Annotated in this window: 55 protein-coding genes (2 of these 55 cut by a window edge); 19 read left to right on the forward strand and 36 right to left on the reverse strand. The window is 42.1% G+C overall.

Features of this window, described 5'->3' with window-relative positions; translation table 11 throughout:
* The 6 genes from BM161_RS07455 to BM161_RS07480 form a co-directional block, all read left to right on the forward strand.
* On the forward strand, positions 1-133 hold the final stretch of the coding sequence (locus tag BM161_RS07455) for a pyridoxamine 5'-phosphate oxidase family protein (RefSeq protein WP_074931381.1). 266 nt of this gene lie to the left of the window's left edge; the window shows 133 of its 399 coding nt (coding positions 267-399); its start codon lies off the left edge, out of view; the stop codon is at positions 131-133.
* Between the two features lie 66 nt (positions 134-199).
* A complete protein-coding gene (locus tag BM161_RS07460) occupies positions 200-964 on the forward strand; it encodes a nucleoside phosphorylase (RefSeq protein ID WP_074931382.1) in 765 nt (254 codons plus the stop codon).
* Positions 965-968: 4 nt separating this feature from the next.
* Positions 969-1,928, forward strand: coding sequence for an aromatic acid exporter family protein (locus tag BM161_RS07465; protein ID WP_074931383.1), 960 nt, complete (start codon positions 969-971; stop codon positions 1,926-1,928).
* Between the two features lie 15 nt (positions 1,929-1,943).
* Positions 1,944-2,534 carry a metallophosphoesterase gene (locus tag BM161_RS07470; protein WP_074931384.1) on the forward strand — a complete coding sequence of 197 codons (591 nt, stop codon included), beginning with the start codon at positions 1,944-1,946 and terminating at the stop codon, positions 2,532-2,534.
* 118 nt (positions 2,535-2,652) lie between these two features.
* A complete protein-coding gene (gene trxB, locus BM161_RS07475; protein WP_074931385.1) occupies positions 2,653-3,579 on the forward strand; it encodes a thioredoxin-disulfide reductase in 927 nt (308 codons plus the stop codon).
* A complete protein-coding gene (locus BM161_RS07480; RefSeq protein ID WP_074931386.1) occupies positions 3,572-5,251 on the forward strand; it encodes a glycoside hydrolase family 3 protein in 1,680 nt (559 codons plus the stop codon). Before trxB ends, BM161_RS07480 begins: the two co-directional genes overlap by 8 nt.
* Here BM161_RS07480 and BM161_RS07485 read toward each other — a convergent pair.
* Positions 5,248-5,931 carry a tRNA-uridine aminocarboxypropyltransferase gene (locus BM161_RS07485; RefSeq protein ID WP_074931387.1) on the reverse strand — a complete coding sequence of 228 codons (684 nt, stop codon included), beginning with the start codon at positions 5,929-5,931 and terminating at the stop codon, positions 5,248-5,250. The two genes, BM161_RS07480 and BM161_RS07485, sit on opposite strands and share 4 nt — an antisense overlap.
* A complete protein-coding gene (locus BM161_RS07490; RefSeq protein ID WP_177206218.1) occupies positions 5,928-6,743 on the reverse strand; it encodes an alpha/beta hydrolase in 816 nt (271 codons plus the stop codon). Before BM161_RS07490 ends, BM161_RS07485 begins: the two co-directional genes overlap by 4 nt.
* Positions 6,744-6,783: 40 nt before the next feature.
* Here BM161_RS07490 and BM161_RS07495 point away from each other — a divergent pair, with 40 nt between their 5' ends.
* From BM161_RS07495 to rny, 5 genes are all read left to right on the forward strand, one after another.
* Positions 6,784-8,496 carry an AMP-binding protein gene (locus tag BM161_RS07495; protein WP_074931388.1) on the forward strand — a complete coding sequence of 571 codons (1,713 nt, stop codon included), beginning with the start codon at positions 6,784-6,786 and terminating at the stop codon, positions 8,494-8,496.
* On the forward strand, positions 8,447-9,103 hold the full coding sequence (gene lptC, locus BM161_RS07500; protein ID WP_244882737.1) for an LPS export ABC transporter periplasmic protein LptC: 657 nt from the start codon (positions 8,447-8,449) through the stop codon (positions 9,101-9,103). The genes BM161_RS07495 and lptC overlap by 50 nt, the downstream gene beginning before the upstream one ends.
* Complete coding sequence (locus BM161_RS07505; RefSeq protein ID WP_074931390.1) at positions 9,104-9,811, forward strand: LptA/OstA family protein; 708 nt, start codon at positions 9,104-9,106, stop codon at positions 9,809-9,811.
* Positions 9,801-10,541, forward strand: coding sequence for an LPS export ABC transporter ATP-binding protein (lptB, locus tag BM161_RS07510; protein ID WP_074931391.1), 741 nt, complete (start codon positions 9,801-9,803; stop codon positions 10,539-10,541). Before BM161_RS07505 ends, lptB begins: the two co-directional genes overlap by 11 nt.
* A 78-nt stretch (positions 10,542-10,619) precedes the next feature.
* Positions 10,620-12,149: a ribonuclease Y gene (gene rny / locus BM161_RS07515; RefSeq protein WP_074931392.1), complete on the forward strand. Its 1,530-nt coding sequence runs from the start codon at positions 10,620-10,622 to the stop codon at positions 12,147-12,149.
* A gap of 46 nt (positions 12,150-12,195) precedes the next feature.
* Here rny and BM161_RS07520 read toward each other — a convergent pair whose 3' ends face one another.
* The 13 genes from BM161_RS07520 to BM161_RS07580 form a co-directional block, all read right to left on the reverse strand.
* On the reverse strand, positions 12,196-12,771 hold the full coding sequence (locus BM161_RS07520) for a hypothetical protein (RefSeq protein WP_074931393.1): 576 nt from the start codon (positions 12,769-12,771) through the stop codon (positions 12,196-12,198).
* Positions 12,772-12,854: 83 nt separating this feature from the next.
* Positions 12,855-13,307 (reverse strand): ASCH domain-containing protein, encoded by a 453-nt coding sequence (locus BM161_RS07525; RefSeq protein WP_074931394.1) that lies wholly within the window; start codon positions 13,305-13,307, stop codon positions 12,855-12,857.
* A 3-nt stretch (positions 13,308-13,310) separates the two neighbouring features.
* Positions 13,311-13,601 carry a hypothetical protein gene (locus BM161_RS07530; RefSeq protein ID WP_074931395.1) on the reverse strand — a complete coding sequence of 97 codons (291 nt, stop codon included), beginning with the start codon at positions 13,599-13,601 and terminating at the stop codon, positions 13,311-13,313.
* Positions 13,602-13,641: 40 nt separating this feature from the next.
* Complete coding sequence (locus BM161_RS07535) at positions 13,642-14,451, reverse strand: hypothetical protein (protein WP_074931396.1); 810 nt, start codon at positions 14,449-14,451, stop codon at positions 13,642-13,644.
* A gap of 99 nt (positions 14,452-14,550) precedes the next feature.
* A complete protein-coding gene (mmsB, locus tag BM161_RS07540; RefSeq protein WP_074931397.1) occupies positions 14,551-15,792 on the reverse strand; it encodes a multiple monosaccharide ABC transporter permease in 1,242 nt (413 codons plus the stop codon).
* A 2-nt stretch (positions 15,793-15,794) separates the two neighbouring features.
* Positions 15,795-17,342 carry a multiple monosaccharide ABC transporter ATP-binding protein gene (gene mmsA, locus BM161_RS07545; protein ID WP_074931398.1) on the reverse strand — a complete coding sequence of 516 codons (1,548 nt, stop codon included), beginning with the start codon at positions 17,340-17,342 and terminating at the stop codon, positions 15,795-15,797.
* Between the two features lie 95 nt (positions 17,343-17,437).
* The gene (locus tag BM161_RS07550; RefSeq protein WP_074931399.1) at positions 17,438-18,529 is read right to left on the reverse strand and encodes a substrate-binding domain-containing protein; all 1,092 of its coding nucleotides are present in this window, start codon (positions 18,527-18,529) and stop codon (positions 17,438-17,440) included.
* Between the two features lie 237 nt (positions 18,530-18,766).
* Positions 18,767-19,813, reverse strand: coding sequence for a substrate-binding domain-containing protein (locus tag BM161_RS07555; protein ID WP_083425719.1), 1,047 nt, complete (start codon positions 19,811-19,813; stop codon positions 18,767-18,769).
* 3 nt (positions 19,814-19,816) lie between these two features.
* Positions 19,817-21,382: a response regulator gene (locus tag BM161_RS07560; RefSeq protein ID WP_074931401.1), complete on the reverse strand. Its 1,566-nt coding sequence runs from the start codon at positions 21,380-21,382 to the stop codon at positions 19,817-19,819.
* Entirely contained in the window at positions 21,375-22,877 is a 1,503-nt protein-coding gene (locus BM161_RS07565; protein ID WP_074931402.1) for a sensor histidine kinase, read from the reverse strand. The genes BM161_RS07560 and BM161_RS07565 overlap by 8 nt, the downstream gene beginning before the upstream one ends.
* A gap of 7 nt (positions 22,878-22,884) precedes the next feature.
* Positions 22,885-23,832, reverse strand: coding sequence for a sugar ABC transporter substrate-binding protein (locus tag BM161_RS07570; RefSeq protein ID WP_074931403.1), 948 nt, complete (start codon positions 23,830-23,832; stop codon positions 22,885-22,887).
* Complete coding sequence (locus BM161_RS07575) at positions 23,813-26,224, reverse strand: AAA family ATPase (RefSeq protein ID WP_244882740.1); 2,412 nt, start codon at positions 26,222-26,224, stop codon at positions 23,813-23,815. Before BM161_RS07575 ends, BM161_RS07570 begins: the two co-directional genes overlap by 20 nt.
* The gene (locus BM161_RS07580) at positions 26,217-26,528 is read right to left on the reverse strand and encodes an ATP-dependent Clp protease adaptor ClpS (protein ID WP_074931568.1); all 312 of its coding nucleotides are present in this window, start codon (positions 26,526-26,528) and stop codon (positions 26,217-26,219) included. The genes BM161_RS07575 and BM161_RS07580 overlap by 8 nt, the downstream gene beginning before the upstream one ends.
* A gap of 102 nt (positions 26,529-26,630) precedes the next feature.
* Between BM161_RS07580 and BM161_RS07585 the strand changes: the two genes are divergently transcribed.
* Positions 26,631-27,401 carry a rhomboid family intramembrane serine protease gene (locus tag BM161_RS07585; RefSeq protein WP_074931404.1) on the forward strand — a complete coding sequence of 257 codons (771 nt, stop codon included), beginning with the start codon at positions 26,631-26,633 and terminating at the stop codon, positions 27,399-27,401.
* Between the two features lie 66 nt (positions 27,402-27,467).
* Here BM161_RS07585 and BM161_RS07590 read toward each other — a convergent pair whose 3' ends face one another.
* Positions 27,468-28,610 (reverse strand): aldo/keto reductase, encoded by a 1,143-nt coding sequence (locus BM161_RS07590; protein ID WP_074931405.1) that lies wholly within the window; start codon positions 28,608-28,610, stop codon positions 27,468-27,470.
* 77 nt (positions 28,611-28,687) lie between these two features.
* Between BM161_RS07590 and BM161_RS07595 the strand changes: the two genes are divergently transcribed.
* The gene (locus BM161_RS07595) at positions 28,688-29,215 is read left to right on the forward strand and encodes an NUDIX hydrolase (protein ID WP_074931406.1); all 528 of its coding nucleotides are present in this window, start codon (positions 28,688-28,690) and stop codon (positions 29,213-29,215) included.
* A 20-nt stretch (positions 29,216-29,235) separates the two neighbouring features.
* Here BM161_RS07595 and BM161_RS07600 read toward each other — a convergent pair whose 3' ends face one another.
* From BM161_RS07600 to BM161_RS07610, 3 genes are read right to left on the reverse strand one after another with little or no spacing between them, the layout of a single operon-like run.
* Complete coding sequence (locus tag BM161_RS07600; RefSeq protein ID WP_074931407.1) at positions 29,236-30,060, reverse strand: GNAT family N-acetyltransferase; 825 nt, start codon at positions 30,058-30,060, stop codon at positions 29,236-29,238.
* A 13-nt stretch (positions 30,061-30,073) separates the two neighbouring features.
* On the reverse strand, positions 30,074-30,877 hold the full coding sequence (locus BM161_RS07605) for a methyltransferase (protein WP_074931408.1): 804 nt from the start codon (positions 30,875-30,877) through the stop codon (positions 30,074-30,076).
* A 17-nt stretch (positions 30,878-30,894) separates the two neighbouring features.
* Positions 30,895-31,455, reverse strand: a complete 561-nt coding sequence (locus tag BM161_RS07610) for a GNAT family N-acetyltransferase (protein ID WP_074931409.1) — start codon at positions 31,453-31,455, stop codon at positions 30,895-30,897.
* Positions 31,456-32,012: 557 nt separating this feature from the next.
* Here BM161_RS07610 and BM161_RS07615 point away from each other — a divergent pair.
* Both BM161_RS07615 and BM161_RS07620 read left to right on the forward strand, forming a co-directional pair.
* Positions 32,013-32,489 (forward strand): NUDIX domain-containing protein, encoded by a 477-nt coding sequence (locus tag BM161_RS07615; RefSeq protein ID WP_074931410.1) that lies wholly within the window; start codon positions 32,013-32,015, stop codon positions 32,487-32,489.
* Between the two features lie 102 nt (positions 32,490-32,591).
* Positions 32,592-33,755, forward strand: coding sequence for a helix-turn-helix domain-containing protein (locus BM161_RS07620; RefSeq protein WP_083425722.1), 1,164 nt, complete (start codon positions 32,592-32,594; stop codon positions 33,753-33,755).
* Positions 33,756-33,844: 89 nt separating this feature from the next.
* Here the strand turns inward: BM161_RS07620 and BM161_RS07625 are convergent, their stop codons facing one another.
* From BM161_RS07625 to BM161_RS07650, 6 genes are all read right to left on the reverse strand, one after another.
* Complete coding sequence (locus BM161_RS07625; protein ID WP_074931411.1) at positions 33,845-35,026, reverse strand: 3-phosphoglycerate dehydrogenase family protein; 1,182 nt, start codon at positions 35,024-35,026, stop codon at positions 33,845-33,847.
* A complete protein-coding gene (gene serC, locus BM161_RS07630; RefSeq protein ID WP_074931412.1) occupies positions 35,026-36,159 on the reverse strand; it encodes a 3-phosphoserine/phosphohydroxythreonine transaminase in 1,134 nt (377 codons plus the stop codon). The genes BM161_RS07625 and serC overlap by 1 nt, the downstream gene beginning before the upstream one ends.
* Positions 36,160-36,183: 24 nt before the next feature.
* Positions 36,184-36,825 (reverse strand): hypothetical protein, encoded by a 642-nt coding sequence (locus BM161_RS07635; protein WP_083425723.1) that lies wholly within the window; start codon positions 36,823-36,825, stop codon positions 36,184-36,186.
* A gap of 224 nt (positions 36,826-37,049) precedes the next feature.
* Entirely contained in the window at positions 37,050-37,832 is a 783-nt protein-coding gene (locus BM161_RS07640; RefSeq protein WP_143090519.1) for a transglycosylase SLT domain-containing protein, read from the reverse strand.
* A 150-nt stretch (positions 37,833-37,982) separates the two neighbouring features.
* Positions 37,983-38,423 (reverse strand): hypothetical protein, encoded by a 441-nt coding sequence (locus tag BM161_RS07645; protein ID WP_074931413.1) that lies wholly within the window; start codon positions 38,421-38,423, stop codon positions 37,983-37,985.
* A gap of 92 nt (positions 38,424-38,515) precedes the next feature.
* A complete protein-coding gene (locus BM161_RS07650) occupies positions 38,516-38,962 on the reverse strand; it encodes a PTS sugar transporter subunit IIA (RefSeq protein WP_022932533.1) in 447 nt (148 codons plus the stop codon).
* Between the two features lie 191 nt (positions 38,963-39,153).
* Here BM161_RS07650 and BM161_RS07655 point away from each other — a divergent pair, with 191 nt between their 5' ends.
* Positions 39,154-40,737: a glucose-6-phosphate isomerase gene (locus BM161_RS07655; protein WP_074931414.1), complete on the forward strand. Its 1,584-nt coding sequence runs from the start codon at positions 39,154-39,156 to the stop codon at positions 40,735-40,737.
* A 155-nt stretch (positions 40,738-40,892) separates the two neighbouring features.
* Here BM161_RS07655 and BM161_RS07660 read toward each other — a convergent pair whose 3' ends face one another.
* Genes BM161_RS07660 through BM161_RS07665 form a run of 3 tightly spaced genes read right to left on the reverse strand, consistent with a single transcriptional unit; the run spans position 40,893 to position 42,424 of the window.
* Positions 40,893-41,729, reverse strand: coding sequence for a 4Fe-4S binding protein (locus BM161_RS07660; RefSeq protein WP_074931415.1), 837 nt, complete (start codon positions 41,727-41,729; stop codon positions 40,893-40,895).
* Positions 41,729-41,875 (reverse strand): CD1871A family CXXC motif-containing protein, encoded by a 147-nt coding sequence (locus BM161_RS14370; RefSeq protein WP_177206219.1) that lies wholly within the window; start codon positions 41,873-41,875, stop codon positions 41,729-41,731. The genes BM161_RS07660 and BM161_RS14370 overlap by 1 nt, the downstream gene beginning before the upstream one ends.
* Before the next feature lie 15 nt (positions 41,876-41,890).
* Positions 41,891-42,424, reverse strand: a complete 534-nt coding sequence (locus BM161_RS07665) for a TlpA family protein disulfide reductase (protein WP_074931416.1) — start codon at positions 42,422-42,424, stop codon at positions 41,891-41,893.
* Between the two features lie 139 nt (positions 42,425-42,563).
* Here BM161_RS07665 and BM161_RS07670 point away from each other — a divergent pair, with 139 nt between their 5' ends.
* Entirely contained in the window at positions 42,564-43,034 is a 471-nt protein-coding gene (locus BM161_RS07670) for an arginine repressor (RefSeq protein WP_074931417.1), read from the forward strand.
* Between the two features lie 61 nt (positions 43,035-43,095).
* Positions 43,096-44,406 (forward strand): PALP domain-containing protein, encoded by a 1,311-nt coding sequence (locus BM161_RS07675; RefSeq protein WP_074931418.1) that lies wholly within the window; start codon positions 43,096-43,098, stop codon positions 44,404-44,406.
* Here BM161_RS07675 and BM161_RS07680 read toward each other — a convergent pair.
* From BM161_RS07680 to BM161_RS07700, 5 genes are all read right to left on the reverse strand, one after another.
* On the reverse strand, positions 44,396-45,976 hold the full coding sequence (locus BM161_RS07680; RefSeq protein WP_074931419.1) for an alpha/beta fold hydrolase: 1,581 nt from the start codon (positions 45,974-45,976) through the stop codon (positions 44,396-44,398). The genes BM161_RS07675 and BM161_RS07680 overlap by 11 nt on opposite strands.
* Positions 45,977-46,096: 120 nt before the next feature.
* Complete coding sequence (locus tag BM161_RS07685; RefSeq protein WP_074931420.1) at positions 46,097-49,807, reverse strand: alpha-amylase family glycosyl hydrolase; 3,711 nt, start codon at positions 49,805-49,807, stop codon at positions 46,097-46,099.
* Between the two features lie 68 nt (positions 49,808-49,875).
* Positions 49,876-51,867 carry a 4-alpha-glucanotransferase gene (locus BM161_RS07690; protein ID WP_074931421.1) on the reverse strand — a complete coding sequence of 664 codons (1,992 nt, stop codon included), beginning with the start codon at positions 51,865-51,867 and terminating at the stop codon, positions 49,876-49,878.
* A 73-nt stretch (positions 51,868-51,940) separates the two neighbouring features.
* The gene (locus BM161_RS07695) at positions 51,941-52,969 is read right to left on the reverse strand and encodes a radical SAM protein (protein ID WP_074931422.1); all 1,029 of its coding nucleotides are present in this window, start codon (positions 52,967-52,969) and stop codon (positions 51,941-51,943) included.
* Positions 52,969-53,373 (reverse strand): hypothetical protein, encoded by a 405-nt coding sequence (locus BM161_RS07700; protein WP_074931423.1) that lies wholly within the window; start codon positions 53,371-53,373, stop codon positions 52,969-52,971. Before BM161_RS07700 ends, BM161_RS07695 begins: the two co-directional genes overlap by 1 nt.
* Positions 53,374-53,636: 263 nt before the next feature.
* Between BM161_RS07700 and BM161_RS07705 the strand changes: the two genes are divergently transcribed.
* Positions 53,637-54,524, forward strand: a complete 888-nt coding sequence (locus BM161_RS07705; RefSeq protein ID WP_074931579.1) for a TatD family hydrolase — start codon at positions 53,637-53,639, stop codon at positions 54,522-54,524.
* A 26-nt stretch (positions 54,525-54,550) separates the two neighbouring features.
* On the opposite strand, the gene BM161_RS07710 is transcribed toward BM161_RS07705, so the two are convergent.
* The 3 genes in view from BM161_RS07710 to BM161_RS07720 are tightly spaced (at most 16 nt apart) and all read right to left on the reverse strand, a layout consistent with a single transcriptional unit that may run on beyond the window.
* On the reverse strand, positions 54,551-55,228 hold the full coding sequence (locus tag BM161_RS07710; protein ID WP_074931424.1) for a pseudouridine synthase: 678 nt from the start codon (positions 55,226-55,228) through the stop codon (positions 54,551-54,553).
* Between the two features lies 1 nt (position 55,229).
* Entirely contained in the window at positions 55,230-56,216 is a 987-nt protein-coding gene (locus BM161_RS07715; protein WP_074931425.1) for a DNA-methyltransferase, read from the reverse strand.
* Between the two features lie 16 nt (positions 56,217-56,232).
* On the reverse strand, positions 56,233-57,257 hold the 3' portion of the coding sequence (locus BM161_RS07720) for an endonuclease/exonuclease/phosphatase family protein (RefSeq protein WP_074931582.1). It continues 52 nt past the right edge of the window; only the last 1,025 of its 1,077 coding nucleotides appear in the window; its start codon lies beyond the right edge, outside the window; it ends in the stop codon at positions 56,233-56,235.

Consider the following 57,257-nt stretch of genomic DNA (forward strand, 5'->3'; position numbering starts at 1 on the left):
TATGCTCGAGCACTATCCAGATTTGAAGAATATGTACTCAGCTGATGATGACAATACAGAAGTTCTTTACTTCAAAAATGCCACTGCAACAATTTACAGCTTCGGTGGTGCACCAAAGGTTGTAAAGTTCTAGGTTGACTTGCCTCCGTTGTAAAATATATTATTTCAGAATAAATAATTATACGGCGGAGGTGTACCCATGATAAAGTCTAATGAATATCCTGTTCTGGAGTTTGATACAGATCAGGATGCAGTTGTAAATCCATTTAAGTGGAATCTTGAAAAGTTTAAGACAAACAAACTGATTATTACTTTCTTCCCGGAAGTCATGGAGTCTTTGAAAAAGGACGGACTCATTGAAGTAGAGCGTCACTTTGGCGGTGAGAACCCTGTTGATATTTACCGCTTCACTGACGCACCCGATATCCTGATTACCCTCGGCTATGTCGGCTGTCCTGCTTGCGCCGGAAACCTCGAAGTCTTTGCTGCCTGCGGTCTCACAAAGGTTATGTTCTGCGGTGGCGGCGGTGTTCTCGATAAGAATATCAAAGTAGGTGAGCTTCTCGTTGTTGAAGGCGCAATCCGTGACGAAGGTTTTTCATACCGTTACATCGAACCAGCCCGCTATATTTATACCGATAAGGCAGTTACAAAAAAGGTAACAGATTATCTTGATACTCATAAAATCTCGTATTTGACCGGCATTACCTGGACTACAGACGCAATGTTCCGTGAAACAAAAGCACTCGTAGAACAGCGAAAAGCTGAGGGTGCAAAAATCGTTGAGATGGAACAGGCTGGCTGTATTGCAATTGCTCAATACCGTAAGTTTGATTACGCTGCAATTATCTATGGTGGTGACGATGTTTCGCAGAATGAATGGGATATCCGTTCCTGGGATAATCGAAAGGGCATCCGCTACAATCTTGTGATGCTGTGCCGCGAGCTGGTAAAAGAGATTTAAGGACATGAACAAAAAGCAGATTTTCATAAATACAGTAAAAGTCACACTTGCCGCAATTATGGCAATTCTTGTTGCGAAGGCGCTCAAACTTGAGTTTGCGGTGTCTGCCGGAATTGTTGCAATTCTTTCTGTGCAGCCGACCAAAAAGGAAACTCTTAAAACCGCTCTCTCCCGTTTTCTGGCCTTTGCAATTGCGCTTGTGATTTCCGGTATTTTGTTTAATCTGCTTGGTTTTACTGTCTATGTCTTTTTTATCTATCTTGCAATTTTCATTTTGATCTGTCAGTGGTGCGGCTGGATTTCTTCGATGGCTATGGACTCAGTTTTGATTTCTCATTTTCTGAGCCTTGGAAAAACAGGCTTCCTGGAAATCAAAAACGAAGCTCTGCTTTTTGTAGTGGGTGTTGGCTTTGGTATTTTCGTTAATCTTTTTCTTCATAAGAAAACTGATTATATAGAAGAATTGAAAAATCAAACGGATGAAAAAATAAAGCTCGTGCTTCACCGCATGTCGCTCCGCATTCTCAATCCGGATTTTGCAGATTACGACGGCACTTGTTTTGATTCTCTGAACCAGAGTCTTTTCACCGCTAAAAAACAGGCAGAAGAAAATTTCAACAATCAGTTTACAAGCCGCGACACTTTTGATACCCGCTATCTTGCAATGCGTGAAAATCAGACAAAGGTTCTTTATGAGATGTTCAAGAGTGTACGCCAGATTAAAACTGTTCCCGGTACAGCTCAGATGGTTGCAGATTTTCTCGAAAAAGTTTCTGTTGAATATCACAAGGATAATGATGTTCAGGATCTGCTTGCAGGACTCAAAGAAATCAGAAGCAAAATGAAGATTGTGCCGCTACCGGAAAATCGTGATGAGTTCGAAGACCGTGCAAATCTTTTTACTCTTCTGGAACGTCTTCAGGAGTTTTTAGAAATCAAAAGTAACTTTCTTAAAAATAATTAAATGGGTAATTGAAAAATGAAACTATATATTTCTGACTTACATTTTTATGATGAAAAATCAATAAAACTTGATGAACGCAATTTTGCTGATGTTCGTGAAATGAATCAGTATATGATTAATCAGTGGAACGCGACGGTGAAGGGTGGAGATATAGTCTTTGTGCTTGGTGATTTGTTCTGGACAAAAGAGCCTGATGAAGTAAATTATATTCTGAACCGTCTCAGTGGAAAAATCTGTCTGATTGAAGGAAATCATGATAACCGCTGGCTCAAAAAGCCAGGCATAAATCTCGATCGCTTCGAATGGATTAAAACTTATGCAGAGTTTCAGGATGGAGATTTCAATATAATCGCAAGCCATTATCCAACCTTCTGCTATAATCATCAGCATCTTGTAAATGAAGACGGCTCTTCGCGAACTTATATGATGTATGGCCATGTTCACAATACCCAGGATGAACTGCTTGTAAACCAATTTCAAAATATTACCAGAGAAAAAAATATTCCATGTAATATGATTAACTGTTTCTGCAAGTTCAGCGATTATAAACCGCTCTCACTCGAACAGTGGATTGAACTGGATGCTAAGCGCCGCAGTACTTTGTAATCACAATTAAATTGTATACAATCTATTGACATTCGACCCATTAAAAATATATACTCCAAACAGCTGGCCGCTAAATGCTAGAGTAATAGCATAAAATCTGTTAGAATTGAGGTTATCTATGGAAACATTAGACATTGAAAAATTCGACTATGTAATTATTGGTGCTGGTTGTGCAGGACTTGCTTCGGCACAGTATGCAGCGCGAGGCGGACTTTCTGTACTGGTGCTTGATGTTGCGGGCGCGGGCGGACAGGTTCTTCAGATTTCTGAACTTGAAAATTATCCTGGAGTTTTCCCTGCAGTAGACGGCGCAACTTATATGATGACTATGCAGAAGCAGGCAGAAGCTTTTGGCGCAAAGGTTGTTCAGGCACAAGTTCTTTCTATAGATAAGACTGGTGGTGAATTTGTTGTTAAGACAAAAAAGGCTGCTTATGAAGCAAAATGTCTTTGTCTTGCCACTGGTGCAATCCATCGTAATCTTGAAGTTCCAGGAGAAAAAGAATTGTCTGGACGCGGAGTTTCTTACTGCGCAACCTGCGATGGTCCATTCTTCAGAAATAAAAAGATTGTTGTAGTTGGTGGTGGTGATTCTGCCTGCAGCGAAGCAATTTATCTTTCAACTCTTTCAAGCGACGTTTCAATTATTCATCGCCGCGACAAGTTCCGTGCTCAGCAGGCTGTAATTGACAAGATGCTGAATGCCGGTGTAAAGCCAGTTTATGATTCAGTTGTAAAAGAAATCAAGGGTGAGGGACGTGTTCAGTCTGTAATCGTTGAGAACGTAAAAACTGGTGAGCAGACAGAACTTACAACAGACGCTGTATTTATCTTTACAGGAATGCTTCCACAGACAGAGCTTGTAGATATGCTTCCTAAAGATCCTTCTGGATATATTATTACAGATGAAAATATGGAAACTCAGGTACCTGGACTTTTTGCTGCCGGTGATGTTCGCAGCAAACCATTCCGCCAGGTTGTAACTGCAGTTTCAGATGGAGCAATCGCTGCTCACGTAGCAAGCGAAAGAATCAGAAATGCTTAAAAAACGTCTACTTCTTGCTGTACTTCTGGCCGCTACGGGCTGCTCTTTTCTCTGGGCTCAAACACAAACAAACACTGTAAACTTCTGGTCACAGCTTCCTAACGATGAGCTTGCCCAGCGTATTACAGATGAAATGACAGATTCAGAACTGCTCTCTCAAACTTTTATGTTTGGCTGGGCAGGTGCTGAACCTCCTGAGCTTTTATACCAGTGGGTAGAACGCGGTCTTGGCAGTGTAAAGGTTTTTGGCTGGAACACAGATGATATTTACCTTGTAGCAAAATCAGTTTCCAGCTTACAGCATCGCTCAGCAGAAGGACGTTTTCAGATTCCACTTTTTGTAGCAACTGACCAGGAAGGCGGCTGGATTCGCCACGTAAAAGGTGACACTTCAATCACTCCTGGAAATATGGCAATTGGTGCAGGCGGCTATCCTGTTGATTCGTGGAAAACTGCCTATTATATCAGCCGTGAAATTAAAACTCTCGGCATCAACATGAACTTTGCACCTACCGTAGATCTTTTTACAGATCACGATTCTTCTATTATTGGTACACGTTCTTTTGGTGATGATCCTGATAAAACCGGAGTTCTTGGAGCCGCTTTTGTTTCTGGTTCTGAGGCTGCCGGAGTTCTTTCAACTGCAAAGCACTTCCCTGGTCATGGCGACACAAGCCTCGACTCTCACGGAAAACTCCCTGTAATCAATATTGATTTTGAAACTTTCAAAAACCGCGAGCTTACACCATATCTTTATCTTATCAAAGAAAAGGTTCCTGCTGTTATGTCCGGACATTTGAGCTTCCCTCTTATTGAAACTTCCGGTGCTCCGGCTTCTCTTTCACGTTATTTTCTTACAGACCTCTTGAGAAATCAGCTTGGTTATGAAGGCCTTATTATAACTGATGATATGATGATGGTGGGTGCCACAGTATACGCCGGCACAATGTCGAATGCCTTTAAGATGGCTCTTGAAGCCGGTAACGACATTATTCTTTCTTCAACAACTGCAAAACTTAATGAAGCTCTCTGGTATAGAAATCTTGAATTAATGACCACCGATACGACTTTCCGTGAACGTGTAAAGGATGCGGCTCGTCGTGTAATAAAGGCAAAACTTGATTATTTTAAGTCTGGTAATGCAGCTCCTCTTTATCCTGATCCAGATGCAATAGATTCTCATATTCCGGACCGTGAAGGAGAAAAGTTCTTCCTTGAGCAGGCATGCCGTTCTGTTACTGTAGAAAAGCAGGGCTCACTTCCTTTGACTGCAGATAAGGCCGGCCGCGTTTTGTTAATGGGTTCTCTTACAAGTTTCTTTAAAGCTGGAAAGCAGCGCTGGCCAGATGCCGGCGAGTTCCATTACACTTACGAAACTGGTCCGAACGAAACTCAGTGGGTATTAGACAATCTGCCGTCTGTTGCTCCGGGCTATGATACAATCATTATTTCGGTATCGTGTGAAAATCATGTAAAGATTGCTGAATACTTTAAGGGTTCTGGAAAGAGAGTTGTGATTCTTTGTAATATGACTCCAACCCTTACCGAAAAACTTCAGTGGGCAGATTCAATTCTGCTCGGTTACAGCTGGCGCTGTGATTATTCTCTGAAGGCAATGCTTGCTGCAGTTAATGGCGAGTACACACCACAGGGCACTAAGCCCTATAATTAATCAAACGTTGGAATCTCTCTCAGTTTATTATATTTCGCATCGTAATTATGGCTGTTCGGGCGGATTCCGAGAATTCTTTCATTCTCTGCCTGCAATTGGAATTTAATCATCTGTTTGAATGCATTCATCATCGGCTCAGGATCAATGCTCTTGTCGCAAAGTCCGTTTTCCTGCATTTCTTTAATCAGATAGTAACAGCTTTCAATAGTAGAAATATATTCAGGGCGTGGTTCGTGTTTAAAAGTAAAGATAGAACGATAATCACCATAAAAAGAAAGGCGTGGCAATTTCAAAAGAAAGTGATTATGTTCAATCAGCTTACGTGCACAGAACCAGGTAGAGTCCAGAATCAAAACAAGTAACTTCTTACCTTTTAATACCTCTCCAAAACCTTCTTTCTTTGCAGTCCAGGCATCTTCTCCCGGATACATCATAACTGGGAAATACTGTGGATCTGCAAGAAGCTCCTGAAGTCTTTTGTTGTGTTCAAACTCAAAACCAACAAGAATCTCAGAATCTTTAAGAGAAATCTTTGCAATGTGTCCTGTTCCGGTTCTCTGTCTTTTTGCTTCTTTTTGATGCATCAGTAAAACAAATTTTATTCCCGGATCAATTTCTTTTGTGTAAGAACAAAGACAGGCTGATTTTGGTTTAAAACAATTGTAACAAAGTTCGCTCATTTAAGTTCCATCCATGAAGCAATTTCGGCAGCAGTTATACTCTGTTGTTCTTCTGCAGAAATATCAGCAATTCCATCTCCATCCTGATTTCCGTAGCTTGCAAACTGAGCGTGGTTTCCGCCATTAATTATGATTTCAGTAAGGCCGCTGCCGATTGCCGGAAGTTTTTTCTGATATTTGTGATAGTGTTCAAGATTAAGAACTTTATCATTGCTTCCATAAAGTGAAAGAACTTTCAGATTTTTTTTAGAGATGTCATGAGTTGAATAAGCAGCAAGAAGAATCAGTCCCTTAAAATCCTTTGCATGGCGGGAAATATAAGATGCTGCTATTGCACCGCCTAAAGAATGTCCTGCCATATACCAGTTGTTAATTTCAGGATAAAGAGTTAAGAACTTTCCTGCGGCCTGCTTATCCATAAAAGCAAAATTCAATGGCATCTTTACAATAAAGCAGGCAGTTTTGTTTTCGGCACAGCGGGTCAAAAGAGGAATGTATGCATGATAATCTACAAGTCCGCCCGGATAAAAAATAATTCCTTTTTCTGTGTAATATTCGCCTGCTCCGTTTTTTGGCAGTAATGCGATGTATGATTTGTCTTCAATAAAATCTATTGTATCGTCAGATTCTGTATAAAATTTTTCAACATTAAATGATGGTGGATAGCTTTTGCAGGAGAAGGTTAGTGCTGTTAATAAAAAAAAGGCTAGCACCGTTGCTGCCATCAAACGCTTATTTTTCATATTAATATAGAATAATATCAGATTTCTTGAAATTATTAAATAAGTAACAGTCATTGACAAAATTATCATAACTGTCATAATAGCATTAGTTTTTTTTAGAGGTGGCACAATGAATCTTGCCCATGAATATATTAAAGATTATCGCGACTATACTTCCTATGAGGATTTGAAGGCTAACTGCCGTCTTGTTGCACCGGAGAATTTTAATTTTGCTTATGATATTGTTGATCGTTATGCACGTGAGACTCCGGAAAAAAGAGCTCTGGTATGGATCGATGATAATTCGGATGAGGCAAAGATTTTTACTTTTGCAGACATCTCACGCGAATCAAAGCGTGCTGCTTACTGGCTTGCTCAGAAGGGAATTAAAAAGGGCGATATGGTAATGCTTATGCTTCGCCGTCGTTATGAATGGTGGTTCCTTCTTCCAGCCCTTCACAGAATTGGTGCTGTTGCAATTGCAGCTTCAGACCAGCTTTTGAAAACTGATATTGAATACCGTACAAACGCTGCAGACGTAAAGATGATTATTTCTTACGACAATCCGCACGTTCAGGAAGAAATTGAAAAGGCAATGGTTAAGTCGCCTACTGTAAAGTATCTTGTTACTGTAGGTCCTGACCGTACTGGCTGGATTAATTTCCACGAAGAATATGAAAAGGTAGATCCTGAATTCCCTCGTCCTGTAGGAGAGGCTGCTACTCACAATTCTGATCCTATGCTGATGTACTTTACTTCTGGAACTTCTGGTTATCCAAAGCTGGTACTTCACGATTTTACATATCCAATCGGACATATCATTACTGCTAAATACTGGCACTGTGTTGTAGATGATGGACTTCACCTTACAATTGCAGAAACCGGCTGGGCTAAGGCCAGCTGGGGTAAAATCTATGGTCAGTGGATCTGCGGTACAGCACAGTTTGTTTATGATATGAACATGCTCAAGCCGGATAAGATGCTTACTTTGATTTCTAAGTACGGCCTTACAACTTTCTGTGCTCCTCCAACAGTATACCGCTTCCTTGTTCGTCAGGATCTTTCTAAATATGATCTCAGCAAGTGTCAGCGTTTCTCTACTGCCGGCGAAGCTTTGAATGATGAAGTTTATGACAAGTGGCTCGAGCAGACAGGTAAGCGTATTTATGAAGGTTACGGTCAGTCTGAATCTGCAGTTATCTGTGGAAACTTTATGGACTTTGCAGATTCTCCTGTACGCCCTGGTTCTATGGGACGTCCAAGTCCAGCTTATGATGTAGAAATCTTAAATCCTAATGATAAGCCTGTTCCTAATGGAGAAGTAGGTGAACTTTGTATCCATGTTGATAAAGGTCATCCATTTGGACTTCTTACTGGCTATCACAAAGATATTTCCCTTACTGCCGAAGCTTTTGACGGTGGTTACTATCATACAGGTGATAACGTTTACCGCGATGATGACGGTTACATCTGGTTCGTTGGCCGCAAAGACGATATCATTAAATCTTCCGGCTACCGTATCAGTCCATTTGAGGTTGAGTCAATCCTTCAGAAACACCCTGCTGTAATGGAATGTGCCGTTACTGGTGTTGAAGATGCAAAACGCGGTCAGATTGTAAAGGCAACCATCGTTCTTGTTCCAGCTTATAAGGATAAAGATAAAAAAGAGATGGAAGTAGAAATCTCTACCTTTGCAAAGGAAAACACAGCAATGTACAAGATTCCTCGAATCTATGAATTTGTTGATGAACTTCCTAAGACAATAAGCGGAAAGATTCGTCGTGTTGAAATCCGTGAAAAAGACAAGGGAAAGGATCTTGAAAAAATTAAGCAGGATTTCTAATCGTCGGTGGTTGAGTAGGGCGAAGCCCGTATCGAAACCATCGGCTTTTATAGTACTGTGCTTCCTCTTTACCTCTTGTTCCTTAAAATACGCAGAGACCATTAACTCAGAAGATAAAGTTCCAGAATTTGTATTTGAAGATACAAAGATGGTTCGTTATGAAGATAACAAACCGTCTCTTGAAGTAACTGCCGGAACTCTTGAACAGTACAAAAACAGCAATGAAACATATGGTAAAGACATTTCCTTTACTTCTTATAATGATGAAGGAAATGTAGAAACCGAAGGCAGTTGCGGAATCATTTATGCAGACAGCGGTAAAAAGCTTTATGAACTATTTGATGATATTAATGTTTATAATGCTCCCGAAAAAATGCGCTTTTATGCTTCGGTTTTAAGATGGAACGGCCAGACAGAACAGCTTACAAGTGGCCGAAGTGATATGGTAAAAATCGAAAAAGATGATACAATAATGCGTGGAAGCGGTTTTTCTGCCAGCGGAATCAGTAAGACTTTTTCATTCCGTGGAAATATAACCGGTACAATAGAAACTAAAGATGAGGAAACTGAAGCAGCAGCAGCAGAGCCTGTTTCTGAAACAGAATAGATGAATTCAAAAAAGCGGATTATCATTTTTATATCTCTGATTTTTGCTTTCATAGTGCCGCTGTGCGCTGAAAAAATCATCTTTTCTGCTAATAAAATGACTGGCCAGGCTGGTAATTCCAATACAACAACAACTCTTTCCGGTAATGCGTATATCAAAACTGAATCAATGGAAATTCAGGCAGATGATGTAGAGCTTTCCGGCGATAATTACCGCTACATAAAGGCAACTGGTAATATCAATGGTAAAAACCTTAAATCAAAAATGGATTTTACCTGCGATTCCCTTGAGTACGACAGAACAACCAAGATAGCTCTTCTTAAAGGTAATGTTAGACTTGATGATAAAGATAATGATGTAAAAGCTGAAGCCCAGATTATTGAATATAATCAGGATACAGAAGTTGCAATTCTTCAGGTTCAGATAAAGCTTACACAAAAAGATAATGTCTGCTCAGGTTCGTATGCAGTTTATTATAAAACAACTCAGCTGCTAGAGCTTTCTGGAAATGCTCAGGTAAAACAAAAGGATGATGTATTCCGTGCACAGAACATCACCCTTGATATGAATACTCAGGATATTACTCTTGGCGGAAACGTAAAGGGTAAGGTAACAGATACAAAAGAGCCGGAAGAAGAAAAAACTGACGCTGCAGCAGAAGAAACAACAGAAGCCGCAGAAACTGAGGGGGCAGAAAATGCAGAATGATGCAAATCATACTCTTCGGGTAACAAGTCTTTATAAGCAGTTTGGCCATAAAAAAGTTGTTCGTGGTGTTGAGTTTTCAATGCAGATGGGTGAAGTTTTAGGACTTCTTGGCCCAAATGGTGCGGGAAAAACAACTACCTTCTATATGGTTGTAGGTTTTTATAAGCCAACTGCAGGTGATGTTTTCCTTGATGATAAGTGTATTACCGGCCTTCCAATGTATAAGCGTGCAAGACTTGGAATTGCATACCTTCCACAGGAACCGTCTGTATTCAGAAAGTTTACTGTAGAAGAAAATATCTGGTCTATTTTGGAAACCCGTAAAGATCTTACAAAAGAAGAAAAGAAATATCGTCTTGAATCACTTATAGATGAGTTTTCAATTGGAAGAATTCGTAAACAGAAAGCATTTACACTGTCTGGAGGTGAGCGACGCCGTACAGAAATTGCCCGTTCACTTGCTATGGAACCGAAATTCCTTCTTCTGGATGAGCCTTTCGCCGGAATTGACCCTATTGCCGTTGCAGATATTAAGAGTATGATTCGTCTTCTTGCAAAAAGAGGCATTGGAATCCTCATTACAGACCATAACGTTCGCGATACCCTTGAAATTACCGACCGTGCCATCATCGTAAATCAGGGAACTATTATGATTCAAGGTTCCAAACAGGAAATTCTCGAAAGCGAAATAGCCCGTGAAATCTATCTGGGTAAAGATTTCAGCATGTAAAATCAGTTTGACATCAGACTCTACTTATAGTATTATTGAATCTGAACTATTCTAAAAATTTTACAATAGGAGTGAAGTATGAACATCGTGTTGTACATAGTTCTCCCTGTTGCTGGAATTGTTCTTGGATGGATTATTCGCTGGATTTATGCCAGATTTCAATTAACAGCTTCTGAGCAGAAGGCAGAACGTGTAAAGCAGGATGCAATTCGTGAGGCCGAAGCACAGAAAAAAGAAATTTTGTTAAATGCAAAAGATGAGCTCATTCGTGAACGAAATCAGCAGGAGCGGGAAAACCGTGAACGCAGAGCCGAAGTGCAGCGCTTCGAAGCAAGGGTAAACAAAAAAGAAGAACTCCTTGATCAGCGTGCAGCGGAATTTGAAAAAAACGAAAAAGAACTTGCAGAAAAGAAAGCTGCAATGGTAAAAAAAGAAGAAGAACTTTCTAAACAGGAAGAGCTTTATCGTCAGGAACTTGAAAAGATCTCTGGTCTTTCTCAGCAGGAAGCAAAAGAGTTGATTATCAAGAACCTTGAGAATGACGCACGTCATGATGCACAGGCTCTTATCAACAAAATTGAGCAGGAAGCCCAGCTTACTGCCGAAAAGAAAGCAAAAGACATTCTTGTTACCACTATTCAGAGAATTGCACCGGAAACTACCAGTGACATTACAGTAGCCACAGTATCATTGCCAAGTGATGAGATGAAGGGACGTATTATAGGCCGTGAAGGACGTAACATCCGTACTCTTGAAACTCTCACAGGTGTAGATATCATTATTGATGATACTCCTGAAGCTGTTGTAATTTCATGTTTTGATCCGGTTCGCAAGGAAATTGCAAAGGAATCTCTTGAACGCCTTATTTCTGACGGACGTATTCATCCGGCAAGAATTGAGGAAATTGTTCAGAAGGTTACTCACGAAATTCAGAACAAGATTTATGAAGAAGGGGAGCGAGCACTTTTCGACCTTGGTATTCACAACATGAATACAGATGGAATCCGCGCTCTTGGACGCCTTTACTTCCGTACAAGTTACGGTCAGAACGTTCTTTATCATTCTAAAGAAGTTGCTATGGCTGCCAGCATGATTGCAGCAGAAATCGGTGCAGACCGTGAAATTGCAAAGCGTGCAGCTATTCTTCATGATATAGGTAAGGGAGCTGAAACAGATAGCGATCAGAACCACGCAGAAGTTGGTGCTGAAATGGCACGTAAGATGGGTGAAAGCCAGGTTGTTATTAATGCAATTGCTGCTCACCACAACGACGTTCCAACAGAGTCGCTTGAAGCTGTTGTTGTACAGATTGCAGATGCAATTTCAGCTGCTCGTCCTGGTGCACGCCGCGAAACAATTGATAACTATGTTAAGCGTCTTGAAAACCTTGAGGCAATTGCAGAAAGCTTCAACGGAGTTGAAAAGGCCTATGCTATTCAGGCAGGTCGTGAACTCCGCGTTCTTGTTAATAACGAGAAGGTTGCCGATGGTGATGTAAAGGAACTTGCACGTAATATTGCAAAGCAGATTGAAAATGATTTGCGATATCCAGGAAGAATCAGACTTACAATGATCCGCGAGACACGAATCGTGGAATACGCCCGCTAATCGGGTACATAAAAAAAATGACCGCCTCGGCGGTCATTTTTTTTGTCTAAAAGTTTGCTGCTAAATATAAAACAATCAGATTATCATAAGAATTATTGCCGCGGGGCATGAGGTTCCAGTAGCCGCCAAGAGAAGGCAGGTACTGAGATTTTCCTTCATGGGCAAAGTTGTATTCAACCTGAACCTTAAATCCGTTACCCCATGGAGTGGTGTCATTATATTCACCAATGCTTTCAACTTTGATATTATCAGCTCTAAAGCCAAGAGTGTAGGCAAGTCCAAGATTCAAGCCGCCAAGCCCCGGGTATACCTTTATTCCAAGCGGAAAGCTTACATGCAGTTTGCTCGATTTATCTGTAGCATTCCAGGTTATGTCCCAGAGAGTGTCATTTCCAAGATAAAAGCTGATCTGTTTAAGAACATTAAGATTTACAGAAACTAAACTGCCAATAATAACTCTGTTTCCTTTGTCAATTTCACTGCCAGTAGAAACAACAGAATTAGAACCGTAAATAGGAACTCCGGAAGTAAGCCCTGCAGAAAAACTGAAGAGGTTTTCTTTGGCAGAAAGGGTAGTGAAAGTAAAAAGAGTGATAAAGATAAATGATATATATTTTTTCATGATATTCTCCATAATAGTTTTCCTGAACTTGTTTCAGACTCTTTAATTATGTAGATTCCGAAACAAGTTCGGAATGACATTTGCTATTTGTAAATAACCTTAAAAGTCTGATATACAAGCTTTATATCCGGAGTAAACTCAAAGCCAAGAATTGCGCCTTCATCTTCCAGATATTCCTGTTTTCTTTCTTTCCACTGACCAAGATTTTCATCTTCGCCTTCGAGTTTTGCCATTTCCCAGGTAACTTCATTGAAAGGAACAATTTCTACAGACTGAGTTTCAATTACGCAGCGGGGATTATTCGCACGGTCTAGAACTACATAGAGTTCTCCAGATACAGGAAGAGGCTCCTGATCAATTGAGTAGGTTGCCCAGCTGGTAAAGAAGGCAGTTTTACGGTCTGTGAGAACAAGTGTAATCAGTTCATCACCAACAAAGCCTGTGGCTTCAAAATTAAGGTCTCCGGCACAGCGGTCTTCTTCGCTGCGACCAGTTTCTTTTATGAATTTTTCCCAGTATTCGTCAATATTTGTCATTTTCTAGTTCCGTTTAGCAAGCATAATTATAAAGGCAATAATATAACACAGGGCAGGTAATACAACACAAATCAATGTAGATACCGGAATGCCCCAGAGTCCGTATTTTGTTGCGGTAAGAACACCAAGTTCAATTAAAAGTTCGTAAACTAAAGCGGCATAGGTAAGAAGAAAGCCGGAAACCATAAAAGACCAGGCAGCTGTTCTTTTTTTAGACATTAAAAGAATTGCGAGAAAAGCAACAATTCCGCCGGTTATGAGTTTAATTATAAATAATAAAATTCTTGGTTCCATATTACCCCTCATTGTCATTATCGGGCTTGACCCGATAATCTTAATACTCAAAAGGTGAGTTTTTTAATTTTGTGAAAACTCCTTTGTCTGCTCCAAAAGGAACAATAGAAGGAGTATTGTATTCAGGGCTTATAAAAATGCCGCAATCCAGACAGTGAAGTGCAAAGTCCTGATATTTATCCTGAGGTACTTTTGGGAAAAGGTATGGGCCCTGGCGTTCCCAGTATTTTGTGAGAACAGTATCATAAATAAACCAGTCTTTTTCCTGGCGTTCCTGAAGAGCTTTAATCAGATTGTAGATAGAACGAGTATAAGCAACTTCCATTGAGTATGGAAGCTTTACAGTTCCACGAATCATAAGCAGCGAATCTGGATTTTCTTCTATTTTCTTTGTATCCAGGGCAAGCAGGAAAATAGATTCTGCCCATGGGAGTGGGGGAGTGAGAATAAGAGCTGGAATTTCTGAAATGTTGATTTTTTCGTTCTGTGCATTCCAAGGACGGTAAATGCTTGTTCCATCCTGAAAAACGGAAAGACCAGCTTCTAAGGCTGCTTTCTGAGATGGAAAACACAACACTGTACGGTCTGAGGCAAATAATTCACTTACTGCTTTCTGAAGGTTGTAAGAAGGCTTTTCTTCACAAATAAAACTTCCGTTCTGGCCGCGGGCAATAGTATTTTTCATCATAGTAAAAGCACTGCCACCTTCCCAGCCAAGAATTGCGCGTCCTGCTTCCTGATACAAATCAGTTACGCGAATCCCTTTTGCAGTGTATAAAAAACATCCCCGAGCGCGTCTAACAGCGCCATAGCGTTTATGAAGTTCAACAAATAATTCAGACTTATTCATAAGTATATTATAACAAAAAACTGCCGCAGTGTCTTATGTCTAACACTGCGGCAGTAAAGTTTACAAGAAGGACATCAATGTAACTTTAAAGAAGGCATTTTATTTGCTGGTTCGTTTTTTCTTTGAAACAACGTCAAAGATTACTGCACCAAGGAGGACCAAACCTTTAACTGCACGCTGCCAGTTCATATCGATACCGAGGATTGACATACCATTGTTCAATACACCCATAAAGATAGCACCGATAACTGCACCACCTACAGTACCTGTTCCACCGTATGCCGAAGCACCACCGATGAAGCAGGAAGCGATAGCATCCATTTCGTAGTTCTGACCAGCAGTTGGCTGAGCAGAGTTCATGCGGGAAATTGTTACGAGAGCAGCAACTGCAGAAATGAATCCCATGTTTGTATATGCAAAGAACATTACATTATCTGTGTTGATACCAGAAAGTTTTGCAGCCTTTGCGTTACCACCAATTGCGTAGAGGTAGCGGCCAGGAACTGTGTTCTGTGTAAAGTAAGCATAAGCAGCTACGATTATAGCAAGAAGAATGAGTACAACAGGAAGACCACGGTCGCGTGCAAGGAACTGACCAAGAATAAGGATTACAATTGAAAGTACACAAAGCTTTGCAATGAAAGAACCCTTAGAAGAAACAGTATAGTTATTCTTAATCTTCTTGCGGCGGCTTACGATTTCAAGAACAACGTAAGCAAGAATACAGATTGCTGTGATGATAAGAGTTACCATGAAAGTATACTTATCAACAAACTCATCAAAAATATCAAGTTCACCGAACTTTTCGATAGTAGCATCACTTGGATTTGGAAGGAAGCTTTCGAAGAGGTTACGATACTTATCTGGGAATGGAGAAATAGGTTTACCATCAAGAACGATAGTTGCAACACCGCGCCACAAGAGCATACCAGCAAGGGTAGTAATGAATGGTGGAATGTGTACGTATGCAATGAAGAAACCGTGGAAAGCACCAATCAATGTACCCATAAGGAGACAGAGACAGATAGAAAGCCAGATAGGCATTTCAAGAGTTACAATAAATACACCTGCAAGAGCACCAACGAGAGCTACTACAGAACCAACAGACAAATCGATGTTACCACCAGTAAGAATACAAAGAAGCATACCAGTTGCAAGAATTGCTACGTAAGAGTTCTGGCGGATAATGTTTGTAATGTTTGCCGGAGCAAAGAGAGAGCCGTGATCTCCGATTCTGATAAGAATCTCAAACAGTATCATTACACCAACAAGGATAAAAAGCATTGTATTACCCTTGAAAACTGATTTAAGGTTATCACCAATCTTATTTTTCTTTTCCATTTTTATTCTCCTAAATTAGCTGTTTTACCAGAATTGATAATCTCAGTCATAATCTTTTCCTGAGTAGCGTCTTTTCCGTTCATTTCTGCAATCATCTTACCTTCGTTCATTACGTAAATGCGGTCGCACATACCAAGAATTTCAGGCATTTCCGAAGAAATCATAATTACAGATTTTCCTTCTGCTACCATCTTATTGATGATACAGTAGATTTCGTACTTAGCACCAACATCAATACCTCTTGTAGGTTCGTCAAGAATCAGGATATCTGGTTCAGCGAAAAGCCATTTACCAAGAAGTACCTTCTGCATGTTTCCACCAGAAAGATTTCCAACGTCTTCCATTACAGTAGCGCACTTAGTGTGCATATCTTTTGCCATCTGCTCTGAATACATTCTTTCTTTATCAAAATCGAGAACAAAGTGGTTTGAAATCTTTTCAGGTTTTGCAGCTGTTGTATTCTTACAGATTGATTCAGAAAGAATAAGTCCGTTACCTTTGCGGTCTTCTGTTACATATGCAAGACCAGCTTTAATTGCAGATTTTACATTTGGGAAAGAAACTTCTTTGCCATTCATGAAAATCTGACCGTGGATGTTAGTACCATAAGAGCGTCCGAAAATACTCATTGCAAGCTCAGTGCGTCCTGCACCCATAAGTCCTGAGATACCAAGAACTTCACCTTTACGGAGGTTGAAGTTGATGTTATCGCAAACTTTGATTCCGTCAAATACAGGATGGTCTACACACCAGTTCTTTACTTCGAAACAAACTTCTCCAACATGTGGTTCTCGTTTCGGGAAGCGGTCTGTAAGACTACGTCCTACCATGGCAGAAATAATTGTATCTTCTGTAAAATTATCTTTTGCTTTATCAAGGGAAGTAATTGAAGTACCATCGCGGATAACAGTAATCTTATCTGCAACGTATGAAACTTCATTCAATTTATGTGAAATAATGATTGAAGTCATTCCCTGTTTTTTGAACTCAAGAAGAAGGTCAAGCAGGTGCTTAGCTTCTGTATCGTTCAAAGATGCTGTAGGTTCATCAAGAATAAGAAGTTTTACGTTCTTTCCAAGCGCTTTAGCAATTTCTACAAGCTGCTGTTTACCTACACCAATATCCTTAATTAATGTTTTAGATGAATCTTTTAAACCAACCATTCTTAAAAGTTCATCTGACTTATCAAAGGTCTCAGCCCAGTTGATTTTAGCTTTAGATCCTCTCTCATTTCCGAGGAACATGTTCTCACCGATTGTGAGAAGTGGAACAAGGGCAAGCTCCTGATGAATAATTACAATTCCTTTTGCCTCACTGTCCCTGATTGTCTGGAACTTACAAACTTCGCCGTTGTAGACAATGTCGCCTGTATATGTTCCATATGGATAAATACCACTCAGAACATTCATCAAAGTTGATTTTCCGGCACCGTTTTCACCACAAATAGCGTGAATCTCACCTTCTTCAACAGTAAGATTTACGTTATCAAGTGCTTTTACTCCCGGGAACAACTTTGTAATATTTTTCATTTCCAATAATGTTTTAGCCATTGGAACCCCTCTTTAAATACTTATAAATGAATTGTTATTAAAAAAGAACCTTTAGTGTAGAGCTAAAGGTTCTTTTCTAACTTAAGCTAGTTTAACTATTTAAGTTCAGCAGCTGTGTAGTACTTCTTGTTGTTTACAAGGAAGTCATAGCATGTATCGCTCAATACTTCTTCTGGAGTACAGAGGAATGAAGGAATGAATGATGTTGGATCCTGGAGGTTCTTTTCATTGTTGTTGTAGTCTGTAGTGTTGTTTACAGATACTTTCTTTCCTTCACCGATAGCCTGAATCATTTCAAGAACCTTTGCTGCAAGTACACGAGTATCCTTGAATACGTTCATAGCCTGAAGTCCCTTAATCATGTTCTTTGTGTTTGCGATATCGCAGTCCTGACCTGTGATAAGAGGGATGTTAGCAGCTGTATAACCAGCAGATACGAGAGCGTTTGTAGCACCAAGAGCTGTAGAGTCGTTTGAACAGAGAACTGCATCAAGCTTTGTTCCCTTTGGACCATACTTGTTTGATGTGATAAGGTTTTCCATTCTCTTCTGAGCCTCTTCTGTAGACCAGTTGAGTGTAGCAACCTGAGCTTTTGTTGTCTGGCCTGAGCGGCAAACAACTACTCCGCTGTCGAGGTAAGGTTTAATAACCTTCATAGCACCGTTGAAGAAGAAGTTAGCATTGTTGTCACCTGGATCACCAGTGAAGAATTCCATATAAGCTGGATCATCTTTTGTACGGTTCTTAAGGTTAAGAGCTCTTTCGAGGTACTGTCCCTGCATCTTTCCAACCAATTCGTTATCGAATGTAGCATAGTAAGAAACAGCTTTTGTATTCATGATAAGGCGGTCATAAGCGATAACCTGAATCTTCTTTTTTCTAGCCTGTTCAAGAACGTTTGAAAGTGAAGAACCATCAACAGCAACGATTACGAGAATCTTACATTTTCCTGTAATCATGTTTTCAATCTGTGATATCTGTGTTGGGATATCATTTGCAGCATACTGAAGGTCTACTACGAAGCCAGCTTTTTCAAGCTCAGCCTTCATATTAGCTCCATCCTGGTTCCAGCGCTGAAGGTCTTTTGTAGGCATAGAAACACCAACTTTTGTTCCCTTAGCAGACTTAGCGAATACTGCACCCATAAGAGTTGCAGTTGCCAAAAGAATAGCAATAATTTTTTTCATAAGAAAAAACACTCCTAAATTTTTTTTATGTAGAGCCAACGGCTCTTTTTTACAATTAGGAGTATAACGTAGCAAAAGGCCATAAATTCACGCAAATTCTTGAGAATTTTGCTATTTTCTTATTTTGTTTAGGGAAATCCCCCTAGGAAAATATGTGAAATCTATAAAATTTTGTGGTTTAAATTGTGCTAATGCTACGGTGGTTTCGATACGGCTCCGCTTACTCAACCACCGGGGTTATTCTTTGTAGACTGAAGCAGCTGAATGGAAGCCCGATTCAATGATGATTTTATCCAGATTGTATTTATCAACATGAACTGGTTCCAGCCAGACAGTAGGAATTTTTGCAAAACCATTATCTATAACACTGCAGCGGAAACGGCTCTCATTGATTTCTTCGTGTTTTGCAAGGTGTACGGCACACTCTGCGGCTACTTCTGCAAGCTGAATAATCGGTTTGTAGATAGTAAAGGCCTGTTTACCCTGCACAATGTACTGACAGGCAGAAATATCTGCATCCTGACCGCAGACAGGAATGTTTGTGTCCGGATAGTAGCGGTTAATTGCCTGAATAACACTTGCGGCTACAGCATCGTTTCCGCAGATGATTGCATCGGGGAAGGTGTCGCTTTTGAGAATACGTACCATTTCCTGGTAGGAAAGATCGTAATTCCAGCCATCAGTATAAAAAGTATGATTTATGTGAGCAGAAGTGTTACGGATAATGCGGTTTATTCCGTCCATTATGAGAATCATATTATAATCTTCTGAAGGACCAAGAATACAGTACCAGTTTTTACCATTTGCGCGGCGGAGCATTTCCTGCGCCATCTGTTCTCCAACCTTTTCACTGTCAATTGTAAGATAGAGGTTTACATCTGCATTGAGGGCAAGACGGTCGTAAGAGATAACAGGAATATTTTTTGCTCGGAGTTTTGCAACACTTTCAGAAATAGAGGTTGCTTCTTTTGGAAGAACAACTACACAATCTACATTGCGTTCAAGAAGGTACATAAGCTGGCGGTTCTGTTCTTCGATATTGTTGCCGGCGTTCTGAACAATTACGTCCGCGCCCATCTCCTTCACCTTGTTAATAAACACATCGAGGTCGCGCTGCCAGCGCTCAATAGCCAGCGTGTCGATTGAAAAGCCGATAGTTATAGGCCGAGCCGGGGCCGGCGAAGGCTGGCGGACCGTAGAAGCAGCTTCCTGTTTTTTGCAGGAAACGGTGAGTGCGAGGCACACAGCAAATAGGAGAACCACTCGTAAATACTTTTTTAACATTTTTTATTTTACCTTCCTGTATTCTTTTGGGGAAAGACCATATTTTGTTTTAAATATTCGGCTGAAGTAGTTCTGATCGTTATAACCAACCTCAGCAGTAATTTCTTTAATTGAAAGACTTGTTTCAGAAAGCAGCTGACGTGATTTTTCAAGCCTCTTATCTGAAATAAAGTTGATAAAGGTTTCGCCTTTTTCTTCTTTAAAAAGTTTACTTAGATAGAAAGAACTAACGCCAACAAAGTCTGCCGCAGTTTCCAGAGAAATGTCCGAAGAAAGATTTTCATCAACATAAGCGCAAACCTTTTTGATGATAGGATTTTCTTCTGCCTTCTTTACGCTTGAAACCGCCTGAGTACATTCCATCAAAAACTTCTGTGCAAACTCTTTAATTAGCTTTGTGTCATTGATAGTACTCATAGTTGCAAAAGCATTATCAAAGGTTTCGCTTGTAAAGGTTTTATTCTGCTCGTGAGTAGCGTTATTTGCTGTTACAATCAGTTCAAAGAAAGCGTTTTTGATTTTGTCGATGGCAAGCTTCTGCGCAATGAGTTCAGAGGTAAAAAGTTCAAGAAAGGATTTTACACCGTTAGAGTCGCCAGAAGAAAGCTTGTTGATAATCTGATTTTTGAATTCGTTGGTACTTGCTTTTCTGGAGAGGGTGTTCTGTGCTGATGAATAGGTAATGCCGTCGGTAAAGATAAGGCCGCCGTCGTTAGAAACCTTATTAAGAGCCGAAAGCGCCTCGCTATACGAAGCCTGAAGCTTGCTTTTATCAGAAAAAACAGAACTTACTCCGGCCCGAATACCTGCTGTAATATTATAACTGAGTGAAGTGTAGAACTTTTTAATCTGTTCCTGAATCTCACTGTATTCCGGGTTTTCGGAAAAAATCGGAAAGTATACAACGATGCGGTTCATAATAAAACTACTTACAAGACAGCGGTGTTCAGTGTTCAAAAGCTCGTGGATTTTTAGGTAAGTGCTGTACTGGTTATCAGAATTAATATTCGGGAATTCAAAACAGCAGAAAACCCACGGATTATCTGTAAGATTAAAATAATCAAGATATGAAGAAAGGTCGATGGATTTTTCGTTGTTGTAAATGCAGGCGTAGATGAAGTCGTTTTCAATCATCGGAGAAACAAGGTCCAGCTTTTTATGAAGCTCCATATCTGCAGAAAGCTTTCCCTGTTTTTCCTGAACCAGCTGCATTGCACCGCGGATAGTTTCTATTACAACGTTACGATTTACAGGCTTTGTGATGTATTTATATGCGCCAAGGTTAATTGCTTCCTGGGCATATTGAAAACGGTCAAAAGCACTAAGAATTACAAAAACAATATTCGGCTTAAGTTTTGTGATTACGCTAACAGTTTCAAGTCCGCTCAGGCCCGGCATGTTGATATCCATAAAGATGATATCGATATTTTCTTTCATAACGATTTCGATTGCTTCTGTGCCGGAAAGGGCAGTGAATACCTTCATTTCATCAGCAAAGTTTTTGTTGATGATAAAGGAAAGAGAATCAATTACAATCTGTTCATCGTCTGTTACTAAAATATTAAACATGCTTTGGAATCCTGATTATAAACTTTGTGCCGCCACCTTCGGCATCTGTAATGTCAAAAAGGTCATAGCGATGAAACTGAAGCTGCAGTCTCAGGAAAACGCTTATAAGACCTGTTCCGTTATGTGTGGAATTGTCGTCCAGAACATCATCCGGCAGACGGGTTGTGCCTGCCATAACTGCCTTGAAAACAGCATCTCTGGTTTTTTGTGGCATTCCTTCACCATTATCAGAAATACTAATGACAATATTTTTTTCTTCTACAGAAACTTCAAGGGAGATAATTCCCTTTGCGTTTTTTAATCCGTGCTTAATGCAGTTTTCTACCAGCGGCTGAAGCGTCATGGAAGGAATCTGCTGTGGAAATGTACCCTCAGGAATATTTTTGATGAATTCCAGACGGTTTCCAAAACGCACCTTCATTATGTAAACAAAATTATCTACTAAAGCAAGTTCTTCGTCAATTGATACAGTGCGGCTTTGCTGCTGAATGTTGTAGCGGAAAAAGTCTGCAACCTGCTCAATAAAGTAACAGGTCTTGTCGGCGTTTTCCATCATAGCAAGCTGGGCGCCTGTATTCAGAGTGTTGAAAAGGAAGTGAGGGTTAATCTGGTTCTGAAGAGCGCGGAGCTGGGCATCTGTATACAGAGCCTGCATTTCAATTTCCTTTTCCTTAAGTTCAGCTTCGGTACGGGCTTTTTCCCAGATTGTATCAATGTATTCACGGATACTGATAATCATTCGGTCAAAGGCTTTGCAGATATTTCCGATTTCATCATTTGATTCGCGGTTGAAAAGAGGAACATCAAAGTTACGGCGGGCAACCTTATGAGCAACTTCAGAAATCTCAACCAGAGGTTCCATGATGGAAGTGATTGTGATGTAGAGTACAAAGAAAATCATCACAGAAAAAACAAGGAAGAATACAATACCAAGAGTATTTGAGATTACGATTTTAGACTGGTTTGCATCATAGCGTTCGGCGTTCTGCTGAAGGCGAAGATTGTTTAATTCAAGAACCTGCGAAATCAGATAGTTGTAGCTGTCCATTGCATAGGTGTAATTTTTCTGAATTTCATCTTCGTTATTTGCACGGCGGGCAGAAATTGCAAGATTACTATAGTAGAGAAAGGCTTCTGTAAGCTGATGAACGATATACTCTTTATGGGCAACGTCATTTTTAGAAGGAAGCTCCTGAAACTTTTCAAAATAATCTTCTATTTTGGTGCGTGCATTATAATAGGCATCAATACTTTCAAAGGTGCGGTAATTTACATAATCTTCCATTGCCTTTTCTGTTGTTGTTACGGCCTGAGAAAAATGTGTAAGCTCAGAGTTTGATTTGTAGGAATCGCCAAGGTTGCTCATTGAATAAAGGGAAAGTCGCATTGTTGTAAGAAGGCTTGCAACGAGCATAAGAATTGCAATTCCAATACACATCATGATTCGCCAGCGGAGACTTTTATTTCTGATGTAGTTGATAGGATTGAACTTCATCTTTGCCTCACCGTGGTGAATTAGTGATAATCACATCTGCTGTAATATAAGAGTTTGCGTAACCCTTTGTGCGGTATTCAAACAATTCCCGAATTGCAGTTTCTCCGATTTTTTCTGTGTCGAGAGAAACAAGCTTTTTTATCCAGCCTTTTTGAAGATAAAGCTGACACACTTCGTTTCCACCAAAGCCGATGAGCTTGTAGCTGTCCATGTCAAAGCCTTCTGAAAGAATCTGTGCGGAACTGATAGTTTCATCTTCTGTAAGAGCGATGAAAATATTATTCTGACCTTCCAGTGTAAAAGTGCGGTCAATGGTTTCGATTGCTATTGTTGTGATTGTCTGATTGTCCTGAAGCGCTGCCTGAATACTGTTGATGAGGTTGCTTGAACTCATGCTCTCAGGATCATCCAGAATAAAAATGTTTCCACCGTCCGGTAAAAGTGACTGGGCTTCGTCTGCAATCTTTTTACCGAGCTGCCAGTTGTTGATTCCGATGTAGGAAATCTGCTGAAGGTTAGGTGAGAACTGGCCGGTTGTAATGAGCGGAATTGCCGGAGCATCTGAGCGGGTAAGAATCTGCGGTGTGTCGTCCGGAGAATCAATAAAGACGATTATGCCATCTGCGTTCATAAAGGAGCAGTAGTCCATAAGATTTTGCAGTGACTCTGTATCTGCCTGCGACTTTGGAACGTGAAGATCTACAATGGTTTTATAGGAAGGGGCAAGCTTTGAAGCACCCTGATAAACTTCTGAAAGAAAGCTCTGATTTTCGTAAGTGCCGGTAATGATTACATGATAAAGACAGTTGTCTGCAATGTTGTATTCATTTTGATTCTGGATTCGTGCACGAGAAGAAAGAAAAACAGCATAAAAGATTATTGTAAAAATGAGGATTGCCGTGAATGAAGAAATCAAGAGAACCCATTTTATGAGCCTAGCTGTTTTTTTGTCCATAAGTGAAGGTTAGTCCGTTTTTTAATTTTGTTGAATTCTTGTAATCTACTGTAACGGCTCCGCCCTTTTCGAGTTTTCCGAAAAGAACTTCATCAACAAGATTATTTGCAATTTCTTCTTCAACAGTGCGGGCAATATTACGTGCACCAAATTCTCTTGAATAGCCGAGTTCTGTAATGTATTCAACTGCATGGTCTGTAACAGTAAGATGAACTTTCTTTTCTTTCATGCGCTGAGAAAGACGGTCAATCTCCTTGCGGCAAACCTGCTTTGCAACTTCAATATCAAGATAATTAAACGGAATAACGGCGTCCAGACGGTTACGGAATTCAGGAGGGAACTCGCGGCTTACGGCATCTTTGAGAGAGGCTTCGATATTAGACGGTGTGTCATCGCCAAAACCAATGCTGCCTTTTTCAATGTCGCGGGCACCGGCATTACTTGTCATGATGATAATGCAGGAACGGAAGTCTGCCTTGCGTCCCTGATTGTCTGTAAGTTGACCGTAGTCCATTACCTGAAGGAGAACGTTATATATGTCTTCGTTTGCTTTTTCAATTTCGTCAAAAAGAATTACGGCACGTGGATTCTTGCGAACGTCTTTTACAAGCTGACCACCTTCTTCAAAGCCAACGTATCCCGGTGGAGAACCAACGAGGCGGCTGACTGTATGCTTTTCCTGATATTCACTCATGTCGTAGCGGAGCAGCGGCTCTTTGAGAATATTAGCAAGAGTTCGTGCGAGTTCTGTTTTTCCGCAGCCGGTAGGGCCCACGAAAAGGTAACAGGCTTCCGGCTTTTCTGGGGCGCGGAAACCGGCACGGGCGCGCTTAACGGCCTTGCCCAAAGTGGTAACGGCAGTGTCCTGTCCGAAGATACTTTGCGAGAGCGAGGCTTCTATTGAGCGCAGCGCATCTTTTTCTTCGCCGCGGAGAGCTTCCAGCGGGACCTTGGCGATGCGTGAGGTAACGCGGCGGATGACGTCTGTTGTGATACGGGCCGGCGAGGTCGCGGTGGCGATGAGGCCGGGGTGTGAGACGGCGGTGGTGGCGCCGGAGGCGCCAGAAGCGCGCGCGGAAGGCCAGCCGGTAAATCCGCCGGACTTCAGGATGTGCTGGTATGAGCCGGCTTCATCAATAATATCAATTGCCTTATCCGGCAGGCGGCGTTCTGGTAAAAACTGAACCGAAAGCTTTACAGCCTCTTCAACCGCTCCGTCTGAATAAACGGCATTGTGATGCTTTTCATATTTTGGAATAAGCCCTTTGATAATCTGAACGGTTTCCTGAGGAGTAGGTTCAATAATATCAATTTTCTGGAAGCGGCGTGCAAGGGCGCGGTCTTTTTCAAAATTCTTTGAGTATTCTTCAAAGGTTGTTGAACCAATGAACTTTACTTCTCCTGAAGAAAGAACCGGCTTTAAAAGATTTGCCGCATCAACCTGGGTAGAACCGTTTGAACCGGCTCCCATAATCATATGAATTTCATCTATAAATAAGATAGATTTTTTCTTTTCTTTAAGCTCGTCAATTACAGAGTGAAGTCTCTCTTCAAAATCTCCACGGAACTTTGAACCTGCAAGCAGAAGTCCAATATCGAGCGAGTAAATTGTGTAGCCTTTAAGAAGATCTGGAACCTGACCGTTCACAATACGCTGAGCGAGTCCCTGTGTGATTGCAGTTTTACCAACACCGGCATCTCCGACATGCAGCGGGTTATTTTTAGTTCTACGGCACAGAACCTGAATTGTCCGCTCAATTTCTTTTTCACGGCCAACAAGAACATCATAAGCGCCTTTAGAGGCAAGCTCTGTCATGTTAATGGCAAAACGCTTGAGTCCGCCGGTATTGTTTGAACCGATACCTTCCGGCCCCGGCTGTCCCTGTGGCTGTTGTATTCCGCCGCGTTTTGGAGGGCGCACCTTTGTTATGTTTTCGAGCAGCTTAAGACGTTCAACACCACTGATTTTCAGGAAGTATGAACTGTAGTTCTTACTTTCATCATACATGCTCAAAAGAATGTCTGTAATATCAATCATATCTGAATCGCACGAAATACAGTGGAAAACGGCGCGGTTCATCATTGACTGAAAACCTGCAGACTCAACAGGTGCTTTTATGATTTCTGGATTAGCGTCTTCTGAAATAACTGGAAGTTTAGTTGTAAGATAATTGCTTACTTCGGCCTTGAGTTCCTTTATGTCACTGCCACTGTTTGTAAGCAGCTGTTCAACAAATTCATCTCTTATGGCAGTGGCAAGCACATGCTCCGGGGTGAAAAATTCGTGATGAAAATCTTTTGCAACTAAAAGTGATTCTGACAGAATGCGGCTGAGCATGGTACTCACCTTCATCTGCTTTATGTTGCCCTGAGGTTTTTCCTGATTACTCAACTTCTACCCTTAACGGAAATCCGTTTTTTCGTGCTGCCTGTAAAGTAAGGTTAGTGCGTGAGACAGCAATATCGTAAGTATAAACGCCAACAACAGAAGAACCTTCCTGATGCACTGTCTGCATCAATTCTTCTGCTTCGCTATGAGACTTGTTAAAAATAGATACAAGAACGTCTACGACAAATTCCATTGTCGTAAAGTCATCATTATAGAAGACTACTTTGCGTTCCGGTGGCAGCATGATAGAAGCATCTTCTGCAACTCCACTGCCAGCCTGTGATATCTGATTGCTGTAATCGCTCATACGTATAATATAACATAAAAATGGCTGATAATCCATAAAAAAATCCGGTGGTTGAGCCTGTCGAAACTACCGGATTATGCTTATCTGTGTTATAATAATCCTATGGCTAAGAAAAAGTTTAAATTTAATCTGAAATTTTCGTATGATGCACCGGTCACATTGTCTTTTGTGATTATTTGTGCACTTCTCTTCCTATTAAATACCCTTGTAATCAAAAATGGTGCTCTGGGAAAGATTCTTGCCTCTCCGACAACTCAGGCCGGGGCTCTGCCTTTCATTGTAAAACAGCCGGTCTCATATCTTAGACTCCTGCTTTATATTTTTGGTTCTGGTGAGGTTAACAACTTTATCACTTATATCCTTATAGTTCTGCTGCTGGGACCTGCAATGGAAGAACGTTATGGTTCTGTAATTATTGGAATTATGATTTTTGTAGCAGCGCTTTTTTCCGGGGTTTTGAATGCCTGCTTCTGTGTAGAAAGTCTGACTGGTCCTGTTCCTGTTGTGTGTATGATGATTTTTCTGACGGCTTTTATGTCTTTTTCTAATAAGACTGTTCCAATCACCTTTTTGGCGACAATCATCTTCTTTGTATATTTTTCTATAACCAGCGGCATTGGTGCTGTTCGTCTGATTATCTGTATTGCCGGTGGCTTATGCGGAAGTCTTTTTGCTTTTCTTACATCACCTAAGGTAAAGTCTGCAAAGAAAAAATCTGATGGAGCTGGTGGCCGTTCAGGTGGCCTTCTTAATCGTGCTGAAAAAATTGCTTACGCCGAAGAACTTGACAGCCAGAGCCCAAGAAATAAAAAGAAGCGTGATTCTCTGGATGATGATGATGAAACCACTGTTGTGGGAACTTTGAGGTTTTAGAATATGAAAAGCATACTTATTAAAGATACCACTCGCTAAGAACGCGAACAGCTTTGTTCGTAAGGATTAACATCCAAAAAGTTCTGCGGCCTTTTTCATGCGTTCTGCAATCTTTACTTCAAAAGGACAACGGCTTTCACAAGACTGGCAGGCTATACATTCGGCGGCTTTGTGAGGAATGAGCTCGTAGTGTGACTGAATGCTTTGTGGTACCGCCGGCTGCTGTTTTGCAAGGTCGTAAAATTTATTTACCATGGCAATATCAATATTTGACGGACAGGGCTTACAGTGACCGCAGTAAGTGCACTGACCCTTGTAGGAATGATAAGGAGCATTTGCAAGAACAGAGGCATAGTCTTTTTCGTCAGCACTGGCATTTTCGTAGGCTACGGCCTGGTCAATCTGAGCTGTTGTATCGTAGCCGCACAAAATGGAAGAAACTGCAGGTCTAGTCAAAGCATAATGAATGCATTGGGTTGGTGTAAAGGCAACTCCAAAAGGAGAGTTTTTTGCATCAAAAAGCTTGCCGCCCAAAAAGCCTTTCATTACGGTTATGCCCACATCATTTTCTTCTGCAAGCCGGTAGAGTTCTGCACGCTGGGGGGCAATGCCTTTCATGTTATCCTCGTACCAGCCGAACATCTGCATAAGATCATCGCTTGGTGGCTGCATGTCAAAGGCCGGATTTATGCTGAACAAAATCATTTCTACAAAACCAGAAAGGACTGCTCGTTTAGCCATTACAGGGTTATGAGTGCTCAAGCCTATGTGGCGGATTATTCCCCGGGTGTGAAGGTCTTTTACATAATCAATAAAGGGTCCTGTCATGCTGTTATTCCAATCTTCTTCAGAGTCTACGTAGTGAATCATCCCAAGGTCAATGTAGTCGGTTTTAAGGCGGGCAAGCAAATCTTCAAAAGCAGGCTTTACAAACTTCATGTCTCGGCTGCGTACATACTGCCCATTCTGCCAGGTAGAGCCAAGGTGTCCCTGAACATACCATTTGTCGCGGGAGTCTTTTATAGCTTCTCCAATTATATCGCGCGATTTTGGATCAGGCATCCAGCAGTCGATGATGTTTATTCCAAGGCTTTGGGCGTACTTTATAAGCGCAACCGATTCGTCAAAGTCGTGTCTTTCCAGCCATTCGCCGCCAAAACCAATTTCGCTCACCATGAGATTTGTTTTTCCAAGTCGTCTTTTGTTCATAAGTGGGTCTCCAAAATCTATGATTTTAGTATATATCTCACCTGCTTTTTATGCTAGAATCAAAAAAGGATTTTTATATGGAAAATAAAAAAGAAATCAATGATATCCGCATTGGTTACCCGGACTGCTGTTTTATGGCAGATGATAACTGGTTCCGCTACAGGACAGGCGCCCTTATAATTGAAGACGGCAGTTTTCTTGTTGTAAAAAGTGAAACTTCAAAATATTTTTACACGGTTGGCGGCGGTGTGCACATGAATGAAAAATCGGAAGAATGTATTGTGCGCGAAGTAAAAGAAGAAACCGGAGTTGATTACGAAGTTGACCGTCTTGTTGTAATCTGCGAAAACTTTTTTAAGGAAAAAAATCTGGGTTATGATCCCCTCCGCTGTCATGTAATTGAATTTTATTACCTTATGAAAAGCCGGGGCAAAAAGGATGCCATGTGTACAAGTGTCGGCTGGGATAATGCCAAAGAGTCCATTCACTGGATTCCGCTGGACCAGCTGCCGGAGACTGATGTAAGACCTGAGTTTTTGCGCACCCGCATAAAAGAGATTTTAGAAAATAAGGGCGTGCTTCACATTGTAAATGATGAAAGATAATTAAGCACGGCTGCCTTTATTTATGCCCCAATTGTGCAAAGCTTTCCACGCAGGATGTAGCCGATTTTTTCGTAGCAGGCATTTGAAGCAGCGTAATCTGCATCGGTGTAGAGCATAGGGAGATAGCCTTTGTCCTGTGCGATTTTTGTTACATGATAAACAAGATTTTCTGCATAATGACGGCGGCGATATTCAGGGCGGGTGTAGACAGCTCCAAGAGAAGCAAGCTGGTCGTTTGGACGATAAATGCAGCAGCCAACATTTTTCTCTTCTGAGTTTTTCCAGAAATAATAAAGGCCGTCTTTTATTCCCTGCTCAATTTTTTTGAGCGCTTCGTCTTTGTCTGACATGGGAACATTGGTTTCTTTGTGAAAGTCACAGGTCATTTCAAAAAGCTCATCAAGGTCGGCTGCCTGGCACTGCCAGAGTTTGCCGTCAATGCTTGTGGCAGAAGCCGGTTGCAGCGGCTTTGGATTATCATAAGCAAACATATTTTTTTTGATTGAAAGCTTTGGGAGGTGCGGGGAGGCAGAACTTTCCTCTGCTGTTTTCTTGATAAAAAATTCTGCAAGTTCGTATTTCATGTTAAAAGTGTGGCTGCCATCAAGGTAGCCTTTTTCTTTCATAAGCTGGTAGGCCTTTTTCATTTCTTGGGGAGTTGCATCGTCGGCTGTCCAGATCCACACAGGAAAAGGATTTGAACTAAGGCAGATGATAAGCCTCTGGTGGTCGCTTAGAATGAGTTCGCAGGGAAGAGCAAGAATCCTTTTTAAAACAAAGAAGGTAAATCTGTCTTGTTCTAAAAGCTTAAAATCGCGTTCGTCTGCAAAAGTGTCTATGGTCATAAGGGCCTCCTTTTTAGGCTTCCGGCTTTTTTGCCAGATACATAACATAAGTGTCATTAAAGATTATCTTGTTACCGTGGTCTAATACAGCCTTGTGAAGGCCTTCAAAAAACTTTGTTTTGTATGGCTCGGCAATTACCATATGGTCGCAGTGGGTGCCGCTAAAGGCAACGTATTCGTCGGCAGTCATTTTGCGTTTGCCGTAAAAATCGCGTTCTTCAAAATCTACATAGCCGTAATTTGTGGCGTTCTGATAATGGAAGGAGCGGTGAGGATAGGGAGTCTCCGGCTTAAAGTATGCATCATAGACTTTCTGAATGTCATCGTGAAGGGCCGGATTTGTGCTTTTGTATTCAGATTTTGTGAGCAGCATTGCAAGGGTGCCGCCGGGTGCAAGAAGGTCGTAGGTTTTTGAAAAGGCGATTTCTTCCGGAATCCACTGGATTGTAGCGGCGGAATAGATGAGGTCGAACTTGCGGATGTCGCCGATGCTGTCAGCGTTGTTATTACTGCCTAACATGTCGCTGAAATCATGCGTGATAAAATCATCATTTACAATATGAAAGTTTGGGCGGTCGCCATATTTTTCTTTCATCTTTGCATAAAGATGTTCGCCAAGCTCGATTGCATTGTAGTAGCAGCCGGTGTTCAAAATCGGCTCGGTGGCCTGGCCGGTTCCTGGTCCTATTTCCAGCACTTTTTTACCCGGCCCGATTTTTGCATAAGCAATCAGGTTGTCAAAAAGCTCCTGACTGTAGCGTGGGCGAAACTTGTCAAACTGCTCAGGGATTGTGTCAAAGATTTTTCTGAATTCCATTTTTTAATTCTCCGTTTTTATTTATAAATCCAGTAGCCGTTAAAGGCGACACCATCTTTTGCCACAAGCAGTTTATCTGTTTTTTCAAAACCAAAGGCTTGTGCGGCAACGGCTCTTTCAACTGCATAAATAGGAATCTTAGTAGCGACCTGATTACAATCAAACATTTCAAAGGCGTGTGGAGTTATCAGTGACATGATTTCTTTCATTTCCTCTGCTTTTTCATAAGAACTGCCGACATCAAGTCGCAGAATACCAGATTCATTAAAAGGGTCATCAGAAAGTCGTTTGAAAAGCTCTATTGTACCAATGGCTTTGCCTGTAGACTTTTCAATAATCGCCCAGCGGACAAACCATTTTTCTTTATAAGAATAAAGCCAGAAATCAATAGCCTTATTCATAAGTTCTTTTGTGTGATAATAAAAATTATCGCCGTCGCAATTGTCACTGTTGAAAAAAGGGAGTGCATTTTTGTCGCTATAAACCTGCAGCAAATCATCAGCATCAGATTTTTCCACAAAGCGCAAAAGCCATTTTTCATTTTCAAAGGTCGGACATTTTTCGTAAACGTTTTTCATGATTTTATTATACTACATAAAAAGTGAGTTTGCGAGGTGTATTTGGGCGTTCCCGGGCACTCCACTTCGTTCCGTGTCCGGTCGCTACGTCCGCAGTTCCGCTTTCGCTTCAGCCTCCTCAAAAAGGGTAGTTTCGACAAGCTCAACCACCCTTTTTTGCGGTGGCCCGCTTCGCGGCTGCTCCCATCGCTAACGCAGTTTAAAAAAATTACAAATCTACCTACAAAATTAACAGTTTCTACATTTTTGTAGGTACTTTTTCAAAATCACAAAACTAGGTGTACCTACAAAAATAACAATAATCCACATTTTGTAGGTTGCAACCTAAGCTATGTAACAATAGAAGTACCTACAAAACATAATGTTTCCTCGATTTTGTAGGTAGTCACTAGTTTCCAGAATAAAATACCAACCTACAAAATGTGCATTTTAGTACTTTTTGTAGGTATTTTTGGCAAAAACATAATTACAGGGTACCTACAAAATAGCCAGTTTTAAATATTTTGTAGGTCACCCCTTCTATATACAAACAATTTCAAATTCTTTATCCTAAAATTATGGAAGAAAACCCAAATTACAAAAATCGAAGCGTCGCAATTGTAATCCGCGACGGAAAAATCTTAATGGAAAGGCTCTGCTACAAAGACGCCAATAATGGCAAGGAGTTCTTTTCGGTGCCAGGCGGTGGCATAGAAGAAGGTGAGCCTCCCGAACAGACAGTTCTTCGTGAACTTAAAGAAGAATGCGGGCTCGACGGTACAATTGTAAAACCTCTCGCCGTAATCTATTCTCACGGAAGAAAAGAATATTCATTTGAAGTTGCAGTTCCAGATGACCAGCAGGCAATTACAGGCTACGATCCCGAAGAGGCCGGCTCTGACAATCCTCCTCTCAGAGAAGTTGTCTGGAAGAGCCTGGACGAAATTAACGAAAAAGACCGGGCCTTCCTTTTTTCCTATGGGCTCATTCAGGTTCAGGATTTTTACCGGACAATTGTCGGCTGGGGTGATGAAATCTCTTATCCGGGAAAGTAGGAATGCTACGTAGATGCTGGCGATGGTGCAAGTGATAGACAAAAGTTTCTGCTTTGCAAAAAAAGTCGAGAAAAGCATTTCAATCAGGCATATAATAAAAATATGTTCAGTGAAAAAGAAGAAAAAGTTTATGAGCTTCAGAAGTTTATTCTGTCTCATCTTTATGAAAAATTAACTCTGGAAAATCTTGCAGCCCAGGTGGGCTTGTCTGAATGGCAGTGTTACAGAAGTTTTAAGGAAGCAGCCGGAATAAGCATTGCAGATTATATCCGTCGGGCAAGACTTTCAGAAGCGGCAAGAAAACTTAGGGAAGAAAAAAAGAAAGTTCTTGATGTGGCTCTTGAAGCGGGCTATGACAGTACAGATGGATTTCAGAGGGCATTCTTTTCAGAGTTTGGATGTAATCCTGCGGAATATGAAAAATCAGATATTTCAATACTGAGCTATGTTCCTTATGACATTAAGTACCGCAGCAAGGATTTATACAAAGCAGAAAGCGGCAGACTGGATAAGATTCAGGTTGATAACGGCAAGGTCTTTGATTTTGGAAAAACTGCTGAATACTACGGCCGCTTCAGAGATATTTATCCGCAATCACTTTTTGATAAATTGTATTCTCTTGGAATTGGAAAAGCCGGAACAAAATGGCTGGACCTTGGAACAGGCACAGGCGTCTTTCCAAGAAATCTCTATCAATATGGAGCTGATATAACTGCAACAGATATTTCGGAAGAGCAGCTTGAAATTGCAAGAAATCTTTCGTTAGGAATAGATAATATTCATTATGAAAAAGTGGCTGCAGAAGAACTTAATTATCCTGAGCATTCTTTTGATGCAATTACAGCCTGCCAGTGCTTCTGGTATTTTAATCCCGAGCTTATAGTTCCAAAAATAAAATCACTCATTAAAAAGGGGGGCATCTTCTTAAAGCTTTATATTTCATACTTGAAAGAAGAGCCTGTAACTCAGGACAGCAACGCACTAATCAAAAAAATCAATCCATCCTGGCATGGGGCAGCGAGTGCACTTGAAGATTTACGCCGCCACTATTTTGAAAATCCTCAGCTAGAAACTTTCATTACAGAAATCCCATTTACCCGCGAAAGCTGGCATGGACGAATGCTTGCAAGCCGCGGAGTGATGGCCAGTATGAATGAAGAAGAGCTGCTTCAGTTTGATAAAGAACATCGTGCTATGCTTGATGAAAAATACCCGGAAAAGTTCAGCATAAAGCATAAAATCTTTTTGACCTGGTATAGATTTTGATGTTGATAATTATGAAGAAATAAAAAACAGCAGAGCCTTTCGACTCTGCTGTTAGGGTTTATATGACTTAATATTTTTAATTCACTGAATTAGCCGAAAATAGGGCGAACTCTGTTTACAGTATCACAAGCTGCGAGCTTTGCGATGATGTCGTCGGTTACAACGCCGTCTACGTCGATGATGTTGTAGGCTACATCGCCGCGAGCCTGGTTGATGAAGGAACTGATGTTGAGCTTTGCTTCACCAAGAATTGTTGTGAACTTAGAGATTGTATCAGGAATGTTTTTGTGGCTGATGCAAAGACGAGTTCCACCGGCTGGGATAGGGTTGTCTGTAACAGTTTTTGGGAAGTTTACAGAGTTTACGATATTTCCGTGCTCGAGGAAGTCCTTGAGCTGAGCTGATGCCATAATTGCACAGTTGTCTTCTGCTTCCGGAGTTGATGCTCCAAGGTGAGGCATACAAACTACCTTTGGATGATTCAAAAGCTCTTCTGCAGCAAAGTCTGTGATGAGGCATGAAACCTTTCCGCTGTCCAAGGCAGCAAGAATGTCTGCATTGTTTACAAGACCACCGCGGGCAATGTTGATAATGCGAACTCCGTCCTTCATGTTCTTGATAGAAGCAGCGTTAATCATTCCCTTTGTGTCGTTTGTCTGTGGAACGTGGATTGTGATGTAATCACACTTTGCATAAAGTGAATCCAAAGTCTCAGCAATCTTTACTTTCTTATCAAGCTTAAGAGCAGCGTTTACAGAAAGGAATGGGTCGTAGCCCCAAACGTCCATACCAAAGTGGAGGGCGAGGTTAGCAACCATAGCACCGATTGCACCAAGACCGATTACACCAAGAGTTTTTCCCATCAATTCTGGACCAACAAACTGGCTCTTTCCTTTTTCTGCGAGGGCAGGGATTTCGTCTCCCTTTCCTGCAAGGCCGTTTGCCCATTTGTTTGCTTCGATTACAGGACGGCTGGAAAGCAAAAGTGCGAGGAGAACAAGCTCCTTTACAGCGTTTGCATTAGCACCAGGAGTGTTGAATACAACAACGCCCTTTTCTGTGAGCTCTGGGATTGGAATATTGTTAGTTCCGGCACCGGCACGTGCAACAGCCTTTACATTGTCAGAAAGCTGCATGTCGTGCATTTCTGCAGAACGTACAAGAATAGCATCCGGATTATTGATTTCAGATGCGATTTCGTAATTATCACGGTCAAGCTGGTTGAGACCAATGCTTGCGATTTTATTTAATGTCTGAATCTTGAAACTCATTATGCATTCTCCTTAGCGAACTTCTTCATGAACTCTACGAGAGCCTTAACTCCGTCGAGAGTCATAGCATTGTAGATTGATGCGCGCATACCACCAACAAGTCTGTGGCCCTTGAGGTTTACGAGACCAGCAGCAGCTGCTTCTTTTACAAACTTGTCGTTGATTTCCTTTTCTTTTGCTACTGAAGCATCGTCTGTTGCTCCTGTAGAGTATTTTGTAAGGAATGGAACGTTCATCAAAGAGCGGCTTCCGATTTCTGTAGTTGCGTGATAGAAGTTTCCTTCGTTGTTGTCCAGGTAGTTGTAAAGGTAATCAGCCTTTTCCTTGTTGCGCTTGAGCATTCCTTCTGCTCCGCCGTTAGCTTCGATCCAGTGAAGAACCTTTCCAAGCACGTAGATAGTGTAGCATGGAGGAGTATTGTACATAGAATCGTTGTCTGCGTGTGTCTTGTAAGCGAGCATAGTTGGTGTGCCGGCACGGCAAGCTTCAGGCTCACAAATCAAATCTTCGCGGATGATTACGAGAGTAACACCTGCAGGAGCCAGGTTCTTTTGAGCACCAGCGAACAAGAGACCAAACTTGCTTACATCAAGTGGCTCACTCAAAACGCAAGAAGAAATATCAGCTACGAGAGGAATCTTTCCTGTATCAGGAATGTACTCGTAGTGTGTTCCCATGATTGTGTTGTTGAAGCAGATGTAAGCGTAATCATAATCGCCCTCAATCTTTTCAACTTTTGGAATATATGAATAGTTCTTGTCTTTAGAAGAAGCGATGATATCAACTTCTACGCCAAGCTTTTTAGCTTCTGCAGCAGCCTTCTTTGCCCAAACACCAGTTTCGATGTAAGCAGCCTTTCCAGTGTGGATACCAAGGTTTTCAGCAACCATTGCAAACTGAGTAGAACCACCACCCTGAACAAAAAGAACCTTGTAGTTGTCTGGCACGTTCATCAACTTGCGAACCATAGCTTCAGCATCCTGAATGATTGGCTCATAAGCCTTAGAGCGGTGACTCATTTCCATTACCGACTGACCAGTTCCATTATAATCCATCATCTCTGCAGCACATGCCTGCAAAACTTCTTCCGGCAGGCAGCTAGGTCCCGCACTAAAATTGTACACTCTTGCCATACAACGACTCCTTTGTCTTTTGTTTTAAGTTATCATTTTCAGGGCATTAAGCACTGATAAATTTTCTATTTTTATGCCTTCAGGTACACTCAGTACCATTCGGGTCATATTTACAATTCCTTTTATCCCGGCTTTTACAAGCCTGTCGCACATTGACTGTGCATCCTTGTCTGCAACTGCCAGAATCGCTAAGGTGATTTTTTCCTGTTTAATCACCCAGTTCATATCGCTAGCCGGGTAGAGCGGAAACGTTGAACGAAGGATTTCAACCCGGTTCACGTTTGAATCAAACCCCGCTTTAATCACAAAATGACTTCCATCAAAAAGGCTGTTATCCAGAAGTGCTGCACCAAGTCGTCCAAGACCTGCAATGCACACATTTTGTGTTTCGCTTTTGTTTATGGACTGAACAGCAGCAAGAAGGTCTGCGGTGTTGTAACCGTTCTTCCAGCCCCGGAAATCACCGTGTTCCGCGGTGGTTTCGACAGGCTCAACCACCGTACTCTTAATCAGCCATAAATCATGCCGAACAAGAGAATCTTTCCAGCCGGTCAATTCACAAATCTTAGCGGAAGTAATTTTTTCTCCGCTCCAGGATTTCAAAAGTTCTTCCAGCTGAACAAGCCTTTTTCTTGTTGCATTCGGCAAGTCATTTATTGATTGCATTATAGATATCCTCTTTGATAGTGGGAATTAAATTTAGAACAAAAGATGAAGAATTTGAGATGAATTTTAGCAGAATTTGCTGAATTTTGCAAATATTGTTAAAAATATAACAGTAAATAAGGTGGTTTCGACAGGCTCAACCACCGTGGTGTATTAGTTAAAAAAAAGAGGATCCGGAAAAACTATAAAAACCGGATCCTCAAAAAAATTAGGAGGCAAATTAATTAGTGTGCGTAAGCAACTGCGATTCCAGGAGAGAGCTGAGTCTCAAAGTAAGACGCAACCTGTTCCTCAAACAGTTGATCAAGCATCTTCTGGTATGACATGATTTTGCCAATGTAGTTCAAAGTAGACTGTGGAGTCTTGTTTGAACGAACACGGCCAGTTCCTGCGTTGTACATTGCAAGGGCAGAAACTTCGTTTCCGGCTGTGTTCAGGCAAAACTTAAGGTGCGCCATACCATATTTTGAACTTACGAACGGATCAAAGAAATCTAACTCAGAAAGCTCGGGAAAGGAGTTGCTGTTCAACTGGAAGAGCCCCCGGTCAATCGTTGTGTTCGCGTTTCTGTTAGTCGCGTTCGAGTTATAATTGCTTTCTGTGTGCGCAAGTGAAAACGCTAAAGAAAGCGGAATGTCATTTTTCTCAGCTTCTGTAAGAATGGCCTGAGTTACCTCTCTGCTTCCAGTAATCTGGAAGTAGAACCACTCTACTGCTGTGCGTGATAACGGCTGGCGATATAATGTAAGTCCGTTATCGTAATCGTCTGTAAGACGGTTCAAAGAAACTTCGGTAAAATAATCCTGAAAAGCTGCTGAAAGTTCTTCTTCGGTTTCTTCTGATAAATCAATTATAGTCAAAGGTTCAGATATTACAGGCTGAACCGGTTCCGGTGCATTAGGCAGCAAAAAATAAACTAAAACGGCTGCAGAAGCTAAGATAATGCACAAAAATGCTGTGAGGAACCATGTACCTGCGAGTCTGTTCTGATTCTCTTTAGACTGCATACGTTTTTCCCTCTTGCTCTCTCGTTGATGCGGAGTATAATGCCACAAATGACAAATATATTCAAGAGAATTTTGAAGAAAATTTGTGAATTTCAGTGAATATTTTACATTTTCTTCGCAAATAGTGCGGTTTATTGCGGTATGATGCAGTTAGTATACCACAATGTCATCTGACAGAGGATTTTCTGCTGTTGTGAAATATACGTACTGTGCATGTTTCATGGCAAGAGTTTCCATAAAGGTCTGCTTGTCTTTGAGCTGTGGAGCAAGTTCCATGCCTGCAACACTTACACAGTCTTTTACGCGGCGGGCAGTGTGATTAAAAGCGCAGATAAAAGCTTCTTCCTGTTCCGGAGTTTCCAGAGGCTTGTCTGCAACGGGAACAAGAACGGCGAAGAGACCGGCATCTTCCATTTTCTTAAGTTGATCGCGAAGAAGGGCAAGGAACTCTTCATTATAGATATCTTCATCCATTTCTACGGTGCTCCATGGAATATTAATGCGTTTGAGGGTTGAAGTATCAACCTCGCTGCCATCAGCAATCTTATAGAGCTTTTTATTCTTTACTGTAAAAATTGGATCAAGTTTCATTCTGTTTCCTCGTTAAAAAAATAAACCGGGTGCGAAGACCCGGTTTTCTCTGATGAGTATCAAAATCAACGGGTGATAAACCCGGAATTCTTCTATTCAGTCAAAATACGGATAACTTCAGCCTTATCCTGAGTATCCAAGATTTCCTGACGCTTTTCAGGACTCTTGAACAAGAGGCTTACTTCAGCCAGGAACTGAAGATGTGGACCTGTCTTGTTTACTGGAGACAAAGTCATTATGAAAATACGGCATGGTTCCTGATCCAGAGAATCGAAATCTACAGGATTATCAGAAATACCGATACATGCTACCAAATCCTTTACTGTGTCAGTTTTTCCATGAGGAATAGCGATTCCGTGCTTCATACCAGTAGACATCTTGCGCTCGCGGTCCAAAACACATTCGCGTGCAGCATCTTTGTCTGTAACTTTTCCGGCCTTAAACAAAACGTCAATCATCTCATCTACGATTTCTTCTTTTGTTGTGCCTTTCAGATGAAGGTTCACGGTGTCTGTTGTTAATACTGTTCTTAAGTCCATAACATAAATGTTATTTCCACTTGCGAAAATTGTCAAGTAGAAAACCCCCTATGTAATAAATTTATTTGAAAAAAATAGAGTTATATACAACTTCCTGAATCACAGAGAAATCAAAATTCATATTATTATTGTATCACCTCTCATAATCTACTATAATACAACCAAAATACAGGATTACTGAGAGGTAAAATATGATTTCTTGGTCAAATGCAGACTCACTTTCTTCATGGAAGAAGTTACAGTCTCTTAAAGGTATGGTTTCTGTTGCAGACGAACTTTCCGGCAGCGGTGCTGCAGACAGAATCGCAAAATATTCTATCCCAATGGGTGGAGCTCTTACTTACAACTTTGCAGCTAAACAGGTAAATGAGCAGATTCTTAAGACTCTTGCTGAGCTTGCAGAAGAGCAGCAGCTTGTAGAAAAATATCAGGAGCTTTTGGACGGTGCTGTAATCAACACTGGAGAGAAGCGCATGGTTCTTCATCAGCTTACACGCGGTCAGCTTGGAAAAGATGTTATGGCTGATGGTGTAAACAAACGCGAATTCTACATCAACGAAGTAAAGCGCATTGCAGATTTTGCTAACGACGTTCACTCAGGAAAACTTGTAAACGAAAAGGGTGAAAAATATACAACAGTTTGTCAGATTGGTATTGGTGGTTCTGACCTCGGTCCACGCGCTATGTACCTCGCTCTTGAGAACTGGGCAAAGAAGAACAAGGCTTTCAAAATGGAAGCTCACTTCATTTCTAACGTTGACCCAGATGATGCAGCAAGCGTTGTAAAATCTCTCGACATTTCTAAGACAATCTTCATTCTTGTTTCTAAATCAGGAACAACTCTTGAAACTCTTACAAATGAATCTTTCGTAAAAGACTTCATTAAAAAGGCTGGCTGTGATGCAAGCAAGCACATGATTGCTGTTACATCTGAGACATCTCCTCTCGCTCACAACCCAGACTATATGGCTGCTTTCTATATGGATGATTATATTGGTGGTCGTTACTCTTCAACTTCTGGTGTAGGTGGAGCTGTTTTGAGCCTCGCTTTTGGACCAAAGGTATTCCAGGACTTCCTCGACGGAGCTGCAGAAGAAGATAAACTTTGTCTCAACAAAGACATCACAAAGAATGCCGCTCTTATGGACGCTCTCATTGGTGTTTACGAGCGTAATGTTCAGGGCTATCCTGCAACTGCAATTCTTCCATATTCACAGGCTCTCAGCCGCTTCCCAGCTCACCTTCAGCAGCTTGATATGGAATCAAACGGAAAGAGTGTAAACCGTGATGGTAAGCCACTTGGATACGTAACTGGTCCTGTAATTTTCGGTGAACCTGGAACAAACGGTCAGCACTCATTCTATCAGTTGCTCCATCAGGGAACAGACATCATTCCTCTCCAGTTCATTGCATTCCGCGAGAACCAGACTGGTGAAGATGTTGTAATTGAAGATTCAACAAGCCAGGTTAAACTCTGTGCTAACGTAACTGCTCAGATTGTTGCATTTGCATGTGGTAAGTCTGATGCAGATCCAAACAAGAGCTTTGCCGGTGGCCGTCCTTCAAGCTTGATTTACGGTGCACAGCTTAATCCAAAATCACTTGGTGCATTGCTTGCTCACTATGAGAACAAAGTAATGTTCCAGGGCTTTGTATGGAACGTAAACTCTTTCGACCAGGAAGGCGTACAGCTCGGTAAGAAACTTGCTAAGACTGTTCTTTCTGGAAATATGGAAGGAGCTCTTAAGGCTTACGCTGGTCTTTTGATTAAATAACAACCACTTGAATTAAGGTTAAAAAAGAGGTAATGCCCACAGGACATTACCTCTTTTTTTTGATATACTGAAGGTACAGTAATTGTACGGAAGGTACGGTGGTTTCGACAGGCTCAACCACCGTATTTTTTTTTTTTATAAATCTATAATTTTGATTACGAAATCGCGTTGTGCGGGCAGGCGGTTTTGCAGGTGCCGCAGCGGATGCAGTCCATGCTGTCGGGAGTTTTCCAGACGGGGATGTCCAGGTGGCAGGCTTTCTGGCAGGCAGAGCAGCCAATGCATTTTTCTGAATCTATTTTTATACGGTAAAGGGAAATCTTATTGAACAGGCCGTACACAGCTCCCAGCGGGCAGACGTAGCGGCAGAATGGGCGGTAGATAATAACAGAGCCCAGCAAGGTTATTGCAAGAATCACAAGCTTCCATCTGAATAGAAAACCTGCGGCTCCTCGCATTGCGTTATTCAAAAGGACGAGTGGGATTCCGCCTTCAAGAGTGCCCACGGGGCAGATCCATTTGCAGAACCACGGTTCTCCTAATCCTGTAAAATCAATCACAAAGAGTGGGAGTAAAATCACAAAAATACCCAGGAAAACAAAACGCAGCCAGCGAAGGCATTTTTCTCCGGGCAGGCGGCGAATCTTCTTTATAAATGGAATCTTAAACAGCAGGTCCTGAATCAAGCCAAAAGGGCAGAGAAAGCCACAGACAAAGCGGCCTAACACGGTTCCAAAAACTGTCAGCAGTCCCAGAACGTAGAGTGACATTTTAAACTGTCTTGCGTTTAGAGTTGCCTGGAGTGCGCCAATAGGGCAGGAGCCAAGGGCCCCGGGGCACGAATAGCAGTTCATTCCGGGAACGCAAAGGTATTTTGAAGCCCCCGTAAAAATCTGACCTTTTGTAAAGCCTTTGAGATAGCCGTTGGAGAGAGCGGTGAATGCAAGTTGAATGAACAGGCGGATTTTGCCAGACGAGGTTTTACTTTTCATCAGCCAATTCCTATGCACTCAAGGCAAATCTTTGTTGCTTTTTGAAAAACGACAGCAGCCTCGCCACGGAAGATTCCTAAAACAATCAGAAGGAGACCTAAACAGAGAACAGAGACTGCAATTATCCGTCTTTTTCTTTCGACCATATGGCTATTATAAACCTATTTCTGGCTTTCCAAAAGTTTATCAATAATTTTCTGCCAGTCCTTTTGACTTCGTGAACCAAAATAAACTGAGCCAATCTGTTTTCCGTTCTTATCTATGAAGAAGGTTGCAGGAACAGCCTGAATACCGCGCAGCATAGTCTGGAACATTGGGATTGTAGGAACGACGTTTTTATATTGTACGCCGGTTGTATCAATAATCATAAGGGCTTCTGTTTTTAGAGAAGGATTCACACGGCCCCAGTCATCAATAATATCAATTGGAATACCGATTATTTCAACGCCCTTGCTTTTGTTTTCTTCGCTGAGTTTAGCAAGATCCGGCATTTCGCGGATACAAGGCCCGCAGAAGGTTCCCCAGATATTTATCATTGTGATTTTATTATTGGAATAGATATCACTGGTGATTTTGTTTCCATCTAAATCAACTGACTCAAAGGCGAATTTTTGAGTAGAAGTTTTATTTCCATCCTTAGCAAATAATAAAGTTGCAGCTGCAATCAGCATAAAAACGGTAAGTATTTTTTTCAAAATATGCTCCTTGTTTACTCCCTAAAATCGGGGTTAGTATATAATATAAATAAATTGTGCACAATATAGTTACAGCTTATAACATATAATATAGAATAATTCTTGTAAAAAATGCATAAAAAGTGTATATTTATACATTATGAAGGAACGACAGTCACGCCTTAAGGCAATTAAAACACTTATTAAGAATAACACAATCGAAAGTCAGGATGATTTGCTTGCGCTTCTTTTGAAGGAAGGCTATGACGTAACACAGGCAACTCTTAGCCGCGATCTTAAGCTTTTGAAGGTGGGCAAGGTTCCAGATGGCCAGAACGGCTATATTTATGCACTTCCTGGTGCAGATGAAAATGCGGAAAGCGAAGCTATTTATGTACAGGATTTCCTTCGCGGTTATGTAAGCATTGATTTTTCAGGAAATATCGTAGTAATCAAAACCTTCCCTGGCCACGCAAATACTGTTTGTAATGCCATTGATAATCTTAACCTGGACGAAGTTCTCGGTACTGTTGCGGGAGATAACTGTATGTTTGCGTGTCTCCGTGAAGGCGTAACCGGCGACGAGTTTATGGAAAAACTCAAGAAACACATTCCGGGCCTGGAAGATTGACAAGGCGCAAGCCTTGACCTACCATATTGTTAGTTTTCACTTTTTAAGTTAAAATTATCTCATGTTATTTACAAGTACACGAAATAATGAGTTATCAGTTACTTTTTCTCAGGCAGTAAGAGACTGTATTCCTGATGATGGCGGCGTTTTTGTGCCTTCTTCAATTGAAGATATGCGCCGCTGGATTTATTACATTGATGAAACAACCCCTTTTTCTTCAATTGCGGGGTCTTTGACTTCTGCTTTAATGCATGAAGAATTTTCTCCAATCATTTGTGAAACTATTGCTACTGCAGCATTCCCTGTTGAGCCGGTTGTAAAGCAGCTGGACGGCAGCCTTTTTATGACAGAAATGTATCATGGCTTTCTGGGATGTCACAGAGATTATGGAGTTTCTTACCTTTGTAACTATCTTGAGTATACGCTTGAGCTTAAGGGCGGTAAGGCAGTTTTTGTTGATTTTACCCATGGCGGTCTTGGAGCTCTGATGTCCCGCATTCTTAAGGGCAAGAAGAATATTAAGTCGGTTCTGGTTTATAAAAAAGGAACAGTTCGCGGACTTGATGAAGAAAGCCTTGCATGGAACGGTGGAAATATTTACCCGGTAGAAATGGAAGGAACAGAAGCTGAAATTAAAGCTGCCATTTCCAAAGTTTTTGCAGACCGCAATTTTGTAAAAGAACACGGACTTACTGTTGCCAATACAACTAATGTGTGCCGTCTTCTTGGTCAGATTTTCTTTTTCCCTTATTCATTTGCACAGATTAAGAATAAGTTTAACGGCGAATTGTATTATGCTATGGGTGCCGGTAATTACGGTTCACTTATGGCGGGTCTTTATAGCTGGCGTTTTGCTTTACCGGTAAACGGCTTTTATGTTCCTAGTACTCCGGCTCTGGCAAGAAGTGCAACGGGCGCTCCTGTTGTTCTTGATTCACTTGTTGATTTGAAAGCTCGCGGAGAAGCTAATCCTGCGGTGCCTGCAAATCTGGAGAGACTTGAATCCTTCTTTGGAAAGAACGAGCTGATGATGAGGAACTTTATTTACCCGGTTGATATTTCAGAAGCTCAGCGCGATGCAGCCGCAAAAGAACTTTATATTAAGTATGGCATTTTTGCTGATAAGGACACAGCTTCTGCCTATGCTGCTGCAAAAGAGAACAGTGGCGAAGTTTATGACGAGGACGGAGCATTTATTCTTACAGCATATAATCATCCGTCTCTTTCATCTGACTACTGCCGCCACGTAATAGGAGAGGCTCCGGAGATGCCTGAAAATATAAAGGCAAGCCTGGTTCCTTTCCAGCTGAATCGTCCTCTTGTTTCAGGTGCCAACGAGCTTAGAAAAATTATCGAAAATTTTAGCCTTTAAGAAAATCTTTAATAATCTGACTGATCTCTTCCGGCAGTTGAATCTGTGGGGTGTGTCCGCAACCTTCAATTAACTCCAGATTTACTTCCGGGGCGGTCAGGTTTTCGACATAATTTTTTACGAGTCCTACCGGGCAAATCCAGTCGCAGGAACCGGAGATCAGGAGAACCGGCATCTGGTAATTGTCGGCAGCCTCCAGTGCATTGAAGTTATTCATATATTCTTCGAGGGGAGAAATCAGTTCAATAAAGCGGTTCAGGTTGAAGATCTGCATGAAGTACCAGCGCATATCGTCAATGCCGGCAATCGGGCTTGTAAGGGCTGCGAAAACTGAAAGGTCTTTTGTGACTGTCTGCGGATGATAAGGGCTTACAAGCTTTCGCAGGGTAAAGAGATTTTGCAGGCTCATGTCTGTCATAAAGTTTTTGTATGCGGTTTTGAGTGCTGTGGTGTCGTCACCTCTGCTGCGGGCAATGCTCAGAGCGTCTTCATAAGAATAAACTTCGCCTGCATAGTTTTTCTCGTTTACACACTGGCCAATACCGATATATGCCGAAACTTTTTCGGGGTGCTTAAGGGAATATCTGCTTCCAAGCATGGTGCCGTAAGAGTGGCCGAGAATGATTACCTGTTTTTGATTGAAGCGGTCACATAGATAATCTACAAGGGCATCGAGGTCGGCAAGTTGTTTGTCAAAGGTCAGACTTTTGTTGTCCGGGTCTTTTGCGGCATTCGGATAGTAAGATCGGCCGCTACCCCTTTCATCCCAGCAGACAATGGTGAAGTCATTTGTAAGTAAATCCTGCCAGTAGTAATCAATGTAAGTTGTAGGAGCGCCGGGGCCACCATGCAGCGAAATGATAATCGGATTTTCCTTTGATTTGCCTGCGATGGTGATGTATTCTTTCTGGTTGGTCAGCTGAAGGTAGAGCTGTTCGTTTGCACCATCTTTATAGCTGACAGCCCTCTTAATCTGATTGATATTTCTTCCTGCAATGAAGAAGGTGAAAGCACCGCAAACTAAAACTGCAAGGACAAGACAAAATCCCTTCAAAATGCCAAGCGTGATTCTTGCGGCAGGTTTTCTTTTTGCGGGAGCTTGGTAAACTTCTTTTTTGTGCTGCAGGTGAATGCCAATGTGGCCAACGCCCAGAATGCAAGAGCCGACTAACATCATAATATTTCCGCCATAGATTCCAAGCAGGAAAAAAGCGATGACGGGCAGGGTAGCACCGGCAACCGGAATGCCAAGAATGCCCCGATAAAAATCCTTCATGGTCTTTTCACTTTTGAAATAACGGATCCAGTAAATCTCATAAAGGACCATGCACAAAAAGGAAATAATCAGAACTGTCAGCCAGAAGTTCCAGCCCTTGAAATTGAAATCAGAAAAGATGAGGGCAAGGGGCGTTACAATAAACTCGCCGCATCTTTCCAGTGCCAGTAAAACTTTATTTTCATTTGGGGCGTATTTTTCGTAATCCTTTGGTTGATTTTTTGTCCAGATAAAATTTGGGATCAGCAGCATAAGCAGCCAGATTAAGCCGATGTAGGAAAAGCCGAAGGTCATTTGTAAAATCTCCTGTGGTATTATGTGAGTAAAAATCCCCTTACTTTAGGGCAAGGGGATTCTTACGATGATTTGATTATTAATACTGTAACACCTGCCAGTGAGAGCGGTGTTACTATTTTATTTCGAAGACTTTTTTAAGGCTGTTTTTTTTGCAGACTTTGCGGAGGTCTTAGAGCTTGCCGTTTTTTTCGAGGATTTAGCAGACTTGGAAGTCGTCTTTGAAGTTACCGTTTTCTTTGTTGACTTCTTAACTGTCTTCTTTTCCACAATCTTCGGTTCAAACTCCTTGAGCATAAGCTCGCACTTGTAGGCAGCCTTGGTTTTTGCGGCAGCCAGGAGTTTGTTGAACTTCTGGAGGTTGGCGAAGTCGGCTGTTTTACCGGTCAGGGCTATCAAGAGAATTGCCTTGTTTAAAGAATCGTCGCTGAGCTCCTTGTTGAACCAGCGAATATTGTCAAAGTTGTTAGTTCCAGACAAAAGTCCGCACCAGCGGCTCTGCATCAAAAGCTTTGTAACCTCGTAAGCGGCTGCCTTTGAATCCTTTTTGATTGCGGCAGAGTTTGTTGCGGTGGCCAGAACAAAGAGTTTTGTAAGATTCCATCTTTCGTCCTTGTCTGTAAACTTTTCTTCACAAAGATATTCATTGAACTTGCGGCCAAAAGCGAACTCAAGTGCGCAGCCTTTTTCTGTAAGACTTCCGCAGAGAGCCCAGCACAATAGAAGTTTTTCGAGGTCGGCATCTGCGCCTTCAATAAGACTTGCAAAACTTGTCGCGTCTGCCGCCTTAAGAAGAGCCTTCTGTAAATTTGCAGGCTGCTTTGTTTTTTTGAGATTATGGATTGTAACCAGCTTTTTGAGGCGGGCTGTAATTTCACTTGCTTCTTTTTCTGCGTAGAGTTTTATGTCTTTTCCTGTGAACTTAGAAGCAATCTTTATAAAGGTCGTAAGCTCCTTCTTTGCGGCAGTCATTATGTCTGTCACTTTCTTTGCGGTGAGGGATGCTGGCTTTTTAGCAACGGTCTTTGATTTTGCAGCTTTCTTTGTATCAACCGAGGTCTCGGTAGCTTCTGCTTCCGCCTTATCCTTTATCTTCTCATAACCAAAGGCTTCAAAGAGAGGCGAAATAACCTTGCCGGCGTACGCGTGCAAAGCGGTATACAAATCCTTGTAAATCAATTCCTGCCATGCAGTTTCAATGTCTTCGCAGCCTCGGCCGTTTAAGAAGTCGCACAAAATCTTATAGCGGTGGTCTGCCTGGTCGCTTACCTGATGAACATTCAGATAAACCTGATACTCAAAACCATTGAGCATTACAAAGAGCCCCTTCTCACAAACCTCACTTGATTTGCGGATAAACCAGAGGCGGCTTCTGTGCTCCTGGAAAATACAGTATTTATCGTCTTCGGCAGTCAAATTAAGACCTTCTGAAACAGAGCGGCTCATCATTACAACTTCATCACCATTGCCGGTTTTTACAGCATAAGGATCAGACTGTTTAATCCATCCGTGAGCCTGGTCGTATTTATTGTTATAGAACACGATAGCACGCTCGTTGCCACAGCCGTTAGAGTAAGCAAATACGTTTTCATTTACGTGGCCGTCTTCCCACAAATCATAAAGAAGGAAGTTGTCTACGCCCGAGAAGAGGTAGCGCTTTTTCATAAGAGGGAAGATATCGTGCCAGTGGCGGTCTACAAGGTACTGACTTGGTTTTTCGTCCTTGTAAGCCTTTGTATATTCCATTCCGTATTTTTCAGTAAAGCCTTCAATCTGGCCGTGACCAAACATTGGAAGACCCGGCATAGTAATCATCAAAGTACAAACACCAAAGTATTTGTCGCCATCACCAAACTGAGCAATAGCTGTTTCCTCATCAGGGTTGTTCATAAAGTTTACATAGCGCTTAAGAACCTGAGGATCAAAGGTGATTGTATTTTTGATAGTGTCGCGGTATTTCTGATTTTCCTCTTTTTTGAGCATGTTCATAAAGGCCGAGTTATAAACGCGGTGCATACCCAAAGTGCGCACAAAGTAACCTTCCATCATCCAGAACGCTTCGGCGAGCAGAAGTGTGTCCGGGCATTCCTGAGCAACACGGTCTACAACCTCGCGCCAGAATTCGTTTGGAATTGCGTCGTTGAACTGCTGAGTGCTCAAGCCAGTTTCACTTCTTGTTGCAATGTCTCCTCCGTGGCCCGGCTCCGGATACCAGAGGCGGCGGATAGATTTCTTTGCAAGAACCATAGCAGCATCAAAGCGGATGATAGGGAAGTTTCTTGCAACATGTAAGATTTCCTGCATAACAGCTTCGCGTGCAGCAGGATTTAAAAAGTCAATCTGAGCAGTGTCGTTCCATGGAAGACCGGTACCATCGTTTCCGTGGTAGATATAGCGTGTGTCTCCTGTGTAATTGTCGACACGTTTGAAAACTACAGAACAGTCATCTTTGCTGTAGTAGTGGTCTTCGAGGAAGAGGGAAATGCGGCCATCCTGAGAAAGGTTTTCGCCGTTGTAAGTATACTGAGGGAAAGGATTGTCGCGGCGCTGAATAAAATAGTCCGGGTGATTAATAACCCAGTCGCCGTCCATACCAGTGTGGTTTGGAACCATGTCGGAAGCAAGGCGGATTCCTCTCTGCCAGCAGCGTTGTCGAAGATTTGCCAGGGCGTCCCAGCCGCCAATATTCGAAGCAATATTATAATCAAAAAGAGAGTAAGCAGATGCGGCTGCCTCAGGGTTTCCACAAATCTGCTTGATTCGTCGGCTGGCCTTTGAACGTTCCCAAAGACCAATGAGCCAGAGACCGGTAAAACCTTCGTCGCGGAGTTTATCAAGTTCGGCATCTGGAATCTGATCCAGACGGGTAATAGGGTAGCCGTACTGCTTTGTGAGCTGATCGAGCCATACAAGAACAGTTTTTGCCATAAGAATAACTTTAGGCATCCATTCGCTGTCGGCAGAAAAGCGCTCATATTCATTCATCAGATTTTCGAAGGAATAAGGAACCATGTCCGGAAGGTCACCGCCGCCAAAGCCGTGCCAGGCTGCCTTATCTTCTTCGGAAATTGTGTCCATTCCGGCAAGAATGCGCTTGAGCCATTCACCAAGGAACTCAGCCCAGTATTTCTGAAGATATTCAAGCTGACCGCGAAGACTTTCCGGTGCAAAGACCTGAGGCTCGCGTAAAAGTGTAATCAAATCATGATTGAAAGGACCAAAGGTAGGCTGACCGGCAGCATATTTCTGAATTGTTTTCCAGGTTTTTGCATATAAAGGATTTTTTGCAAGCTCCTTATCAGAAAACATAATCATAAATGGCTTAAAGGCCTTGTTTTCATTTGCAAGATGAAGAAGAATCAGTTCCTCGAGAGTCTGTTCTCGGTTAGTACGTTCAAGCCCAGTACCCGCATCAAGCTCAGTCTGTGCAAGATATTCTTCCGGTCTGATTTTTTCGTTGTAAACTGCAACCGGTGGAAACTCCTTCATAAAATCAAGAAGAAGGGAATCTATCTTATCTTTTCCATATTCTTTATCGAGTTCCGCAATAAGATCCCGTCCAAATCCAGGCACCTTGTCGCGGCGGTACAGCATACACACATAATGCAGAATCTCATCAATGAGGCCCATAGCATTGAGCTGGCCCGCAGAAAGCTTTTTGTTTTCTTCACCGCGCGATTCAAAAACGTTATTGATAAGAAGCTGAAATTCGCGCACATTTTTCATATTTGCAAAAACTACGTTTCCGCTCGAAGCAAAAAGACCTTTGTTGAAATTACATAAGTCTCTGATTTTTTTTGAGATGTGAAACTCGTTGTGTGAAATCTGCATTAAAACTTTCCTTTTATACAATTTGAGATGTTAAATAATACAAATATTATACCATGAAAAATATGATATTACATTATTTTTTCTATTAAGGTCTTGTTATTGCACAACTCTTCCAGACTGCATGGCAGGCGGTAAGTCCAGTTAAATTCAGTTACAGTACCTGGAATGTTGATGCGTTCGTCGGAAGCTTTTTCAAGCCAGAGCGATTTATCCATGTACAAGAAGTCCTGAAGCGGTGGAATAAACCACTGACTTGCAGAAGTTGCAGAGGCCTTGATAACCGCTTCGGCAATTTCTGGAGAGAACTCAGCTGCTTCTGTAGTGCCAGGAGCAAATACTTCTGGATTTGCGCTGATAAAAGCTCTTACGCTGTCTTTTTCAGTCTCCCACCATTCGCGGATAGTTGAAGAATCGTGAACGGAAGTTGTAGTAACCGAAAGCGGAGTGTAGTCTGCAAACGGAACATAAGGCTGACCCGGTTCGTTCCATTTACGGCACCAGCGTACAACTCGGAGCCCCAGAATATTATGAGCGGCCATAGTCTTTGGAACGCATTCAATGTTTACGCCAAGGTCTTCGCCGCATGGAATCATTTTTACAGCGCTGGTAATAGCAGCAAAAATTTCATCAGCCTGCTTTTTCCAGAGCTTTTCATTTTTAGAGTTCAGGTCATTAAAGCATGCAAGCAAAGATGATTTTTCCTGATCGTTCAAAGTGCCCCAGGAAGTAGATTTGCCATAAGTCCACAGAGGAACATATTTGTTTTTTGCAATTTCGAGCAGAGTGCGGTCACTCCAGAAATCTTCCAGAACTTTCTTTACACGAGGAATTGCTTCCGGTGCGCAAAGTTCAGAAAGATCCGCTTCTTCAATAACCTTGTTGCCTTTTACAGAAGAATCAAAACGCCAGAGCTCTTCGCCGTCTATCTTGTTACAGAAAATCGCAAGAATCTGATGAGCCTTGTCGTGATTCCAGGTAATATCTTCTATTACATGAGTTGGAATATGAGGCTGACTGAGCCAGCGGATTCGGTCATCATCAAAACCAAGCTCATACAAATCAGTTTTTTTGATGAAAGCGTAAGGCTCTGTGTGTCCGTTAAGCGCATTCAAATCAGCTTCAGGAATAGCCCAGATGCGGAAGAAGCCCAGAATATGGTCGAGGCGGTAGGCATCATAATATTTTGAAGCGTTGGTAAGGCGGTCTTTCCACCAGCGGTAATCATCATCTTTAAGATTTTTCCAGTTGTAAGTTGGGAAGCCCCAGTTCTGACCGTTTGGATTATCGCCGTCTGCAGGAGCACCGGCACGCAAATCCTGATTAAATACTTCAGGGTAAGCCCATGCATCAGCAGAATCTTCATTCATCAAAATAGGCATATCACCCTTAAGTTTAAGACCAAGGCCGTGAACATATTCAACAGCGTCCTTAAACTGAGCGTCTGCAATCATCTGAGTCCATGCATAGAACAAGTGTTCTTTTTTGAACGCCTTTTTGTTCCAGAGTGCAGTAATTTCTTCCTTTGATTTTGAGCGGTCAGAATCAAGCCAGCTTTTCCAGGAAGCCTGCATATAATTCCACTTCAGATTTTTATAAACCGCATAATCTTTTACCCAAGGATTTGCCTTTATCCACTTAGAAAGAGCAGCGCCGGTTTCTCCGGTTTTTCCTTCGTCAGTGTTGTCGTAAAGCATTTTCAAAAGGGCAGTTTTTTCATTCAAAATGCCGTCGTAGTTGTAGCGCAGGCAGTATTTGTGATTTTTTACCAGAGAGTCGTAAGCTTTCTTGAATTTTGCATCAGATGAATAAAGTGAGTCAAAACCTTCTATATTTTTAAGGCGAATATAAATAGGGTGAAGCGCAAAAGCAGAAAGCCCGCTGTAAGGAGAGCTCTGAGTGCCAGTGTCGTTTACCGGCAGCAGCTGAATAATCGAAATTCCGGCCGATTTACAGAAGTCGGCGAACGGTTTGAGGTCCGGAAATTCACCAATTACGGGATTTTCCTTTGTATATAATGCACCAAGCGGAACTGCAGTTCCAGTTAATTTTTCTTTCTTCATATGCGTGTAATTATAACACGGTTTTTAAAAAATGAATTAGAAAAAAATTCAGAAATTATAGAAAGAATTTTACCTAACAGTGCCACAGAGGGGTTGCGAGTTTGTTAGAAAATGGCTGCGGTCTTGTAAAATCCGGCAGCCAGCTGGTATCGTCTGTGAGCTCCTGATAGAACAGATACTCAAAATCGTAGGCCTCGATGAGGTCCTGAATATCGGCATCTTCTTCCGGGGTTACCAGGCGGTTTTCCAGGTTGGAAAGGGCGGCGCGGCGCGCCATCAGCTGGTCGGCGGATTCGTTGAATTTTACCGGGGTGTACTGGTTCATCAGTGAAATGATGGCGCGCCCGTCGGCGTGTTCTTTGAGCCACGCGAGGACGTCGGCAGTTTCGGCAAAGTGGCCGGGCATGAAGAGATGTCGGATAATTACACCGGAAAGCATTTTGTCGCGTGGCTGGCCGGGCTCTGCCCATTCGGCGGGCTTCGCATCGGGAGGTTCTGGAATAGACTGAATGTCCAGCGGATTATTTTCAATCATCCACTTAATCGCAGCGGTTGCTGCCTCGGGGTAGTTCGGGGCGGCGAACAGTTTTTGTGAGAGAGCTCCGTCCAGTGTTTTGAGGTCGGGCAGCCATATGGTTACCAGGCCCTTAAGAAGCTCGAGCATTTCTACGGTTTCGTAAGCAGAAGAGTTCCAGCAGAACGGAATTGTTACACCGCGGTCGCGGGCTGTACGGAGGAATTGTGCAATTTTCGGAATGTGATGGCTGCCGGTAACAAGATTTATGTTTTCGGCCCCGGCGTTCTGAAGGCGTAGGCAGATGTCGGCAAATTCTTCGGCATCAACAGCGCGTCCCAATCCATCCTGACTAATCTGATAGTTCTGGCAGAACGCACAGCGCAGAGTACAGCCTGTAAAAAAGATAGTACCGCTTCCGCCAAAAACAGTTACCAGCGGCTCTTCTCCAAAGTGAAGGCCGGCAAAGGCAATGCGAAGGTCAGCAGGTTCGCGGCAGAACCCTGTCGCATTTGTTCTATCCACCCCGCACGCTCTTGGGCACTGGCGGCAGTTTTTATAAAGCTCGTCTATCTGTGAAAGTTCCATTAATATGCGCCCTTGCTTACAAGAATCTTCATCAAATCCTGAAGTACATCAACATCTAAGTCTTCTGCTTCAAAATTTACAAGGCGGCCAAATTCTTCCCAGTCAGCATCCGAAATCAGCTCCTGATATTCGTCGCTATTTTCGAGAAATGCAAGGTAAGCTGCAAGACGGTTTTGATTTTCTTCGCCAGGCTCCCAGGTCAAATCTGCAGAGCGGTAAATATATTCATTTTCCCAATATTCAAAAATAGAGTCTGCAAGTTCTCCAACATCAGCCGCGTTACGCTCAAAAAGTCTGCGGATATCGTTCTTCACGCGGTTATAATCAGATTTTCCACCATTGTTCTGGCGGTCATGCTTGAGAGATTTTTGCAAGTCTGTAAGAAATTTGTTTATATCTGTCATGGGTGAAAGTATAATGATTTTAGATTATAGGTTCTAGGTGTTATTTAAAAACCTAAAACTTGGTGCGCAAATGCGTAGCGGAAAAAACACACTGAAAAAAATTTGAGCCGATACGGACCGTTTGTCCTCGCAGTTGGTACAAGCGAAGCGCGAGGCTCACCTTTTTTCAGTGTGTTTTGTTCCGCGAGAGCATTTGAGTACCAATTTTTCTGTAAATTTATAATAACTAGAATATGGTTTCTAAAATCATTATACTCTCACACATGTTCTCAGATACACATTTCCATTTTCATATGATGACTACCGAACGCGGAGTAGATGGCATTGAAGTTCTGTCTACCATGGCCGCAAGAAACTGTTATTTTGGGCTTGATATTGGAACTCATTGCGACGACTTAGCTGAACGTCAGGCTTGTGTTGAGCAGACAATTGCCGGAATGGCTGATAACGGTCTTGCGGCAAAGGCTCGTGATTTTATGTATTTTTCTGCGGGAATCTGGCCGGATGTTGGGGCTATTCATGACCGAGATAATCAGATGAAGGTTTTGCGTCAGTCTATTGAAGCGGCTGCAAGCGGTGGAGACCATGATACTCTGCACCGTAAAATTGTTGCGGTTGGGGAATGTGGAATTGATCATCACTGGAATCCTTCTGGGGAAGATGGCCGCTGTGAATCTGATTTTGATGAGCAGACTTACCGCGGGGAACGCGAGCTTTTTGAAGCTCATCTGGAACTTGCCCGAGAACTAAAACTGCCGGTTATTGTTCATAGTCGTGATGGTTTTGAAGATACTCTGGATTGCCTTAAAAACGTTGGTTACGATAACGGAATTATCCACTGCTACAGTTATGGAATTGATGAAGCACGTGCGTTTTTGGACCGCGGCTGGTACATCGCATTTGGCGGTGCAGTTACTTACAATAAAAAAGCAAAGCTGGAAGCTGTAAAAGAACTTTTGAAGTTTGTTCCTGCAGACCGTTTTCTTTGTGAAACTGATGCTCCGTATCTGGCGCCGGTTCCGCTGCGTGGAACTGTGAATACTCCGGTTAATGTTGAGCATGTTTATAATTTTATTGCTGAGGTTCGCGGGTGTACGCCGGAAGCGTTGAGCGAACTAGTGGATGAGAATATTAAAAACTTGTTCTTTTAAATTATGGTTTCGATACGGCCTTTGGCCTACTCAACCACCGAATTCTTTTCAGTTTCAGTCATATTGCGCCACTGGCCAGAAGTGAGGTCTGCTGGAAGGGTAAGGCCTCCAATGGAGATTCGTTCGAGTTCTTTTACTTCGTTGCCCAGTGCGCGGAAGATTCGGCGGACTTCGTGGAACTTTCCTTCGTAAACAGTTATTTCACAGATATCAGATGTCAGAAAATGGAGAGCGGCAGGTTCGGCCTGTTGTTCTCCATATTTTTTTTCCGGTGGAAGTGTGAGGCCGGCTGCAGCGCGGGTGATGTATTCAGACTGGGTACCGTAAGATACCGGATTTATTAAAGTTGCACGGTATGTTTTTGATATACGATGCATACGGTGGTTGAGCTTGTCGAAACTACCGCAGACTTCGGATTGGTTGTGTGCCGCGGTGGTTTCGACAGGCTCAACCACCGTATTTGCTGTAATCCTATGAGAAAAAAATCCGTCGGTTGTGAGAAGCAGGAGGCCACTAGTGTCGCAGTCCAGCCTTCCAATTGTGTGGAGACGGCTTCCGCGTTTTGCGCCCTGTACCTGGCTGCGGAGTTCTGGAGTCAGTAAATCGTAAACGGTTTTGTGAGAATCGGAAACGGCTGAGCAGACGTAGCCGCACGGCTTATTCATGATGAGATAGATTTTTTCTGCGCTGGAAGAAGTCTTCATTTTATTTCTTGTACAGGGCTGCAGAGTTTCTTTCCCAGAAAACACCATCGCTGTAGCCCTGAATGTCTTTGTCGGTTTCGGCAAGTTCAAGGCGCTTTTCGGCGAGCATGCAGTATTCTTCGTTCAGTTCAATCCCGCACCAGTGGCGGCCGAGTTTTTTTGCAACTACGCTTGCAGTACCACTTCCAAGGAAGGGGTCAAAAATAACGTCGCCCGGACGCGAGCTTGCCAGAATCAGCTTGGCATAAAGCTTTTCGGGTTTTTGTGTCGGGTGGTCTGTGTTTTCCGGCATGGACCAGAATGGTACGCTTATATCATCCCAAAAGTTTGAAGGACAGGTGAGGCGGAAGTTTCCTTCTTCGCTTTCTTCCCAGTCTTTTGGTTTTCCGTCTTCGCGGTAAGGGGCAATTACCCGGCGCTTCTGCTTTACGGCTTCAACATCAAAATAATAATTGTCCGGGTCTTTTACTCCAAACCAGATATCTTCCATTCCGTTTTTCCAGTTTGCTTTTGCGCCGCGGCCTTTTTCTCTTTGCCAGGTGATGCGGTTCAAAACTGTAAGTTCACTTTCCATCGCACGCTGAAGGGCGGCAGTGCATTTCCAGTCACCGCACATATAAAGCGAGCCGGTTGGCTTAAGTTTGCGGCAAACTTGCGGGAACCACGACATCAGATATTCTTCATATGATTCTTCATCGCGGGCGGTAAAAACTTTGCCGTTGAAATTTTTTCTGAGATTATATGGAGGGTCAATGATGATTAAATCTGCAAACTCATTCGGGAGATAGGGAAGGGCAGTGAGGAGGTCGGCGTTGATGGTTTTGTCGAGGACTGTGGTGGTTTCGCTCCTTCGACCAGGCTCAGGGACCGCAGGCTCAACCACCGTATTTGCCTCGGTAATTGTAATAAGGCGGTTTTTGAGAGTTTGTTTTTCTGTGTCAGTTAATGTAATTGTACGGTTTCGTCCTGCCCGTTTTTTTTCTTCCATAATTATCTGCAGAATCTTACTGAAGCTCGAAGGTCATGTAAACAGGGTTGTGATCAGAATGCTGGAAATCTGCATCAATTATATTTACAGAAAGTTTGTCGATATTTGGAGAAATAATAAATCCATCTATTACATAATACTGCCAGTCGTGAGCGGCAGCCTTTGCATCGTTGTAAGGTGCTTCAAGAGAGCGACAGGTTGGCTTTGAATCATCATAAACAAACTGCCAGCCGCCTTCTGCAATACTTGGATCAAGCTGACCAGGAATCCATCCGTCCGGACTGATAACAGGGTAGGCTTCTGAACCAGGGAACTTCTGATTAAAGTCTCCTCCGGCAATTACATAATTTCCCTTCGCATATTCTGAATCAAGGAATTCTTTAAGAGCCTTAGTCTGAGCAATCTTTCCTTCTCCGCTGTCATAAGCTTCAAGATGGAAGTTTGCAAGTACGAGTTCTTTTCCAGATGCTCCACCGTTTTCATAAACCGGAATGCGGGTTACAAGAATACAGCGCTTAAGGTTTGCAACTCTGGTTGGCCATGTGAAAGGAACTGGGAGTGCACGGCGCTGTGCAGAGGTTGTCTCAAAATTGGTAAAAATTGAAACACCACTTTGAATGCGTCCCATTGGAGGGAAAGGAATTGGAACAAATACACAATTGTAGTTGTAAGCAAAAGAGCCGCCTTTTCCGGTGAAGTTTTTCATTGCTTCAACCTGATTGATTTTGTAAGAGCGGGCAGATTTAATATCAATTTCCTGAACAAAAAGAATGTCTGGAGTATGAGTTCCGATTGTCTGTTTGATTCCTGAAAAATAACCTTCAACAACAGCTTTTGAATCTGGATGACCTTTCTTTCCGCCATCCATAAAGAAGTCTTCATCTTTTCCAAGTCCGGCATAACCAATGTTCCAGCTCATAATGGAAACAGGTTTACCACGAACCAGCATTTCGTTACCGGTTGTATACGGAACGTCTTCAATAGGCTTTGGTCTGTATTCAACAATAGTGAGGAACAGGAAAAAAAGTACAACACATAAAA

The organism is Treponema bryantii (assembly GCF_900113965.1).
Taxonomy (GTDB): domain Bacteria; phylum Spirochaetota; class Spirochaetia; order Treponematales; family Treponemataceae; genus Treponema_D; species Treponema_D bryantii_A.

Coding starts and splice junctions, on each gene's coding strand:
- BM161_RS07460 (WP_074931382.1), top strand. CDS start 200: ATGATAAAGTCTAATGAATATCCTGTTCTGGAGTTTGATACAGATCAG.
- BM161_RS07465 (WP_074931383.1), top strand. CDS start 969: ATGAACAAAAAGCAGATTTTCATAAATACAGTAAAAGTCACACTTGCC.
- BM161_RS07470 (WP_074931384.1), top strand. CDS start 1,944: ATGAAACTATATATTTCTGACTTACATTTTTATGATGAAAAATCAATA.
- trxB (WP_074931385.1), top strand. CDS start 2,653: ATGGAAACATTAGACATTGAAAAATTCGACTATGTAATTATTGGTGCT.
- BM161_RS07480 (WP_074931386.1), top strand. CDS start 3,572: ATGCTTAAAAAACGTCTACTTCTTGCTGTACTTCTGGCCGCTACGGGC.
- BM161_RS07485 (WP_074931387.1), bottom strand. CDS start 5,931: ATGAGCGAACTTTGTTACAATTGTTTTAAACCAAAATCAGCCTGTCTT.
- BM161_RS07490 (WP_177206218.1), bottom strand. CDS start 6,743: ATGATAATTTTGTCAATGACTGTTACTTATTTAATAATTTCAAGAAAT.
- BM161_RS07495 (WP_074931388.1), top strand. CDS start 6,784: ATGAATCTTGCCCATGAATATATTAAAGATTATCGCGACTATACTTCC.
- BM161_RS07505 (WP_074931390.1), top strand. CDS start 9,104: ATGAATTCAAAAAAGCGGATTATCATTTTTATATCTCTGATTTTTGCT.
- lptB (WP_074931391.1), top strand. CDS start 9,801: ATGCAGAATGATGCAAATCATACTCTTCGGGTAACAAGTCTTTATAAG.
- rny (WP_074931392.1), top strand. CDS start 10,620: ATGAACATCGTGTTGTACATAGTTCTCCCTGTTGCTGGAATTGTTCTT.
- BM161_RS07520 (WP_074931393.1), bottom strand. CDS start 12,771: ATGAAAAAATATATATCATTTATCTTTATCACTCTTTTTACTTTCACT.
- BM161_RS07525 (WP_074931394.1), bottom strand. CDS start 13,307: ATGACAAATATTGACGAATACTGGGAAAAATTCATAAAAGAAACTGGT.
- BM161_RS07530 (WP_074931395.1), bottom strand. CDS start 13,601: ATGGAACCAAGAATTTTATTATTTATAATTAAACTCATAACCGGCGGA.
- BM161_RS07535 (WP_074931396.1), bottom strand. CDS start 14,451: ATGAATAAGTCTGAATTATTTGTTGAACTTCATAAACGCTATGGCGCT.
- mmsB (WP_074931397.1), bottom strand. CDS start 15,792: ATGGAAAAGAAAAATAAGATTGGTGATAACCTTAAATCAGTTTTCAAG.
- mmsA (WP_074931398.1), bottom strand. CDS start 17,342: ATGGCTAAAACATTATTGGAAATGAAAAATATTACAAAGTTGTTCCCG.
- BM161_RS07550 (WP_074931399.1), bottom strand. CDS start 18,529: ATGAAAAAAATTATTGCTATTCTTTTGGCAACTGCAACTCTTATGGGT.
- BM161_RS07555 (WP_083425719.1), bottom strand. CDS start 19,813: ATGTTAAAAAAGTATTTACGAGTGGTTCTCCTATTTGCTGTGTGCCTC.
- BM161_RS07560 (WP_074931401.1), bottom strand. CDS start 21,382: ATGTTTAATATTTTAGTAACAGACGATGAACAGATTGTAATTGATTCT.
- BM161_RS07565 (WP_074931402.1), bottom strand. CDS start 22,877: ATGAAGTTCAATCCTATCAACTACATCAGAAATAAAAGTCTCCGCTGG.
- BM161_RS07570 (WP_074931403.1), bottom strand. CDS start 23,832: ATGGACAAAAAAACAGCTAGGCTCATAAAATGGGTTCTCTTGATTTCT.
- BM161_RS07580 (WP_074931568.1), bottom strand. CDS start 26,528: ATGAGCGATTACAGCAATCAGATATCACAGGCTGGCAGTGGAGTTGCA.
- BM161_RS07585 (WP_074931404.1), top strand. CDS start 26,631: ATGGCTAAGAAAAAGTTTAAATTTAATCTGAAATTTTCGTATGATGCA.
- BM161_RS07590 (WP_074931405.1), bottom strand. CDS start 28,610: ATGAACAAAAGACGACTTGGAAAAACAAATCTCATGGTGAGCGAAATT.
- BM161_RS07595 (WP_074931406.1), top strand. CDS start 28,688: ATGGAAAATAAAAAAGAAATCAATGATATCCGCATTGGTTACCCGGAC.
- BM161_RS07600 (WP_074931407.1), bottom strand. CDS start 30,060: ATGACCATAGACACTTTTGCAGACGAACGCGATTTTAAGCTTTTAGAA.
- BM161_RS07605 (WP_074931408.1), bottom strand. CDS start 30,877: ATGGAATTCAGAAAAATCTTTGACACAATCCCTGAGCAGTTTGACAAG.
- BM161_RS07610 (WP_074931409.1), bottom strand. CDS start 31,455: ATGAAAAACGTTTACGAAAAATGTCCGACCTTTGAAAATGAAAAATGG.
- BM161_RS07615 (WP_074931410.1), top strand. CDS start 32,013: ATGGAAGAAAACCCAAATTACAAAAATCGAAGCGTCGCAATTGTAATC.
- BM161_RS07620 (WP_083425722.1), top strand. CDS start 32,592: ATGTTCAGTGAAAAAGAAGAAAAAGTTTATGAGCTTCAGAAGTTTATT.
- BM161_RS07625 (WP_074931411.1), bottom strand. CDS start 35,026: ATGAGTTTCAAGATTCAGACATTAAATAAAATCGCAAGCATTGGTCTC.
- serC (WP_074931412.1), bottom strand. CDS start 36,159: ATGGCAAGAGTGTACAATTTTAGTGCGGGACCTAGCTGCCTGCCGGAA.
- BM161_RS07635 (WP_083425723.1), bottom strand. CDS start 36,825: ATGCAATCAATAAATGACTTGCCGAATGCAACAAGAAAAAGGCTTGTT.
- BM161_RS07640 (WP_143090519.1), bottom strand. CDS start 37,832: ATGCAGTCTAAAGAGAATCAGAACAGACTCGCAGGTACATGGTTCCTC.
- BM161_RS07645 (WP_074931413.1), bottom strand. CDS start 38,423: ATGAAACTTGATCCAATTTTTACAGTAAAGAATAAAAAGCTCTATAAG.
- BM161_RS07650 (WP_022932533.1), bottom strand. CDS start 38,962: ATGGACTTAAGAACAGTATTAACAACAGACACCGTGAACCTTCATCTG.
- BM161_RS07655 (WP_074931414.1), top strand. CDS start 39,154: ATGATTTCTTGGTCAAATGCAGACTCACTTTCTTCATGGAAGAAGTTA.
- BM161_RS07660 (WP_074931415.1), bottom strand. CDS start 41,729: ATGAAAAGTAAAACCTCGTCTGGCAAAATCCGCCTGTTCATTCAACTT.
- BM161_RS14370 (WP_177206219.1), bottom strand. CDS start 41,875: ATGGTCGAAAGAAAAAGACGGATAATTGCAGTCTCTGTTCTCTGTTTA.
- BM161_RS07670 (WP_074931417.1), top strand. CDS start 42,564: ATGAAGGAACGACAGTCACGCCTTAAGGCAATTAAAACACTTATTAAG.
- BM161_RS07675 (WP_074931418.1), top strand. CDS start 43,096: ATGTTATTTACAAGTACACGAAATAATGAGTTATCAGTTACTTTTTCT.
- BM161_RS07680 (WP_074931419.1), bottom strand. CDS start 45,976: ATGACCTTCGGCTTTTCCTACATCGGCTTAATCTGGCTGCTTATGCTG.
- BM161_RS07685 (WP_074931420.1), bottom strand. CDS start 49,807: ATGCAGATTTCACACAACGAGTTTCACATCTCAAAAAAAATCAGAGAC.
- BM161_RS07690 (WP_074931421.1), bottom strand. CDS start 51,867: ATGAAGAAAGAAAAATTAACTGGAACTGCAGTTCCGCTTGGTGCATTA.
- BM161_RS07695 (WP_074931422.1), bottom strand. CDS start 52,969: ATGGAACTTTCACAGATAGACGAGCTTTATAAAAACTGCCGCCAGTGC.
- BM161_RS07700 (WP_074931423.1), bottom strand. CDS start 53,373: ATGACAGATATAAACAAATTTCTTACAGACTTGCAAAAATCTCTCAAG.
- BM161_RS07705 (WP_074931579.1), top strand. CDS start 53,637: ATGTTCTCAGATACACATTTCCATTTTCATATGATGACTACCGAACGC.
- BM161_RS07710 (WP_074931424.1), bottom strand. CDS start 55,228: ATGAAGACTTCTTCCAGCGCAGAAAAAATCTATCTCATCATGAATAAG.
- BM161_RS07715 (WP_074931425.1), bottom strand. CDS start 56,216: ATGGAAGAAAAAAAACGGGCAGGACGAAACCGTACAATTACATTAACT.